At 62.6% G+C, this 54,678-nt stretch carries 59 protein-coding genes (2 of these 59 running past the window's edge); 26 read left to right on the forward strand and 33 right to left on the reverse strand.

Annotated elements, in window-relative coordinates:
* Positions 1-879, reverse strand: the 5' portion of a protein-coding gene (locus O3306_RS04280) for a histone deacetylase family protein (protein ID WP_272003770.1). 48 nt of this gene lie to the left of the window's left edge; the window shows 879 of its 927 coding nt (coding positions 1-879); it begins with the start codon at positions 877-879; its stop codon lies beyond the left edge, outside the window.
* Between the two features lie 106 nt (positions 880-985).
* On the opposite strand from O3306_RS04280, the gene O3306_RS04285 reads away from it, so the two are divergent.
* The 7 genes from O3306_RS04285 (at position 986) to O3306_RS04315 (ending at position 8,290) form a co-directional block, all read left to right on the forward strand.
* Entirely contained in the window at positions 986-2,404 is a 1,419-nt protein-coding gene (locus O3306_RS04285; protein WP_272003772.1) for a mechanosensitive ion channel family protein, read from the forward strand.
* Positions 2,405-2,588: 184 nt separating this feature from the next.
* Positions 2,589-2,963 carry a ribosome silencing factor gene (rsfS, locus tag O3306_RS04290; protein WP_309501763.1) on the forward strand — a complete coding sequence of 125 codons (375 nt, stop codon included), beginning with the start codon at positions 2,589-2,591 and terminating at the stop codon, positions 2,961-2,963.
* Positions 2,964-3,434, forward strand: coding sequence for a 23S rRNA (pseudouridine(1915)-N(3))-methyltransferase RlmH (gene rlmH / locus O3306_RS04295; RefSeq protein WP_272003774.1), 471 nt, complete (start codon positions 2,964-2,966; stop codon positions 3,432-3,434).
* 179 nt (positions 3,435-3,613) lie between these two features.
* Complete coding sequence (gene gpmI / locus O3306_RS04300) at positions 3,614-5,131, forward strand: 2,3-bisphosphoglycerate-independent phosphoglycerate mutase (RefSeq protein ID WP_272003777.1); 1,518 nt, start codon at positions 3,614-3,616, stop codon at positions 5,129-5,131.
* Entirely contained in the window at positions 5,128-6,279 is a 1,152-nt protein-coding gene (locus tag O3306_RS04305; RefSeq protein WP_272003780.1) for a murein hydrolase activator EnvC family protein, read from the forward strand. Before gpmI ends, O3306_RS04305 begins: the two co-directional genes overlap by 4 nt.
* Positions 6,280-6,282: 3 nt before the next feature.
* The gene (locus O3306_RS04310) at positions 6,283-7,617 is read left to right on the forward strand and encodes a S41 family peptidase (RefSeq protein ID WP_272003782.1); all 1,335 of its coding nucleotides are present in this window, start codon (positions 6,283-6,285) and stop codon (positions 7,615-7,617) included.
* A gap of 190 nt (positions 7,618-7,807) precedes the next feature.
* The gene (locus O3306_RS04315) at positions 7,808-8,290 is read left to right on the forward strand and encodes an RNA pyrophosphohydrolase (RefSeq protein WP_272003785.1); all 483 of its coding nucleotides are present in this window, start codon (positions 7,808-7,810) and stop codon (positions 8,288-8,290) included.
* A 96-nt stretch (positions 8,291-8,386) separates the two neighbouring features.
* Here O3306_RS04315 and O3306_RS04320 read toward each other — a convergent pair whose 3' ends face one another.
* The 4 genes from O3306_RS04320 to O3306_RS04335 all read right to left on the reverse strand — a co-directional run bounded on the left by O3306_RS04320 (position 8,387) and on the right by O3306_RS04335 (position 12,529).
* Positions 8,387-9,742, reverse strand: coding sequence for a lytic murein transglycosylase (locus tag O3306_RS04320; RefSeq protein WP_442969969.1), 1,356 nt, complete (start codon positions 9,740-9,742; stop codon positions 8,387-8,389).
* 63 nt (positions 9,743-9,805) lie between these two features.
* Entirely contained in the window at positions 9,806-10,522 is a 717-nt protein-coding gene (locus O3306_RS04325; protein WP_272004169.1) for a helix-turn-helix transcriptional regulator, read from the reverse strand.
* Between the two features lie 136 nt (positions 10,523-10,658).
* Positions 10,659-11,810: an alpha-D-ribose 1-methylphosphonate 5-triphosphate diphosphatase gene (locus tag O3306_RS04330; RefSeq protein WP_272003791.1), complete on the reverse strand. Its 1,152-nt coding sequence runs from the start codon at positions 11,808-11,810 to the stop codon at positions 10,659-10,661.
* A complete protein-coding gene (locus O3306_RS04335) occupies positions 11,807-12,529 on the reverse strand; it encodes an alpha/beta hydrolase (RefSeq protein ID WP_272003792.1) in 723 nt (240 codons plus the stop codon). The genes O3306_RS04330 and O3306_RS04335 overlap by 4 nt, the downstream gene beginning before the upstream one ends.
* A gap of 57 nt (positions 12,530-12,586) precedes the next feature.
* On the opposite strand from O3306_RS04335, the gene O3306_RS04340 reads away from it, so the two are divergent.
* The gene (locus O3306_RS04340) at positions 12,587-13,024 is read left to right on the forward strand and encodes an NUDIX domain-containing protein (RefSeq protein WP_272003794.1); all 438 of its coding nucleotides are present in this window, start codon (positions 12,587-12,589) and stop codon (positions 13,022-13,024) included.
* Between the two features lie 23 nt (positions 13,025-13,047).
* Here O3306_RS04340 and O3306_RS04345 read toward each other — a convergent pair whose 3' ends face one another.
* The 4 genes from O3306_RS04345 to O3306_RS04360 form a co-directional block, all read right to left on the reverse strand.
* A complete protein-coding gene (locus O3306_RS04345; protein ID WP_272003797.1) occupies positions 13,048-13,896 on the reverse strand; it encodes a DMT family transporter in 849 nt (282 codons plus the stop codon).
* Positions 13,896-14,384, reverse strand: coding sequence for a GNAT family N-acetyltransferase (locus O3306_RS04350; protein ID WP_272003799.1), 489 nt, complete (start codon positions 14,382-14,384; stop codon positions 13,896-13,898). The genes O3306_RS04345 and O3306_RS04350 overlap by 1 nt, the downstream gene beginning before the upstream one ends.
* Before the next feature lie 278 nt (positions 14,385-14,662).
* On the reverse strand, positions 14,663-16,306 hold the full coding sequence (gene groL, locus O3306_RS04355; RefSeq protein ID WP_272003802.1) for a chaperonin GroEL: 1,644 nt from the start codon (positions 16,304-16,306) through the stop codon (positions 14,663-14,665).
* 72 nt (positions 16,307-16,378) lie between these two features.
* A complete protein-coding gene (locus O3306_RS04360) occupies positions 16,379-16,666 on the reverse strand; it encodes a co-chaperone GroES (protein WP_272003805.1) in 288 nt (95 codons plus the stop codon).
* Positions 16,667-16,905: 239 nt separating this feature from the next.
* Between O3306_RS04360 and O3306_RS04365 the strand changes: the two genes are divergently transcribed.
* Both O3306_RS04365 and O3306_RS04370 read left to right on the forward strand, forming a co-directional pair.
* The gene (locus O3306_RS04365) at positions 16,906-17,295 is read left to right on the forward strand and encodes a hypothetical protein (RefSeq protein WP_272003808.1); all 390 of its coding nucleotides are present in this window, start codon (positions 16,906-16,908) and stop codon (positions 17,293-17,295) included.
* An 80-nt stretch (positions 17,296-17,375) separates the two neighbouring features.
* A complete protein-coding gene (locus O3306_RS04370) occupies positions 17,376-18,365 on the forward strand; it encodes a TraB/GumN family protein (RefSeq protein ID WP_272003811.1) in 990 nt (329 codons plus the stop codon).
* Positions 18,366-18,443: 78 nt separating this feature from the next.
* Here the strand turns inward: O3306_RS04370 and O3306_RS04375 are convergent, their stop codons facing one another.
* Positions 18,444-19,109, reverse strand: a complete 666-nt coding sequence (locus tag O3306_RS04375; protein ID WP_272003813.1) for a DUF2161 domain-containing phosphodiesterase — start codon at positions 19,107-19,109, stop codon at positions 18,444-18,446.
* A gap of 97 nt (positions 19,110-19,206) precedes the next feature.
* Between O3306_RS04375 and O3306_RS04380 the strand changes: the two genes are divergently transcribed.
* The 6 genes from O3306_RS04380 to O3306_RS04405 all read left to right on the forward strand — a co-directional run bounded on the left by O3306_RS04380 (position 19,207) and on the right by O3306_RS04405 (position 24,419).
* On the forward strand, positions 19,207-20,127 hold the full coding sequence (locus tag O3306_RS04380; protein ID WP_272003815.1) for a manganese-dependent inorganic pyrophosphatase: 921 nt from the start codon (positions 19,207-19,209) through the stop codon (positions 20,125-20,127).
* A gap of 140 nt (positions 20,128-20,267) precedes the next feature.
* The gene (locus O3306_RS04385; RefSeq protein ID WP_272003817.1) at positions 20,268-21,143 is read left to right on the forward strand and encodes a TIGR01459 family HAD-type hydrolase; all 876 of its coding nucleotides are present in this window, start codon (positions 20,268-20,270) and stop codon (positions 21,141-21,143) included.
* A gap of 102 nt (positions 21,144-21,245) precedes the next feature.
* The gene (locus O3306_RS04390; protein WP_272003820.1) at positions 21,246-21,689 is read left to right on the forward strand and encodes a MaoC family dehydratase; all 444 of its coding nucleotides are present in this window, start codon (positions 21,246-21,248) and stop codon (positions 21,687-21,689) included.
* Between the two features lie 302 nt (positions 21,690-21,991).
* Positions 21,992-22,930 carry a bifunctional riboflavin kinase/FAD synthetase gene (locus O3306_RS04395; protein WP_272003823.1) on the forward strand — a complete coding sequence of 313 codons (939 nt, stop codon included), beginning with the start codon at positions 21,992-21,994 and terminating at the stop codon, positions 22,928-22,930.
* Positions 22,927-23,379, forward strand: coding sequence for a YcgN family cysteine cluster protein (locus O3306_RS04400; RefSeq protein ID WP_272003854.1), 453 nt, complete (start codon positions 22,927-22,929; stop codon positions 23,377-23,379). Before O3306_RS04395 ends, O3306_RS04400 begins: the two co-directional genes overlap by 4 nt.
* The gene (locus O3306_RS04405; protein ID WP_272003857.1) at positions 23,379-24,419 is read left to right on the forward strand and encodes a threonine aldolase family protein; all 1,041 of its coding nucleotides are present in this window, start codon (positions 23,379-23,381) and stop codon (positions 24,417-24,419) included. Before O3306_RS04400 ends, O3306_RS04405 begins: the two co-directional genes overlap by 1 nt.
* 70 nt (positions 24,420-24,489) lie before the next feature.
* Here the strand turns inward: O3306_RS04405 and O3306_RS04410 are convergent, their stop codons facing one another.
* Positions 24,490-25,350 (reverse strand): alpha/beta fold hydrolase, encoded by an 861-nt coding sequence (locus tag O3306_RS04410; protein ID WP_272003860.1) that lies wholly within the window; start codon positions 25,348-25,350, stop codon positions 24,490-24,492.
* A gap of 3 nt (positions 25,351-25,353) precedes the next feature.
* The gene (locus O3306_RS04415) at positions 25,354-25,953 is read right to left on the reverse strand and encodes a 2-hydroxychromene-2-carboxylate isomerase (protein WP_272003863.1); all 600 of its coding nucleotides are present in this window, start codon (positions 25,951-25,953) and stop codon (positions 25,354-25,356) included.
* A gap of 107 nt (positions 25,954-26,060) precedes the next feature.
* Here O3306_RS04415 and O3306_RS04420 point away from each other — a divergent pair, with 107 nt between their 5' ends.
* The gene (locus tag O3306_RS04420) at positions 26,061-27,077 is read left to right on the forward strand and encodes a ribose-phosphate pyrophosphokinase (protein WP_272003865.1); all 1,017 of its coding nucleotides are present in this window, start codon (positions 26,061-26,063) and stop codon (positions 27,075-27,077) included.
* Between the two features lie 37 nt (positions 27,078-27,114).
* Here O3306_RS04420 and O3306_RS04425 read toward each other — a convergent pair whose 3' ends face one another.
* Positions 27,115-27,465, reverse strand: a complete 351-nt coding sequence (locus O3306_RS04425) for an H-type lectin domain-containing protein (protein WP_272003870.1) — start codon at positions 27,463-27,465, stop codon at positions 27,115-27,117.
* Between the two features lie 130 nt (positions 27,466-27,595).
* On the opposite strand from O3306_RS04425, the gene O3306_RS04430 reads away from it, so the two are divergent.
* A complete protein-coding gene (locus tag O3306_RS04430; RefSeq protein ID WP_272003872.1) occupies positions 27,596-27,757 on the forward strand; it encodes a hypothetical protein in 162 nt (53 codons plus the stop codon).
* 54 nt (positions 27,758-27,811) lie between these two features.
* On the forward strand, positions 27,812-28,444 hold the full coding sequence (locus O3306_RS04435) for a CmcI family methyltransferase (RefSeq protein ID WP_272003874.1): 633 nt from the start codon (positions 27,812-27,814) through the stop codon (positions 28,442-28,444).
* Between the two features lie 67 nt (positions 28,445-28,511).
* Here the strand turns inward: O3306_RS04435 and O3306_RS04440 are convergent, their stop codons facing one another.
* The 5 genes from O3306_RS04440 to O3306_RS04460 all read right to left on the reverse strand — a co-directional run bounded on the left by O3306_RS04440 (position 28,512) and on the right by O3306_RS04460 (position 33,453).
* Positions 28,512-28,946 (reverse strand): F0F1 ATP synthase subunit epsilon, encoded by a 435-nt coding sequence (locus O3306_RS04440; protein ID WP_272003877.1) that lies wholly within the window; start codon positions 28,944-28,946, stop codon positions 28,512-28,514.
* Positions 28,947-29,011: 65 nt separating this feature from the next.
* The gene (gene atpD, locus O3306_RS04445) at positions 29,012-30,436 is read right to left on the reverse strand and encodes a F0F1 ATP synthase subunit beta (RefSeq protein WP_272003880.1); all 1,425 of its coding nucleotides are present in this window, start codon (positions 30,434-30,436) and stop codon (positions 29,012-29,014) included.
* Positions 30,437-30,453: 17 nt separating this feature from the next.
* Positions 30,454-31,329 (reverse strand): F0F1 ATP synthase subunit gamma, encoded by an 876-nt coding sequence (locus O3306_RS04450; RefSeq protein WP_272003882.1) that lies wholly within the window; start codon positions 31,327-31,329, stop codon positions 30,454-30,456.
* A gap of 18 nt (positions 31,330-31,347) precedes the next feature.
* Positions 31,348-32,886, reverse strand: a complete 1,539-nt coding sequence (gene atpA, locus O3306_RS04455; protein ID WP_272003884.1) for a F0F1 ATP synthase subunit alpha — start codon at positions 32,884-32,886, stop codon at positions 31,348-31,350.
* On the reverse strand, positions 32,887-33,453 hold the full coding sequence (locus tag O3306_RS04460; protein WP_272003887.1) for a F0F1 ATP synthase subunit delta: 567 nt from the start codon (positions 33,451-33,453) through the stop codon (positions 32,887-32,889).
* Positions 33,454-33,911: 458 nt separating this feature from the next.
* Between O3306_RS04460 and nthA the strand changes: the two genes are divergently transcribed.
* Genes nthA through O3306_RS04475 form a run of 3 tightly spaced genes read left to right on the forward strand, consistent with a single transcriptional unit; the run spans position 33,912 to position 35,522 of the window.
* Positions 33,912-34,553: a nitrile hydratase subunit alpha gene (gene nthA / locus O3306_RS04465; RefSeq protein ID WP_272003888.1), complete on the forward strand. Its 642-nt coding sequence runs from the start codon at positions 33,912-33,914 to the stop codon at positions 34,551-34,553.
* Positions 34,553-35,206 carry a nitrile hydratase subunit beta gene (gene nthB, locus O3306_RS04470; protein WP_272003890.1) on the forward strand — a complete coding sequence of 218 codons (654 nt, stop codon included), beginning with the start codon at positions 34,553-34,555 and terminating at the stop codon, positions 35,204-35,206. Before nthA ends, nthB begins: the two co-directional genes overlap by 1 nt.
* Positions 35,193-35,522: a nitrile hydratase accessory protein gene (locus tag O3306_RS04475; protein WP_272003892.1), complete on the forward strand. Its 330-nt coding sequence runs from the start codon at positions 35,193-35,195 to the stop codon at positions 35,520-35,522. Before nthB ends, O3306_RS04475 begins: the two co-directional genes overlap by 14 nt.
* A gap of 64 nt (positions 35,523-35,586) precedes the next feature.
* Here the strand turns inward: O3306_RS04475 and O3306_RS04480 are convergent, their stop codons facing one another.
* Positions 35,587-36,099, reverse strand: a complete 513-nt coding sequence (locus O3306_RS04480) for an NYN domain-containing protein (RefSeq protein WP_272003896.1) — start codon at positions 36,097-36,099, stop codon at positions 35,587-35,589.
* Between the two features lie 50 nt (positions 36,100-36,149).
* Positions 36,150-36,887 (reverse strand): class I SAM-dependent methyltransferase, encoded by a 738-nt coding sequence (locus tag O3306_RS04485; RefSeq protein WP_272003899.1) that lies wholly within the window; start codon positions 36,885-36,887, stop codon positions 36,150-36,152.
* 81 nt (positions 36,888-36,968) lie between these two features.
* Between O3306_RS04485 and gloB the strand changes: the two genes are divergently transcribed.
* The 3 genes from gloB (at position 36,969) to O3306_RS04500 (ending at position 41,198) form a co-directional block, all read left to right on the forward strand.
* Positions 36,969-37,736 carry a hydroxyacylglutathione hydrolase gene (gloB, locus tag O3306_RS04490; protein ID WP_272003902.1) on the forward strand — a complete coding sequence of 256 codons (768 nt, stop codon included), beginning with the start codon at positions 36,969-36,971 and terminating at the stop codon, positions 37,734-37,736.
* Positions 37,737-37,896: 160 nt separating this feature from the next.
* The gene (clpA, locus tag O3306_RS04495; RefSeq protein WP_272003904.1) at positions 37,897-40,221 is read left to right on the forward strand and encodes an ATP-dependent Clp protease ATP-binding subunit ClpA; all 2,325 of its coding nucleotides are present in this window, start codon (positions 37,897-37,899) and stop codon (positions 40,219-40,221) included.
* Positions 40,221-41,198, forward strand: coding sequence for a M23 family metallopeptidase (locus O3306_RS04500; protein WP_272003907.1), 978 nt, complete (start codon positions 40,221-40,223; stop codon positions 41,196-41,198). Before clpA ends, O3306_RS04500 begins: the two co-directional genes overlap by 1 nt.
* 8 nt (positions 41,199-41,206) lie before the next feature.
* Here the strand turns inward: O3306_RS04500 and O3306_RS04505 are convergent, their stop codons facing one another.
* The 3 genes from O3306_RS04505 to O3306_RS04515 form a co-directional block, all read right to left on the reverse strand.
* Positions 41,207-43,399, reverse strand: a complete 2,193-nt coding sequence (locus tag O3306_RS04505; RefSeq protein ID WP_272003913.1) for a peptidoglycan -binding protein — start codon at positions 43,397-43,399, stop codon at positions 41,207-41,209.
* A gap of 2 nt (positions 43,400-43,401) precedes the next feature.
* On the reverse strand, positions 43,402-44,619 hold the full coding sequence (locus tag O3306_RS04510) for a biopolymer transporter ExbB (RefSeq protein WP_272003916.1): 1,218 nt from the start codon (positions 44,617-44,619) through the stop codon (positions 43,402-43,404).
* A 92-nt stretch (positions 44,620-44,711) separates the two neighbouring features.
* A complete protein-coding gene (locus O3306_RS04515; protein ID WP_272003920.1) occupies positions 44,712-45,242 on the reverse strand; it encodes a gamma-glutamylcyclotransferase in 531 nt (176 codons plus the stop codon).
* 68 nt (positions 45,243-45,310) lie between these two features.
* On the opposite strand from O3306_RS04515, the gene O3306_RS04520 reads away from it, so the two are divergent.
* Positions 45,311-46,318 carry a DUF2125 domain-containing protein gene (locus tag O3306_RS04520; RefSeq protein WP_272003925.1) on the forward strand — a complete coding sequence of 336 codons (1,008 nt, stop codon included), beginning with the start codon at positions 45,311-45,313 and terminating at the stop codon, positions 46,316-46,318.
* 29 nt (positions 46,319-46,347) lie between these two features.
* On the opposite strand, the gene O3306_RS04525 is transcribed toward O3306_RS04520, so the two are convergent.
* The 10 genes from O3306_RS04525 to hisD form a co-directional block, all read right to left on the reverse strand.
* A complete protein-coding gene (locus O3306_RS04525; protein ID WP_272003927.1) occupies positions 46,348-47,292 on the reverse strand; it encodes an extensin-like domain-containing protein in 945 nt (314 codons plus the stop codon).
* On the reverse strand, positions 47,289-48,206 hold the full coding sequence (locus tag O3306_RS04530) for a prephenate/arogenate dehydrogenase family protein (RefSeq protein WP_272003929.1): 918 nt from the start codon (positions 48,204-48,206) through the stop codon (positions 47,289-47,291). Before O3306_RS04530 ends, O3306_RS04525 begins: the two co-directional genes overlap by 4 nt.
* On the reverse strand, positions 48,203-49,288 hold the full coding sequence (hisC, locus tag O3306_RS04535) for a histidinol-phosphate transaminase (RefSeq protein ID WP_272003931.1): 1,086 nt from the start codon (positions 49,286-49,288) through the stop codon (positions 48,203-48,205). The genes O3306_RS04530 and hisC overlap by 4 nt, the downstream gene beginning before the upstream one ends.
* Before the next feature lie 166 nt (positions 49,289-49,454).
* A complete protein-coding gene (rpsD, locus tag O3306_RS04540; protein ID WP_272003933.1) occupies positions 49,455-50,075 on the reverse strand; it encodes a 30S ribosomal protein S4 in 621 nt (206 codons plus the stop codon).
* Between the two features lie 367 nt (positions 50,076-50,442).
* Positions 50,443-51,507, reverse strand: a complete 1,065-nt coding sequence (locus O3306_RS04545; protein WP_272003935.1) for a Hint domain-containing protein — start codon at positions 51,505-51,507, stop codon at positions 50,443-50,445.
* A gap of 133 nt (positions 51,508-51,640) precedes the next feature.
* A complete protein-coding gene (locus O3306_RS04550; RefSeq protein ID WP_272003936.1) occupies positions 51,641-52,225 on the reverse strand; it encodes a GNAT family N-acetyltransferase in 585 nt (194 codons plus the stop codon).
* Positions 52,222-52,614, reverse strand: coding sequence for a ketosteroid isomerase-related protein (locus tag O3306_RS04555; RefSeq protein WP_272003938.1), 393 nt, complete (start codon positions 52,612-52,614; stop codon positions 52,222-52,224). The genes O3306_RS04550 and O3306_RS04555 overlap by 4 nt, the downstream gene beginning before the upstream one ends.
* A complete protein-coding gene (locus O3306_RS04560) occupies positions 52,611-53,075 on the reverse strand; it encodes an arsenate-mycothiol transferase ArsC (protein ID WP_272003940.1) in 465 nt (154 codons plus the stop codon). The genes O3306_RS04555 and O3306_RS04560 overlap by 4 nt, the downstream gene beginning before the upstream one ends.
* Positions 53,076-53,079: 4 nt before the next feature.
* Positions 53,080-53,559, reverse strand: a complete 480-nt coding sequence (locus O3306_RS04565) for a UPF0262 family protein (RefSeq protein WP_272003942.1) — start codon at positions 53,557-53,559, stop codon at positions 53,080-53,082.
* A gap of 241 nt (positions 53,560-53,800) precedes the next feature.
* Positions 53,801-54,678, reverse strand: partial view of a histidinol dehydrogenase gene (hisD, locus tag O3306_RS04570; RefSeq protein WP_272003944.1) — the 3' portion only. It continues 424 nt past the right edge of the window; the window shows 878 of its 1,302 coding nt (coding positions 425-1,302); the start codon falls outside the window, past its right edge; its stop codon occupies positions 53,801-53,803.

A 54,678-nucleotide genomic window follows, 5' to 3' on the forward strand; every position in this document is an offset into this window, starting at 1 on the left:
GGCAAGCGCCTTCAGGTCATACCCGCCTTCAAGGCTGGACACGACACGCCCCCCGGCATGAACATCCGCAAGGTCGCATATCCTGCGCGTCGCCCAGGCAAAATCATCTTCCACCAGATCAAGCCCGGCCAGAGGATCGGCTCGATGCGCATCAAACCCCGCCGAGATGAAGACCATCTCGGGCGCAAAGGCATCCACCGCAGGCAACACCTGTCCCTCCATCACCTGCCGGAACGCCGTACTGCCCGCCCCTTCGGGCAGCGCCACGTTCACAACGTTGCCGTCACAGCCGGTCTCGCTTGGTTGTCCCGTGCCGGGAAAAAGCGGCATCTGATGGGTCGAACAGAACAGGATGCGCGGGTCGTCCTGGCACAGATCTTGCGTGCCGTTACCATGATGCACATCGAAATCGACGATAGCGACGCGGCCAAGGCCATGATGCTCCAGCGCATGTTTCGCGGCAATCGCAACGTTGCCAAACAGGCAAAAGCCCATTGGCGTTGTCTTTTCCGCATGGTGCCCCGGCGGACGACACGCGACAAAGGCGTTTCGCACGTCGCCGGCCATCACCATGTCTACCGCGTGCACCGCCCCGCCCACAGCGCGCAACGCCGCGGCAAGGGATCCGGGCGACATCGACGTGTCCGCATCCAGCAGCACCAGGCCCGACGCCGGTGCCGCAGCGCGAATAGCGTCTATATGGGCTTTTGGATGAGCGCGCAGCAGATGTGCGTCCTCGGCCAGCGGCGCGTCAACCCGGACCAGAGACTTGCCCGCAAGCGCGGCCAGAACATGTTCGAGGCGGGCGACCTGCTCGGGGTGGCCCTGCGGGTTGATGTGTTGCAGGCAATCGGAATGAGTGATCAGGGCTGTAGGCATCGCGCGCTCCGGTCCTTGTCGTAGGCACGCGGCATGTGACGCGAAACTTGCCCTACTGTCCAGAGCGGCCTTGCCCGCCCCCCCGGCTCGGGGCATGCTGTCAGAAATGGCAAGCCAGGCGGATCAGACCAGCAGCACCGCAACCACCGCCGCCGAGGCGGTGGCACCAACGAAGCAGGCGCAGGATATCGCGCTGAGCCTCTGGGATCAGGCACATAATTTTGCACTCGGCCTGATGCGGCCCTGGAATGCCTATCAGGTCATCATCATCATCGGGCTGATCCTGGTCGCGCATATCCTGCGCGCGATCTTTGGGCCGCGCATCCGTGACTGGATGCGCACGCGCGAAGGCTGGCCGAAATGGCGCATGCGGTTTCTGGTGATGGCACATCGCAGGCTGAGGCTGATTTTCTTTGTCCTGCTGAGCTGGCCGACCTACTGGATCATGCAGGAAGCCACCTGGCCCAGCCGATCCTACATCATTGGCATCGTCGCAAGCCTCGCGGTGGCGTGGCTACTCATCACGATCATCACACGGCTGATCGTAAACGGGTTCGTGCGCGGCCTGGTGCGGTACGCGGGATGGACCTGGGCCACGCTGATCATCCTCGGCCTGACCGGCGAGGCGCAGCAATTGCTCGACTCACTGGCGATCGAGGTTGGCGACACCCGGTATTCAGTGTGGCTGGTCGTGCAGGCGCTCTTTGTCCTCAGCGCGCTTCTCTTCGTGGCACGGCTGCTGTCCAAGACGGCCACCAGCCAGATACGCCAGAACAAGGAAATCTCGCCCTCCATGCAGGTTCTGGCGGTCAAGTTCCTGCAAGTCACGTTTTTCGGCGCGGCCTTCTTCATCGGGCTGAAAACCGTCGGCTTTGACCTCACCGGCCTCGCGGTCCTGTCCGGCGCCATTGGTGTCGGCCTCGGTTTCGGCCTGCAAAAGGTCGTCTCGAACCTGGTTTCAGGCATCATCATCCTGCTCGACAAGTCGATCAAACCCGGCGACGTGATCAGCCTGGGCGAGACGTTTGGCTGGATCGAGACGCTGGGCGCGCGCTACGCCTCTGTCGTCACCCGGGACGGCAAGGAATACCTGATCCCGAACGAAGATCTGATCACGGGTCAGGTGGTCAACTGGTCGCATTCCAACGAATTCGTACGGCTCGATATCTATTTTGGTACTGCCTACGGCGACGACCCGCATCTGGTGCGCAAGATCGCCATCGAGGCGGCCGCAGGGGTCGAACGCGTGCTCAAGATGAAAGCGCCGGTTTGCCATATCATCGGCTTCGGCGACAGTTCCGTGGATTACATCCTGCGGTTCTGGATCAAGGATCCCTCCGCCGGACTGACCAATATCCGCGGCAACGTCTTTCTGGCGCTGTGGGACGCGTTCGCAGCGCATGGCATCTCGATCCCCTTCCCGCAGCGCGAAGTGCGCATGCTGGACGGCGACCCGGCTGCAGAATCCGCCACGCCGCAACCCGCCCCGGACGACCCTCAGGTCGCCCCCAAGGACGCAGGCTGACAAAATTACCTCATCTATCAGCAATTTACCGCCCGCCTGCCCCCCGCTTTATTGAATTTGCCCCCTTGCACTGTTAGTTTCGATCCATGTCCGGCACCGGGGCATTTGACGGTGCGCTGGAGAGGAGGACACTGTCCTGTCTTTTACGACTGACGCGGCCCACACCGCTGACCGGGCGACGCACATCGCGCACCCCGAACCGAGCGCTTCAAGCGAAGAGCAGCTTGCGCGCATCTTATCCTCGCTGACCGAAGACAAGGCCGAAGATATCGTGCAGATTGATCTGCGCGGCAAATCGGCTATTGGCGATTACATGGTGATCTGCACAGGCAGATCGTCGCGCCAAGTCGCGTCCATTGCCACGAAGCTGGTGGACAAGCTCAAGACCGAGCTGAACCGCCCTTCGCGGATCGAGGGCAAGGATGCCGGTGACTGGGTACTGATCGACACCGGAGATGTCATCGTGCACGTATTCCGGCCCGAAGTGCGCGAGTTCTACCAGCTGGAGAAGATGTGGATGCCTGCGGACCAACAGGCTCTCACAGCTCAGCCCAGCTGAATGCGCGTCCATATCTGCGCTGTCGGCCGCCTGCGCCGGGGGGCCGAACGCGCGCTACTGGATGACTACATCACCCGTTTCGACCGGACCGGGCGGGCGCTCTCGCTGGGGCCGCTGGTCGAACATGAGGTCGACGACCGCAAGGGCGGCGGCATGGCCGCCGAGGCGCAACTGCTGGAACGCGCGCTGCCACAGGACGCAATCCGCGTGATGCTGGACGAGCGCGGCACAGTGCTCAGCTCTCCTCGTTTCGCCAGCCGCCTGGCCGATTGGCGCGATGATGGTGCGTCCGATCTGGCCTTCGTCATCGGCGGCGCGGACGGGATAGACCCTGCCTTGCGCGAAACTGCGCAGATGTCGCTCTCCTTCGGCCAGATGGTGTGGCCGCATATGCTGGCCCGCGCGATGCTGGCCGAACAGCTCTACCGCGCCGCGACGATCCTCGCCGGCACACCCTATCACCGGGCCTGACCAGCCCCTTCATTTTGCCCAAAATACTCATAGCCGCCGCCCGCGGAAATTTCCCGCCCGCCGTTACCGCAAACAACATTCCCCCTACCCGTCACATTGGATAGTAAGGGCGAAAGCAAGGCGGTCGCCGCTTTGCCCGCGTCAAACAGAACGCACAAGAATTGAGGCAGGAGACCCCGATGAGCACACCCAAACCGGTGGTTCTATGTATTCTGGACGGCTGGGGCCTCTCCGAGGATACCACCGCCAACGCCCCCGCACTGGCCAAAACCCCGCGTTTCGACGCGCTGATGGCCACCTGCCCGCATTCCACGCTGATCACCCACGGGCCGGATGTCGGCCTGCCCCCCGGCCAGATGGGCAACTCCGAAGTCGGCCACATGAATATCGGCGCAGGCCGGGTGGTCGAGATGGATCTCCGCCGCATCGACCGCGCCATCGAAACCGGGACATTCGCCAGCCTGCCCGGCATCCTGCGGTTTGTTGAGGCGGTTCGTGCGACCGGTGGCACGGCGCATCTGCTGGGCGTGCTGTCGGATGGCGGCGTGCACAGCCACCTTGATCACATGATCGCCACCGCGCGGGCGCTGACAGATCACGGCCTGCGCGTCGCGATCCACGCCTTTACCGATGGGCGCGACGTGGCGCAGGTTTCGGCCAAGACCTACCTGGAAGAGCTGCGCAGCGCCCTGCCCCCCGGCGCGTTCATCGCCACTGTTTCGGGGCGCTACTACGCGATGGACCGCGACAACCGCTGGGAGCGCGTCGAACTGGCTTATCAGGCGCTGGCGCAGGCGCGCGGCTATACCGCCGATTCTGCGGGCGAAGCCATTGATGAGGCTTACGGCAAGGGGCGCACGGACGAATTCATCAAGCCCCGCGTTCTGGGCGACTATGCAGGGATGAAGGACGGTGACGGCATCTTGTGCCTGAATTTCCGCGCAGACCGCGCGCGAGAGATCCTCGCCGCCTTTGCCGACCCCGCCTTCGATCATTTCGACACCGGCACGCGGCCGAAATTTGCGATTGTCAGCGGCTTTACCGAATACTCGCGCCGCCACGCGGAATACATGGACTGCATTTTTCCCGACGAGCAGCCAGAAAACACACTGGGCGCTTGGGTCGCGAAAAAAGGCCGGAGCCAGTTCCATCTGGCGGAGACTGAAAAGTACCCGCATGTCACGTTTTTCCTCAATGGCGGCAAGGAAGCGCCGGAACCGGGCGAAGACCGCTACATGGCATCCTCGCCCCGCGTTGCGACCTATGATCTTCAACCTGAAATGTCGGCCCCCGAAGTGACGGACCATCTGGTTGCCGCGATCGAAAAACGTTACGATCTGATCGTGGTGAATTACGCAAACCCTGACATGGTCGGACATACCGGCGATCTGGATGCGGCCATCGCAGCCTGCGAAGCCGTCGATACCGGGCTGGGCCGCGCACTGGACGCGCTTCGCGCTGTGGGCGGCGCGATGATCGTGACCGCCGATCACGGCAATTGCGAGGTCATGGTCGATCCCGAAACCGGCAAGCCGCACACCGCACACACCACCAACCCCGTGCCGGTGATTCTGGTCGATGGGCCGCCAAACGCGACGCTGAGGTCGGGCCGCCTGGCCGATCTCGCACCGACGCTGCTGGCGCTGATGGACCTCGACCAACCACCTCAGATGACCGGCAAGAGCCTCTTGGCATGAGATTCAGCGCGGCTCTTCTGGCTTTGCTACTCGCTGTGGGGCTGGGCGCCACGCCGCCGAGTGCGCAAACGCAGAACGATCCCGCAGCCGAGGCCGAAGCCGCAGCACAACTGCTTCAGGACGCGACCCGCGCGCTGGATGCCGCGAAGGACGCGCGCGACCGGGTCAAGGCCCTCACCCAGACAGTACAGGCCTATGAGGTCGGGTTGCAGGCGATGCGTGTCGGACTGCGCCGCGCTGCCATCCGCCAGCAGGCGCTAGAACGCGAACTTGCCGCAAGCGAGACCGAAATCGCCCAGTTGCTGGGCGTGCTGCAATCCATGAGCCGGACACCAACGCCCGTGACGCTGCTCCACCCCACTGGGCCTCTGGGCACGGCGCGGTCGGGCATGATCCTGGCGGATGTCACCCCGGCGCTGCACGAGAAGGTGCGCGCATTGCGGGTAAAGCTTGATGACCTCGCGGTATTGCACGCGCTGCAACAAAGCGCTGCCGACCGTCTGCAGGACGGGCTGCGCGGAGCGCAGGCGGCACGCACCGCCCTCAGCCAGGCCATCGCGGACCGCACCGATCTGCCGCGCCGCTTTACCGAAGACCCGGTCAAGACCGCGCTGTTGATCGCGTCAACCGAATCGCTCGACGGGTTCGCCAGTGGTCTCAGCCAGATCGCCGTGGACGAGGACGCCGCCCCACTGCCCGGAATCGAGGCCAGCAAAGGCACGCTGCCGCTGCCGGTGCAGGGCCGTCTGCTGCGCCGCGCAGGCGAAGCGGATGCGGCCGGCATCACGCGCCCCGGCATCCTGATCGCCACACCGCCGCGCGCGGTGGTCACCACCCCAGCCGCTGCAACGCTGCGCTTTCGCGGGCCTCTTCTGGATTATGGGACCGTCGCCATACTAGAACCACAATCCGGTATTCTGCTAGTTTTTGCCGGGATGGAGGTGGTTTATGGCGACATCGGCCAGGTCCTGCCCAAGGGCAGCCCGGTAGGATTGATGGGCGGAATTGATCCGGGCGATGACGGGATTGTTCCCGCGCGGCTGCAAGACGCCGGTTCCGATTGGACAGAAACCCTCTATATAGAGATCAGACAGGATAACACACCGGTAGACCCTGCCCTGTGGTTCCGAACAGACAAGGATGATTGAGCAATGAACAAATTTCTGATGGCCGCCGCCGCAGGTACGCTGGCCGGAGTGGTCGTAACGACCCAGGTCGCGGCGCCGCTGCTGGCCCAGGAGGCGACGCGCAATACCAACGTCTACGAGCAACTGGATCTCTTCGGCGATATTTTCGAGCGCATCCGCGCGCAATATGTCGAAGAGGTTGACGAGGCAGATCTGATCGAGGCCGCCATCAACGGTATGCTCACCTCACTGGATCCGCATTCCAGCTATCTCAGCCCCGATGACGCGCAGGCCATGCAGGAACAGACCCGCGGCGAATTCGGCGGTCTGGGCATCGAGGTCACGCAGGAGGAAGGCTTCGTCAAGGTCGTCTCGCCCATCGACGGCACGCCGGCCGACGAAGCAGGCGTCGAATCGGGCGATTTCATCACCCATGTGGACGGCGAAAGCGTTCTGGGCCTCACGCTCGACCAAGCGGTTGAACTGATGCGCGGTCCGGTCGGATCCGAGATTGTCATCACCATCGTCCGCGAAGGCGAGACCGAGCCGTTTGACGTGTCGATCATCCGCGACACGATCAAGCTGACGGCCGTGCGCGCACGCACTGAACAGCAGACCGTCGTGCTGCGTGTCACCACCTTCAACGATCAGACCTACCCCAACCTCGAAGAAGGCCTGAAGAAGCAGATCGAAGAGGCAGGCGGCCCGGATGCTGTCAACGGCATCGTCCTCGATCTGCGCAACAACCCCGGCGGATTGCTGACCCAGGCGATCAAGGTGTCCGACGCGTTTCTCGACAAGGGCGAGATCGTCTCGACCCGCGGACGCCACCCAGCCGATGGAGACCGGTTCAACGCGACGCCCGGCGATCTGGCGATGGGCAAGCCCATGGTCGTGCTGATCAACGGCGGTTCCGCCTCTGCGTCCGAAATCGTCGCAGGCGCCCTGCAGGACCACCACCGCGCGGTCATCGTCGGCACCAAGAGCTTTGGCAAGGGATCAGTCCAGACGGTGATGCCGCTGCGCGGCGACGGCGCCATGCGCCTGACCACATCGCGTTACTACACCCCCTCGGGCCGGTCGATTCAGGCCTTGGGTGTTTCGCCTGACATCCTGGTGAAACAGCCGCGCCGCGACCGCAACAAGGTCGAGGAAGAAGAACCCAACGTGTTCACGCGGACCGAAGCCGGGCTGCGCGGCAGCCTCAACAACGACAGTCTGACCGAGGACGAGATCCGGCAGATCGAAGAGGACCGCGCCCGCGCCGAAGAAGTCGCCAAACTGCGCGAAGAGGACTATCAGCTAGCCTATGCCATCGACATCCTCAAAGGTCTGAGCACGCTGAACGCCGCGAAGTAACACGCCAGCCATACGACCGGTTTGGCAGACAGATGAAACGCCCCGCAAATTTTTGCGGGGCGTTTTCGCATCTCGGGCATGGTGGCGCAGGATATGCCGCCATATTGCCGCCTGCCGTGCAGAAAACTGGAACATCACGTGGGATCGGGCTAACAGGGCGTGTCCTCATTCATCAAGAAAGACCCTGATCATGACACCCGAACAGATCGCCGCCCTGCCCTATCGTGCCTGCGTCGGCGTGATGCTGGCCAATGCAGCAGGCGAGGTCTTTGTCGGCCAGCGGATCGACAATTCCGAACCCGCCTGGCAAATGCCCCAGGGCGGGATCGATCCGGGCGAGACCCCGCAGGAAGCCGCGCTGCGCGAGTTGGGCGAAGAGACTGGCGTCAGCGCCGATCTGGTGCGGATCGAAGCGGAAACCGCGGATTGGATGCGCTACGACCTGCCGCATGATCTGGTGCCGCGCATCTGGAAGGGGCGCTATCGCGGGCAGGAACAGAAGTGGTTTCTGCTGCGCTTTCTCGGGCGTGACAATGAGATCAACATCGCCACCGAACATCCCGAATTTTCGGAATGGCGCTGGCTGCCTGCCGCCGATCTGGTGGACAATATCGTGCCGTTCAAACGCGAGGTCTATCGCAGCCTTCTGGCAGAGTTCGGCGACAAGCTTTGACCGGCTGGCCGAGCGCTGCGCCGGCCCTTCGCCAGTGCTTTTCAGGCGAGGCTTGGCTGGCGAACGCAGAGTGATGCGCCCGCCAGTACCGACACCTTAGCTGTCGCGCAACGCCTTGAGCAATTGTCGTGAAGGGTAGCCATCGGGCGGTAGTCCGCGCGATTTCTGGAACTTGCGGATTGCGCCGATTGTCTTGGGGCCGATCTTGCCGTCGATCACCTGCACGTCATAGCCCTTGCGCTGCAGCTGGGTCTGGATCTCTTTCTTCTGCTTTATCGTCGTGGACTGGTACTGGCGTGGCCAACTGGCCTGTATCGCGGGCCCGCCTTTCAGCCGGTCGGCCAGATGCCCGACACCGATCACATAGGCGTCTGCCTTGTTGTATTTCTCGATGACGCTGAAGTTGTGAAAGATCATGAAGGCCGCGCCCTGTGTGCCCGCAGGCAACAGGATCGACGCCGCACCGTAATTCGGCACCGGCTTGCCATGGATGTCGCGAATGCCCTCGGCCGCCCAGGCTGATGGGGCCTGTTTCAACGAACGGCGGGCGCGCGCCGGATCAAATCCGCGAGGCAGCTTGACCTCGACTCCCCAGGGCTGGCCCTTTTTCCAGCCGAACCGCGCCAGATACGCCGCTGTCGAGGCGAGCGCATCGGTCGGATTGTCGGACCAGATGTCACGTTTGCCATCGCCCGTGAAATCCACCGCATAGGCCAGATATGATGTCGGGATGAACTGCGTATGGCCCATCGCCCCGGCCCAGGATCCGGTCATGTTGCCCGGGGCCACATCGCCCGCCTGGATGATCTTGAGCGCGGCGATCAACTGCTTTTCGAAAAACCGCCCGCGTCGCCCATCATAGGCCAGCGTGGCAAGCGACTGGATCAGCGGACGGTCACCGCGGCGCGCACCATAGGCGCTCTCCATCCCCCAGATCGCGGTCACGATCTCCTTGTCGACGCCGAAATGCGCCTCGATCGCATCCAGTGCCTTGCGCTGGCGGCGCAGTTCGCGCTTGCCGTTGGTGATCCGCGTCTGGGACACGGCACTGTCAAGGTATTCCCATATCTGCTTGGTAAACTCGGATTGATTGCGGTCCAGCTTGACCACGCTGCCATCATACTTAATGCCGCGAAACGCCCGGTCAAACACGCCCGACTGAATGCCCGCCGCCATCGCCCGGCCCTTGAAACCCTTGATCCATTGGTCAAACCCGCTGTTCGCGGTGGACACCTGCAAGACCGGCGTCTCTTTCAGGTCGGCAGGGCGCAGCACCGGTCGCACCACGGGCCGCAGCGACGTGACCGGCGTGGCCTGACGCGTCACGACCTCGCCTACATCAGCGGGTCTGAGCTGCGGCCTGAGCGACGTTTCGAGCCCAGCCGCAAATGTTGTGGAGCCTTGCAAAACTGTCATTCCAACAGTCAGCGCCCACAGAAATCCTGTACGCATTCGCTCGCCCTTTTTATCTGCCTCGGGGTCGAGTGTACCCGCAGATAGGCCGAATCGAAAGCGTCAAACAGCGGTCGTGCGGGATGGTGCCGACGCTGCACATGCCCCCATCTGCGTCAGGCATTCGCGAAGCAATGGCACACGCCGCGGCCGAAAAGACGTCTCCAGCACGTCCAGCCCGCGCATCCGGTCCAGCCGGAAAGCACGGAAGTCGCTGCGCAGATGGCACCATGCCAACAGGCAATGCGACGCCTGCATGTATACGATGGTCAGCGGATCGACGCTGCGCGTGGTGGAGCGGCCTTCGACATCGCAATAGTCGAATCGCACGGTGCGCTCGTCCCAGGTGGCCTGCCGCAGGGCGCGCACATCGATGCCCGGTTCCGGCAACGGGGCGAATCGATGCGCGCTCAGCACCGCATGTTGCAGTCGGTGCGCCTGTGCTGCGGGCAGTCGCGCGCGCAACTTGCTCAGCGCCGTGCCAGCGGCGCTGGCCAACGCCGGATCGCCCACTTGCTGCACTTCGCGCAAACCCAGCACAAGCGCTTCGAGTTCTTCGGCGTCAAAGCCCAGCGGCGGCAGCGCCGCGTCCTCGATCAGCGTGTAGCCAAAACCCGCCGCGCCGTCGATCACCGCGCCCAGCCCGCGCAGCGTGTCTATATCGCGGTAGACGGTGCGCGGCGTCACGCCAAGCGCATCGGCCAGCGCGGCGGCGGTGGCGGGGGGCGGTGCATTGCGCAGCGCCTGCATCAATTGGAATAGACGGTGGGTACGGGTCATGATCCCAGTATCGTCGCACATCCTGACAAGAACTGTCATCAAGGTTGTGCCATGCCTGCCCTATAGATGTGCAAGGGATGTCCATGCACAGGCCCGGACCACACCCGGATGCGGCATTTGCCCTCTTTGCGCGCCGTCAACCAAAGAACCGGTCTGCAACGGCCCCCTGAACATAGCTGAACCGCCCCCCCGCCAGCGTCGCTGCCACATGTCGCGTCCGCGCGTCGAGCACCACCAGATCGGCGCGCAGGCCCGGCAGCAGCGCACCCCGGTCTTGCAGATCCAGCACCCGCGCAGGACCGCCCGAAATCAGCCGCCATGCTGCTGCCAGATCGCAGATGCCCGCATCCACCAGCAGGAAAGCCGCCCGGCGCAGCGACGGATAGTGATAGTCCGAGGCCAGCGCATCGACGAGCCCCATCATCACCATGTCCGCCGCGCTGACATTGCCATTGTGCGACCCACCGCGCACCACGTTGGGCGCGCCCATGACCACCGCATCGCCACCCGTCTTTGCCGCCTCGGCCGCTTCGAGTGTTTCGGGAAACTCCGCCAGCGTCGCGCCTCGCGCACGCCATGTCGCGCGGTCCTCGGCGCTGCGGTCGTCATGGCTGCCCATCCGGACGCCGCGCGCCGCCAGCGCCGCGCTTAACTGGTCTACCGCAGCGGGCACCTCCATCCGGCGCGCATGCATCTCCTGCATCATTGCCAGATGCACCTCGGGATTGCGCCCGATCCGAAGCGCCTTACCCACCAGTCCCTTGGGTTGCTTGCCCTTTTCCAGCGCATCATGTGGCAGGTGATCGTTGAAAACGCAAAAATCCACCGCGTGCCGGTCGATGAAATCCAGCACCGCGTCATAGGCCTCCAGCATCGGTGTCTCGAACCGCAGTTGCGTGCGCAGGTCGGTCACGGCAGCACCGCGCACCTGCGCCAGCCCCGCCATCACCCTCTCGGCGAACTCGGGGCCGCGCATGCCGCCCTCCCAGCTGTAGAACTGCGCCAGTACGGCGGTGGTGATCCCGTTCGCCGCCAGTTCGGCCTCGGCGGCGATCAAACCTTGGTCAATATCCTTCATCGCGCCGCGTCGCGGTGCGAGATGCCGCTCGAACCCGTCGCCATGTACGTCGACGATCCCCGGCAGGATCAGGTACCCGCCGAGATCAACCTCGCGCGTCGCCGCCGCATCATCCGAAATGAACCCATCCGCCAGCGTCAGGGGCACGTCCTGCAACCCTTCGGGCATCAGCACCTTGGCGCCGGTCAGGCGCAACCGCAACCCGCTCATTCGACGCCCCGCCAGAACAGGTCGGTGATATCCAGATCGTGGTCGAACGCGCCTGTCTTCAGAAACTCCGTCACTTGCGCAATCACCAGCGGGTTGTTCATCATGAAGGTATGCGTGACCGGCAGCTCGATATGATCGGCCATGCCCTCTACCCGCGTCGAGGCCACCGATACCTTGCCGTCATCCGGCCCTTCGATCAGCAGTGAAAAATAGGGGTTGAGCGACCGCGTCCCCGCAATTACCCCAAGCGGAAAATCCACCGGCGGCAGCTTGTCGGTGAAGGTGTCATGTCCGGTTTCCAGCTGCATCCCTGCAGGCCCGTTGAGCCATTCGAACAACTCGAGCCCGCCCAGTTCATCCACCACTTCGGAGCCGTGATTGGGCGGGCCCAGCATCACCACCCGCCCCAGCCGCGCGGGCCGGTGATCCTTCAGCCAGACCCGCAGCAGGATACCGCCCATGGAATGGGTGACAAAATGGATCGGCGCATCGCCACATGCGGCGACCGCACTGGGCAAAGCCCGTTCCGCCAGCACGGCAATACGGGCCTTGGTTGACGGGTATGTAGGGCTGACCACGCGGTACCCTTCGATCTCCAGCGTCTCTTGCAGCACCAGAAAGGATGCGTCGGTACGCGCCAGACCGTGCAACAGGATGGCACAATCTGCCAGAACCGGCGCAGGCCAAAGCAGCGCAAAGAGAAAGCCGAGCGTTTTCATACTCCCTGAGATATGCGCAAATGCCCCCGGCTGAAAGTGCCATGAGAAAGGATCGTCATGTCCATCCGCCTTGCTGTCCGCGCGGTCATTGTTCACGATGCCCGCCTTCTGCTGGTCAATGCCTATCCCGGCGGGCAAAGCGACCTGTGGTGCGCACCCGGCGGCGGGGTCGAAGCGCATGCGTCACTGCCGCAGAACCTGATGCGCGAGGTGCATGAGGAAACCGGCCTGCGCATCGACGTGGGTGCGCCCTGCCTAGTGAACGAGTTTCACGATCCCGAGCGTGGGTTTCACCAGGTTGATCTGTTCTTTCGCTGCCGTATCGTCGCAGGGCAAATCTGCGCGGACTGGACCGATTCCGAAGGCGTGGTGAGCGAACGCCGCTGGTTCAGCGCGGCGGAACTGCAGACCATCCGGCTGAAGCCCGACAACCTGGCGCAGATCGCGTTTTCCGATGCCGTCGCCTATGACGCGCTGGAACGAATCGTCTCTTAGGCCGGGCTTCAACCCGGCGTGGATTACCCCCGCCTGCCCGTCACCGAAATCGCCACCCCGCCCAGAACCAGCACGCTCGCGACGATAAACTGCCCGGTCAGCGCCTCGCCCAGCAATGCCGCCCCGCCCGCCATCGCGATCACCGGCACGGTCAGTTGCGCCACCGCTGCGACGGAAGAGGCAAGTTGCGGCAGCACCGCGTACCAAAGCGCATAGCACAGCCCCGATGTGACGGCGCCACTCAGCACCGCAAGCGCTACGCCCCAGCCGGTCATTGTCGCGACATCCACCACACCGGGCAGCGCCAGCCCGATGGCCAGGCCCACCGGAGCGGCCAGCACGAAATTCGCCGCCGTGCCCATCAGCGCGTCGCGGCTCTGGCGCCCGGCCAGCGAATAGAGACCCCAGCCGACACCGGCCAGCGTCATCAGGAACGCGTGCCACAGGCTGATCTCTACCCCACTGCGGGGCCAGAGCAGCCAGACCAGCCCGGCAAAGGCCAGCGCCGCCCCGACCCAGCGCCGTGGCGGCGTCGCCTCGCCGCCCACCAGCCCGCCTGCAAACATGGTGATCTGAACCACGCCGAACAGGATGAGCGCGCCAAGCCCCGCATCAAGATCGGTATAGGCCGCCGAGAATCCGTAGAGATAGACCAGCAAGGATGCCACGCCCAGAACACGGCCAGCGCCGCCGAACCGCAGCCGCCCGCGCACGGCCAGAACCAGTAACGCCAGTGCTGCGGCCCCCGCCAGAAGGCGGATCAGACCAAAGCCCGCCGCGTCGATATACCCGCCCGCCAGCGCCGCGCGGGTCAGCACCGAATTGGCGGCAAAGGCAACCATCGTCAGCGTGGTCAGAAGGAAGAGCCGCATCAGAGCCGCTCAAACGCCGCTGGGTAGATCAGCGTCGCGTCCGGCGCATCCGTACCAGCGCCAGCCAGCAACGTGTGTTCAACCGGGTAAGGAGAGGTGAGCCGCGCCGCTCGCGCCGCGCTGAAACCGGCACGCTCATAGAACGGCACCTGCCCCAGCACCACAACGCGCGTGCCACTCAGCCGCGCCCATTCGGTAAGCATCCCGATCATCCGCCGCCCGTGCCCGCGCCGCTGCCAGTCGGGATGGATCGCCACCGGCGCGAGGCACAACCAGCCCTTGGGCGCGCGCATCTGCGACAATGCGTAGTAACCCACCACCTCACCTTGGTAGGGCAGCACCACCTCGCCCGCCATCACCCCCGATTTGCGCAGCGCCGCGACCAGCCGCGCCTCGGCATCGCCCGCGAAGGCCAGCCCGAGCAGGTCCGCCACCGCCGCTTCCTCGCCGCGCCGCATCTCACGGCTGAATTCAGGGGACTGCAACATGCTGACAAGCCTCGGGACAAGATATGCCCTTGGCCTAGCACGCAGGCGTATTCTTAGAAAGCAGCTGTGCCTTCTCTGGCAGGTAAGCTGTGCCTTCTCTGGCAGGTAATATCTCCGCGAGAGGCATGTAAACCCTTCAGGAACGGCCCAATGAACACGGAAAAGGGGCCGCCCGTAGGCGACCCCTGTAGTCTTGGCTAGTGCGTGGCTTTCGATATTCGGCATTGCTGCCGAATACCTATCGCTCCGTCGAATTCGCTATAGCGAATTCAACGTGCTTACATCATGCCGCCCATGCCGCCCATGTCGGGCATGCCGCCGCCGGCGCCAGCACCCTCTTTGGAAGGCTTGTCAGCAACCATTGCTTCGGTTGTGATCAGCAGACCAGCAATCGAGGCCGCGTCTTGCAGTGCGTGACGCACCACTTTGGCCGGGTCGATCACACCGAATTTGAACATGTCGCCATATTCTTCGGTTTGAGCGTTGAAGCCGAACTTGGGATCGTTGCTCTCACGGATCTTGCCCGCAACAACCGAACCGTCGACACCGGAGTTCTCGGCGATCTGACGCAGAGGTGCTTCCAGCGCTTTACGAACGATGGTGATACCAACTGTCTGGTCGTTGTTGTCACCAGTCATGCCTTCAAGCACCTTGCCGGCCTGAACCAGAGCAACACCGCCACCGACGACGATACCTTCTTGAACGGCCGCACGGGTTGCGTTCAGGGCATCGTCAACGCGGTCTTTGCGCTCTTTCACTTCGACTTCGGTCATGCCGCCAACGCGGATGACAGCAACACCGCCTGCGAGTTTCGCAACGCGCTCTTGCAGTTTTTCGCGGTCGTAGTCGCTGGTGGTCTCTTCGATCTGGTTGCGGATCTGAGCGACGCGCGCTTCGATCTCGGCCTTTTCGCCAGCACCGTCAACGATGGTCGTCTCGTCTTTGGTGATGGTGATTTTCTTGGCCGAACCCAGCATGTCCATGGTCACGGACTCGAGCTTCATGCCCAGATCTTCGCTGATGACCTGACCACCGGTCAGGATCGCGATGTCTTGCAGCATGGCTTTACGACGATCGCCGAAACCAGGTGCTTTGACAGCAGCGATCTTCAGGCCGCCGCGCAGCTTGTTGACAACCAGAGTTGCCAGCGCTTCGCCTTCGACGTCTTCTGCGATGATCAGCAGGGGTTTCTGCGACTGGATGACTTGCTCCAGCAGCGGAACCATCGGCTGAAGGCTCGACAGTTTCTTTTCGTGCAGCAGGATGATGCAGTCTTCAAGGTCTGCAACCATCTTGTCGGGGTTGGTCACGAAATAGGGGCTCAGGTAGCCGCGGTCGAACTGCATGCCCTCGACGACATCGGTCTCGGTTTCCAGACCTTTGTTCTCTTCGACGGTGATAACACCCTCGTTGCCGACCTTCTGCATCGCGTCCGCGATCTGCTGGCCGATTTCCTTTTCGCCGTTGGCGGAAATGGTGCCGACCTGTGCCACTTCGGCGCTGTCGGACACGTCACGGGCAGCGGCCTTGATGGCTTCGACAACCTTGGTTGTGGCCAGGTCGATGCCGCGCTTGAGGTCCATCGGGTTCATGCCCGCTGCAACCGATTTCATACCTTCGCGAACGATGGCCTGGGCCAGAACCGTCGCGGTGGTGGTGCCGTCGCCAGCCTCGTCATTGGTGCGGCTGGCCACTTCTTTGACCATCTGCGCGCCCATGTTCTCGAACTTGTCTTCCAGTTCGATCTCTTTGGCGACAGACACACCGTCCTTGGTGATGCGAGGGGCGCCGAACGACTTGTCCAGAACCACGTTACGGCCTTTGGGGCCAAGCGTAACCTTGACCGCGTCGGCCAGGATGTTCACGCCGCGCAGGATTTTATTGCGGGCATCGGTATCGAATTTGACGTCTTTAGCAGCCATATCTCGATTTCCTTCGAATTTGAGTTTCGTGGGGCAGGCGCAAACCCGCCGTTCAGAGCGTCAGGCGTGGCCTCAGGCCATCTTGCCCAGAATGTCGCTCTCTTTCATGATCAGCAGCTCTTCACCGTCGATGGTGATCTCGGTGCCCGACCATTTGCCGAACAGAACACGATCACCGGCCTTCACGGCCATTTCGATCAGTTCGCCGCTATCCTTGCGGGCGCCCTCGCCGCATGCGACGATCTCGCCTTCGCTCGGCTTTTCCTTGGCGCTATCGGGGATGATCAGCCCGCCTTTGGTTTTTTCTTCGCTTTCAACGCGGCGGACAAGCACGCGGTCATGTAGCGGTTTAAATGCCATCTCTGAGGCTCCTTGGCTCAAAGTTACTTTCAATTGGCCCTCCGTGGGGCCGTTAGCACTCGACCTTGGTGAGTGCTAACGAAGCTTAGCTAAGGACCGCGCCGAGCCAAGTCAACGACTCGTTGTCAAAAAAAACGCGCTGCCTGCCCGCAGGGCCTCGGCACGGCTTCCCGTTTCGTTAACCTTTCGTTAACCTTTGTTAACAAAAGCGCCCGCCCCGCGAGCGTTTGGAGGTTGCGATGAACGAATTGGCCCTTGCGGCGATCTATTGCCTGATGATTGCCGGCGGGCAGACCGAGACGCCGCACGGCTATTCGGCCGGTTACGACTTGCACATGATCCGCGTCGATTGCGAAACACCGACAGAGGTGATCGAGGTCGGGCTGGATTCGCGCAGCTCTCTGGACAGTATTCAACAGGCTCTTTTCGCGGCACATCTGACGGGCAAGACGCCGGTTGTGCTGATGATTGATCGCGACGGGCGCGTGGGGCCATACGAAACCCGCATCGCCGCCGCCGCAAAGATGGCCGGAGTCGAGTATCGCCGCACAACGCGCGATTTCCTTATCCGCTGGCAGATGACCAGCTGGCTGCGCCACTTTCGGGCGATTCCGAACACCGCGTCCTGACGGAACGCGCTTGATCCCTCGCGCAGGCTGTTTACATCCTGATTGAACATCACTGAACACCAACTGCGGGGCCAAATGTCGTGAAACTCTTTAAATATCTGCTGCCCTGCCTGTTACTGCTGCCCGGTGTCGCTGCCGCGCGCTGCAACGGCACCGATCTGATCGACGCCATGACCGCCCCCGAACGGGCCGCGCTGCAAGACGCCGCCGCCGACATACCCTTCCCGGAGGGGCTGCTCTGGCAGGCCGAGCGCGGCGACACCCGCATCACCCTGTTTGGCACCTACCATTTCGAACATGCCCAGACGCAGGCGCATCTGGCGGCGCTTGAGCCGTTGATAGAAGCCGCCGATGCGGTTTACCTGGAGATGTCGAAAGCCGATGAGAAACGGCTGCAGCGGCAACTGGCCACGGACCCGTCGATGATGTTCATCACCGAAGGCCCCACCCTGCCCGACCTGCTGGGCGAAAAGGACTGGGCAGCCCTGGCGGATGAATTGTCGAAGCGTGGGTTCCCGTCCTTCATGGCAGCCAAGTTCAAGCCGATCTGGGCCTCCATGATGCTGGGCATCGGTCCGTGCGAGGCCCGCTCAGGAGCGATGGAAGCACCAGGGATCGACACGCTGATCGGCGATCACGCGACGCAGGCCGGTCATGAAACCCGGTCGCTGGAGGATGCCGGAACAACCCTGACGCTGCTGGACGATTTTCCGCAGGAAGAACAACTTGAGGCGATCCGCCTCTTCCTGGATTGGGACAGCGATCCTGACGATGTCGCCTACACCTTGCGCCAACGCTATCTGGCACAAGAGACGGCGCTGATCTGGGAATATTCGCGCCTGATCTCGCTGCAGGGTGGCGGCCCCGAGGCTGCGGCCAGTTTCGAACAGTTCGAGCAGGTGCTGCTGATCGACCGCAATATTGCATGGGCCGACCTGTTGGCCAGCGACGCGGTGCAGGGCAACGTTCTGGTCGCGGCAGGCGCCGCACATCTGCCCGGCACATCCGGCGTGCTGAACCTGCTGGCGCAGCGCGGATTTGCAATCACCCGGCTACCGTTTCAGCCCTGACGTCAGGCGGGTTGCCTGAAGCGCAGGCTGGGGGCCTTGCCCCCAGACCCCCAGAGTATTTCTTGCAAAATGAAGTGCTCAGGGATCCTCATCGGATTTCAACGCCAATGTCCCGGCATCGCTGAGCGCATAGAGCCCACGCGCGGCACGGCAGAACCAGCCATGATGGTTGTCCGCCATGATACGCGTGGCGCGCGCGACGCCCGTCGCCTTGGCCACATCGGCCCCCTTGGCGATGCCGACCTCCGCCAGATGCGCCGCACATCGCCGCGCGTCCTGCCGGTAGGCGGTCATCACCTGCCCATTGGTGCCCCCGTGAGTCGGATCGCCGTCGCGGGCGTCGAATTCTTTCAGCAGGGCCTTGCGGCGAAGGCTGGATTTGCGCGGCTGGAACGGGACCGGTTCGCAGTGGACCTGCACATACCCGTCCTTCAGCCGCACCGAGATCACGCCGATCCCCAACCGCTTGCACAGGCCGATATTTCCCTTGAACGCCCGCCACCCTGCCTTGCCTGACCAGCGCGGCACCGCGACATAGACCGTATCCGTGATCGCCTGACGGGCCACCGCCTGCTGCAACAGAACCAGCGAAAACCCGGTCTTCAACTCGACGATCAGGGGTGGGTCGTCCCCGCGCCGCGCCAGCACATCCGCCGCCCCCACTTCACCTTTCACGGTATAGCCCTGCGCTTCGAGAAAGGCTTTGACCGGGGGGTAGAGATCAGTTTCGACGGGTTTGGGCATATCGCGCAACTTGGCCGCACTCTGGGCGCGTGACAAGCCCGGAAGCCGCTTTTATAAGGCGCGCAAACCAGACATTTCCTTCAAAGGACACCTCTATATGAAAACGCTCGTTTTTGGCCACAAATCCCCCGACACCGACAGCACCGGGTCGCCGATCCTGTGGGCGTGGTACCTCAACGAGGTCAAGGGCGGCAACGCCGAGGCGGTTCTGCTGGGCGAGCCGAACACCGAGGCGGCCTTCCTGCTGACGCATTGGAACCTGCCCAAACCGCGGATCATCGCGGACGTGGAGCCCGGCCAGCCCTGTGTCGTGGTGGACACCAACAACCCCGCAGAACTGCCCGCAGCGATCAACGATGCCAATGTGCAGGCGGTCATCGACCATCACCGGCTCGTTGGCGGGTTGGAGACAAAGGGCCCGATCGACATGACGATCCGTCCGCTGGCCTGCACCGCGACGATCATGATCGACCTGATGGGTGACGACGCCGCAAAGATGCCCGACTGGGCCAAGGGCGCCGCGCTGACCTGTATCCTGAGCGACACACTGGAATTCCGCAGCCCGACAACCACCGACCATGATCGTGCCGTAGCCGAGCAATTGGCTGCGGATCTGGGTATCAACATTGGCGATTACGCGGCACAGATGTTCGCCGCGAAATCCGACGTGTCGGCGTTTTCCGACGCCGAATTGCTGCGCATGGACAGCAAGGAATTCGACCTGAACGGCACCAAGTTCCGCGTCTCGGTCCTTGAGACGACGGCACCTGCCATCGTGCTGGACCGCAAGGCCAGCCTGATGGACACAATGACATCGGTCGCTGCCGAAGATGGCGTGGATCAGGTCCTGCTCTTCGTTGTCGATATCCTCAACGAAGAGGCAACACTGCTGATCCCCAACGACATGGTCAAATCGGTGGCGGAAAACTCCTTTGGAGTCACTGTCGCGGGTGACACGGTGGTGCTGCCCGGCATCATGAGCCGCAAGAAGCAGATCATCCCCAACCTCAAGCTTTGAGCCCGCAGGCCGGGCTTCAGCCCGGCCCGCATCCATGATCGATTTCAGGTGCGGATTGCCCGCGTGCGGCAATCCGGACTGGCCAGCCCATGTGCTGCCTGCCATATCTGGCCGTGAAAACGCTAAAACAGGGGCACCCCATGACGCAGATCATCCAATCTCTTGCCGACGTTTCAGACCGTTACGAGGCGCTTTTTGTCGATCTCTGGGGCTGTTTGCATAATGGCGTCACGGCCTATCCCGAGGCGGTCGCGGCGATGCAATCCTACCGCGCCAAAGGCGGCAAGGTGGTGTTGGTGACCAATTCGCCCAAGCCTCGCGCCGGTGTTGTGGCGCAGTTGGTGCAGTTCGGCGTGCCCGAAGACGCCTATGACGCGATCGCCACGTCAGGTGATTCCGCGCGCGCAGCAATGTACCAGGGTGCGGTCGGCAGTTCGGTCTATTTCATGGGCGAATGGGAACGCGACGCGGGGTTCTTTGAGCCCATCCGCGTGGTCGACGACCCGGTGGATATCACCCGCGTGCCACTGGCCGAGGCGGAAGGTATCGTCTGTTGCGGGCCGTTCGATCCGATGGCGGATCCGTCGGTGAACCGCGCCGATTTCCTCTATGCCAAGCAGAAGGGTCTGAAACTGCTCTGCGCTAATCCCGATATCGTGGTGGATCGCGGCGACCGGCGCGAATGGTGCGCCGGTGCACTGGCGCGGCTCTATACCGAGATGGGCGGCGAGAGCCTCTATTTCGGAAAGCCGCATCCGCCGATCTACGATCTGGCCCGCCGCCGTCTGACCGCACTGGGCAAGGATGTGGACGATGCGGCGATTCTTGCCATCGGAGACGGAGCGCTGACGGATGTCCGTGGCGCGATGGGCGAGAATATCGATTCGCTCTTCATCTCGGGCGGGCTTGCCGCGCAAGAGACCAAATCCGACCCGCACCCCGACCCGGAGGCGCTAAATACCTATCTGGAAAAGGAAATGGCCAGCCCAACTTACACGATCGGGCAGTTGCGCTGACAAATTAACCCTTGATTTTCTGCAACTGCGAAGTAATAAAGTTGCACGTTGTAGCGCGCATGCGCCCGATTATTTCTCAGCCAAGCCATGAGGAGGGCCCGGATGTTGGACAATCTGCCCCGCGGAACCATCACCATTGAAGAGATCGAAATGGGTATGGTGCGCCATCTGCAAAAGGTGGTGACGGATGAGGATATCGAGATGTTCGCGCAGATCTCGACCGACCGGAACCCGGTACATCTGGACGATGACTATGCGCAGGACACGATATTCGAGGGCCGCATTGCCCACGGCATGCTGACAGCGGGCCTGATCTCTGCCGTGATTGGCGAACAGTTGCCCGGCCACGGCACCGTCTACATGGGCCAGAGCCTGAAATTCCTCGCCCCCGTGCGCCCCGGCGACATGGTCCGCGCTGAGGTCGAAGTGATCGCCATCGACACGACCAAGCGCCGCGTCCAGCTCGATTGTCGCTGCATGGTGAACGGTAAAAAGGTTCTGATCGGTGAGGCCACGGTTCTGGCGCCTTCCGGCAAGTTTGACTAACGCCTGTCGCGTTCAATCCGGGCCACGGATCGAACGCCTTACGCTCTCAGATGAAAGTGCGGCGATCCTGATCCAATCGCCGTTTCGTGCAACAGCGCGGTGCGTGTCACGCCGCGCTGTTCGTTTTTCCCATTTTGCCTTGCATCGATTGTCCGCTGTCAGCGGATCAATGCCCTGCGAAATCTCGCTAATCTTTGAAACCGGGCGCCGCTAGGATCGGCGTAACGCGCAGGCGCGCAATCGTGACGCCCGCACCGCCATCGACTCTTGCACCCCTCAGCGCCGCGCGCTACCCCTGCGCAATGCGCATTATCCGAGATTATACCTATGTGGATCGATCAGACCGGGGGGCCAGCGTGGCCATCGGCAACTTTGACGGTGTGCATATCGGCCACCAGTCGGTGATCGACATCGCCCGCAAGGCTGGCGAAGAGATCGGCGCGCCGCTGGGGGTGCTGACATTCGAGCCGCATCCGCGTGAATATTTCGCGCCTGATGCCCCCCCGTTTCGCCTGATGGGCCGTGCCGCGCGCGCGCATCGGCTGCACAAGCTGGGCGTGGAGCGGCTTTATGAGTTGAATTTCAACGCCGCCCTGTCGGCGCTTTCGCCGCACGCCTTTGCCCACGACGTGATCTCCGAGGGGCTGGGCCTGCGCCATGTAGTCGTGGGGGCCGATTTCTGCTTTGGTAAGGGACGCGCAGGAAATGCCGCCGATCTCGAACGGTTCGGAGCCGAGATGGGGTTCGGCGTCAGCGTCGCGCGGCTGCTGGAGGGCGAGACCGGCGAAGTCAGCTCGACCGCGATCCGCCGCGCTCTGAGCGACGGGCGCCCGCGCGATGCGGCGGCAATGCTGGGCCACTGGCACCGGATCGAGGGCATCGTGGTCGGCGGCGAACAGCGTGGCCGCGAATTGGGCTATCCGACCGCGAACATGTCCATCTCGGGGCTGCACCAGCCTCGTTTTGGCGTCTATGCGGTGATCGTGGATGTGCTGGGCGGCCCGCATCAGGGGCAATATCACGGCGCGGCCTCGCTCGGGGTGCGCCCGATGTTCGGGGGCGAGGTGCCCAATCTCGAAACCTTCCTGTTCGATTTCTCGGGCGACCTCTACGGTACCGATCTGTCGGTCGCACTGGTCGAGTACCTGCGCCCCGAAGAAACATTTGATGGCTTGGATGCCTTCATTGCGCAGATGGATGCCGATTGTGTCCGCGCCCGCGAAATCCTGACAGCGCTATGACCGACCTGCGCCCGCGATTTTGGGAAACCGTGCCGCTGACACGCATGACCCGCGCCGAATGGGAGGCGCTCTGCGACGGCTGCGGCAAATGCTGCATGAACAAGCTGGAGGATGAGGACACCGGCGAGGTTGCCCTCACCCGTGTCGCCTGCCGCCTGTTCGACGATACAACATGCCGCTGCGCCCAATACCCGATCCGCCACCAGTTCGTGCCGGAATGCATCGTGCTCAAGCCCACCAACATGGATACGAACCTCTACTGGATGCCCGAAACCTGCGCCTACAAGCTGCTCTGGCAGGGCAAGCCGCTCTTTGACTGGCACCCGCTGATCACAGGCGACCCCGAGTCGATTCACGCGGCGGGCGTCTCCATGCAGAGCCGTACGGTGCCCGAGTTCGACGTGCACGAGGACGATTGGGAAGATCACATCATCGAGGAGCCGACCTGATGTTCTTTGCCTCTGACAACGCGGGCCCGATGCATCCCAGCGTACGCGAAGCACTGATTGCCGCCGATACCGGCCATGCGGTGCCGTATGGTGACGATGCCATCATGGCTGAAGTGCGCAGCACCCTGCGCGAAATTTTCGAAGCGCCGGAGGCCGCGATCTACCTCGTCGCCACGGGTACTGCGGCCAATGCGCTGACGCTGGCCACCCTGACGCAGCCCTGGCAGACCGTGTTCTGCACCCCGCTCGCCCATATCCAGAACGACGAATGCCACGCCCCCGAATTCTATACCGGCGGTGCCAAGCTGACGCTGGTGGGCGAGGATGACAAGATGACGCCCGAGCAGTTGCGCGGTGCAATCGACGGCTGGACCAGAGGCGACGTGCATACCTCGCAGCGCGGCCCCGTGGCCCTGACGCAAGTGACCGAGATGGGCCGCATCTATACGCTGGACGAGCTGCGCGCGGTCACGAGCGTCGCGGCCGAACATGGCCTGCCCTGTTTCATGGATGGTGCGCGGTTCACCAACGCGTTGCTTGCGCTGGATTGCACCCCGGCCGAGATGACGTGGAAGGCCGGGATCGACGCGCTCAGCTTTGGCGGCACCAAGAATGGCTGTGCGGGCGTTGAGGCCGTGATCTTCTTTGATCCCGCCCACGCCTGGGAGTTCGAGCTGCGCCGCAAACGGGGTGCGCATCTGTTTTCCAAGCACCGGTATCTTTCGGCGCAGATGCAGGGCTATCTGCAAAACGATGCATGGCGCGAAGCGGCCAGGACGGCCAACGCCAATGCAGCGTATCTGGCACAAGGGCTGCGTGATGTGACCGGCGCGGTGTTTCTGGCAGAACCGCAAGCCAACATGATCTTTGCCACCCTGCCCCGCCGTACCCATCAACGGCTGCGCGCGGCGGGTGCGGTCTATGCCCTTTGGGGGCCGCTGGACGGTGCCCCCGAGGAGTCTGTGAAAATGCGGCTGGTCTGTGACTGGTCCATCGGGCGCGACCAGATCGACCGGTTCATCGAGATCGCCAAAGGCTGACCGCGAGGACGGCCCGGCAAAACCTTTCGCGAAACGCAAATGCCACATGGGCTTTGCGTTTCGCCTTTGGTCAATGAATCTTATGGGGTAAATGCTTTTGGCACGGCAGCGCAGGTGCGCTGTCTTGCCGAAGAAACCGCAGGATTTCCGCGCTGACCTGAGCGGGATGGCTGAGCGGCGCCATATGACCCGCGCCGCCGATCACCGCCCGCTCTGCGCGCGGCAGTCGCATAGCCAAGCCGTCGCAGATCACGCCGATCACCGGCGGGGACTTGCTACCCTCTAACAGCAGAACGGGCATCTGCAGCGCCTCCAGCACGCCGGGTTCCAGCATGCCGCCCACGTCATCATGAAGCGCCGGCTGTTCTGCCTCGATCAGTGCCATCTGACACGCCAGTTCGGCGCGCTGTGAGGCCCGCAAATCCTCCCACGCCAACCCGTTGCCCCAGATCGCCAGAAAATGTCTTGCGGCGCGCTCGTGATCGCCCTGCGCCATCGCGGCGGCATAATCCGCTTCTGCCGCGCGTTGCGCCTCGGCAATATCGGGCCTATCGCGGGTTGCCACGGCAAAGAACACCGGCTCGATCAGGACCAGCGAGCGCACCCGTTCTGGCCAGAGCACAGCCATGCGCAACGCCGCTGTCGCGCCAAAGGAATGGCCGATGACATCCACCGGACCCTCGCGCGCGAAATCTGCCGCGATCCCGGCGGTAAGCGCCTGCATCTCACCACAAGACGCATCCCAGGCACCACTGCGGCCATGGCCCGGCAGGTCAAACGCGGTCATGGTCAATGCACCGGAGAGATATTGTGCGACACCGCCCCAGGCCGATGATTGCGCCAGCGCACAATGGATCATGACCGCCTGGCGCGGCCCCTGCCCGAACTGCGTCCAGTATGTTGCAAAGCCGCCCTTCTGCCCGCTGGGCATCGCCTAGAGCTTGCCTTCCAGATGCAATTCCAGATCCTCCAGCCGATCCTGTCCCCAGAAACACTGGCCGCTGTCCACAACGTAGAAGGGCGCGCCGAACACGCCGCGGCGCACGGCCTCTTCCAGGTTGGCACCGTAGGTTTCGGCGCCTTCCAGCAACCCGCTATCGGCCAAGGCAGGATCGAACCCCGCCCCGGACAGGCAATCGCGCACCACATCCGCCTCAGCGATATCGCGCTCTTCGGCCCAGACCGCGCGGCCAAAAGCGTGAACAAGCCCCGCCAGATCGCCGCCACCAGCATTCTGCGCTGCGATGATCGCATAAGACGACGGTGCCGAGTTCGTCGGCCAATGCGCAGGCTTCAGGTTCAGCGGCTTGTCCAGGCGCCGCGCCCGCCGCTCCATGTCCTGCAGCCGGTAGGCCTGCCGCGAGGGGTGACGATCTTTGGGCGGCGTGCCCCCCGTGCGCGCGAAAAGCGCCATGATATCGAGCGGCTTGTAGGTCACGCTCGCCCCGGTTTTCGCCGCGATTTCCGCAAGCGACGTGCCTGTCAGGTAAGTAAACGGCGAAAGTGTCGAGAAAAAATAGTCGATATGCGCCAATTTACGGCTCCTCTGCGGCTCAGCTGCTTTGCCAGACCCTACGCGCATGCTAAGCGGTGTCAACGTCACGAATCTGTCATCCAGGCCACCCTCAGGGAAAATCTCACATGCCAGTCACACCGGAACCGAAACTGATCTCGGGCAATGCCAACATGCCGCTTGCCACTGCCATCGCACGGCGGATGTCAATGCACCGGGGGGTCAGTCTCGGACTGGTCGATGCTCGGGTAGAGCGCTTCAATGACGGCGAGATTTTCGTCGAAGTATTCGAAAACGTCCGTGGCGAGGATATGTTCATCATCCAGCCGACTTCGAATCCGGCAAACGACAACCTGATGGAACTGCTGATCATGGCCGACGCGCTGCGCCGCTCGTCCGCCCATCGCATTACGGCCGTGATCCCCTATTTCGGCTACGCACGACAAGATCGCCGCTCCAAAGCGCGCACGCCGATCTCGGCCAAGCTGGTGGCGAACATGCTGGTCGAAGCGGGCATCGAGCGGGTTCTGACGATGGACCTGCACGCGGCGCAGATTCAGGGGTTTTTCGATATCCCTGTGGATAACCTCTATGCCTCGCCGGTTTTCGCACTCGATATCATGAAACAGTTCAAAGGCTGTCTGGATGAGGTGATGATCGTCTCTCCCGATGTGGGTGGCGTCGCCCGTGCACGTGAACTGGCCAAGCGGATCAACGCACCGCTCAGCATCGTTGACAAGCGGCGTGAGAAGGCCGGCGAAGTCGCCGAAATGACCGTTATCGGCGAAGTCACGGGCAAGCGATGCATCATCGTCGACGACATGTGCGATACGGCAGGTACGCTGTGCAAAGCGGCCGAAGTGCTGATGGAAAACGGCGCCTCCGAGGTTCATGCCTACACCACGCATGGTGTCATGTCCGGCCCGGCGGTGGAGCGTATCACCGCCTCGGTTCTGAAAAGCATGGTGATCACCGACACCATTGCCCCCACCGAGGCCGTGCGCGGCGCGCCCAACATCCGCATCATCCCGACGGCACCCGTCTTTGCGCAGGCAATCCTGAACATCTGGAACGGCACGTCGGTATCGTCTCTGTTCGACACGCCGACATTGGAACCCGTCTATGAGGGCCAGTTCGACAACTGACCCGCTTGCAGTGTCGGGCGAAAGCCCGGCACTGCGTTCAGTACAATTCCCAATCGTCCTCGTGGTACAGCTCTCCGATTGCCATCCAGCGGACACGCGCGCGCGCCACATGGGTATCCGCCCAGGTGCGAAACACCACTTCGAACCCTGTTTCGGTAATTTTTTCGGCTGACACTTCGATCCGGGCATTGGTTCCGCTGTCGATGTCCCACATCGACAGCGCGCATTGAACGGCGGGCGGCGTGCGAAAGGGTTCAGTGAACCGGACGGTGTGCAGGCGCATGCGGTCGCCCTCGCCTGTCCACATGTCCCCGCCGCTCTCATAGTCGGAAAACAGGACGGTTTCGCCCTGATCAATACCAATCAGCTTATTGTCAAAGCGTTTCATTCTATCTTCACTGCTACTATGAGCGCATGACTATCGACCCAATCCGGCGAAAATGAGATGAGATGATGGAAAATCCTGACTCCTCCGCACGTTAGCGCCATTTGCGAATCCTCTGAATCAAAAATGGCACATGACCTTGGCAAAGTCTTCCTTTTGGGCGGCCAGCATCAAGGCCGAAGATCAGAATAGCGGCAACCCGTTCCTCAAACCACTATCGTTGCCCGATTTCACCCATGGCAAACCCGCGCTCCGCTCCTGCCAACCCACCCTGCGCGATTCCGGTCCGATTTGACGGATTTCTGCGGATCGCTCATACCTGTTGCATCATACAACCGATGAGGGCCTGATGCGTTCGTTCAAATCCGCGTTTACCAAAGACTTCCTGCGTAAATACCAGGACGGTGTCATGAAATACCAATATCGCGGTATCGAATGTTTGCGCAGTCCGATCGACATGGCGATTCAGGGCCGCGCGATCTGGGACAACGCCCCCGGCACGATCATCGAGATCGGCTCACATCACGGCGCCAGCGCACTTTGGATGGCGGATCTTGTCGGCAATTATGGCCGCAGCACGCCAATCTATTCTATCGACGTGAAGGTGCCAGCGCTGACCGATCCGCGCATCAATTTCGTGACCGGGGACGTTATGGACCTTGGGGCCGCCTTTGCCGCGCACGGGATATTCGATGCGCCACGCCCCTGGTTCGTTCTGGAGGATTCCGCACATACCTACCCCTGCTGCCTGGCTGCGCTTGAATTCCTGGGAGAGCACATGCAGGCGGGCGAACTGCTGTGCATGGAGGATGGTCTGCTGGACGAATTGGGCGTCAGCGCGAATTACGGTGGCGGGCCGAACCGGGCAATCGCCGAATACATGCAGACGCATCCGGGAGTGTTCGAGGTGGACGAGGCGCTGTGCGACACGTTCGGTGTGAACGCGACCTATGCGCCCAACGGGTATCTGCGCAAACTCTGACCCAATCCAAAAGAAAAGAGCCTGCAAATATGCAGGCTCTTTGCGTTAGCTATAGTGGTTGGGCCTGTTAGGCAGAGAAGCTCGCCGACAGGCCGATCTCGTCACCAAGCGCCATCATGTCAGCCAGAAGTTTGGCTGCATCGTCGACGGGGCCGGGCTCGTTCACGAAGGTTTCTTCGGCCTTTTTCAACGCCGCATTCGCGCTTTTGACCATCGCTTCATAGTCTTCCTGCGTGATATCGGCCCGGGGCATCGCGCGTTCAGCCAGGACCGATACACCGCTTGCGTTGATCTCGGCAAAACCGCCGGTCACGACGTATTCACCAGCACCGTCACCACCGATGACGCGCACGATACCGGGGCGCAGCGTGGTGATCAGCGGGGCATGATCGGCCATCGCGGTCATGTCGCCTTCAGCACCGGGGATCTGCACCTCGGTCGCCTCGACCGACGCCAGCAAGCGTTCGGGCGATACCAGATCGAATTGTAATTTATCAGCCATTCATGGCCTCCTTATCCTGGCATGTGCCGGACCGCAGGGATGCGGACCGGCCCCTTGGCGCAGTTTTAAGCTGCGTCGGCCGCCATGCGCTCGGCTTTGGCTTTGACCTCTTCGATGCCGCCAACCATGTAGAACGCGCCTTCGGGCAGGTGGTCGTATTCGCCGGCCACAACCGCCTTGAACGACGCGATGGTTTCTTCCAGCGGAACCTGCACACCGTCAGAGCCGGTGAACACTTTGGCCACGTCGAACGGCTGGCTAAGGAAACGCTGGATTTTCCGGGCGCGTGCCACGGTCAGCTTGTCCTCTTCGCTCAGCTCGTCCATCCCGAGGATCGCGATGATGTCCTGCAAGCTCTTGTAGCGCTGCAGGATACCCTGAACGTCGCGTGCCACCTGGTAGTGCTCCTCGCCAACAACGGCGGGGTCCATCAGACGCGATGTCGAGTCGAGCGGGTCAACGGCAGGGTAGATACCCAGCTCGGAGATCGCACGCGACAGAACGGTTGTGGCGTCAAGGTGCGCGAACGAGGTCGCAGGCGCGGGGTCGGTAAGGTCATCCGCAGGAACGTAAACGGCCTGCACCGAGGTGATCGAACCGGCCTTGGTCGAAGTGATGCGCTCTTGCATCTGGCCCATGTCGGTCGCCAGTGTCGGCTGATAGCCCACAGCGGAAGGGATACGGCCAAGAAGGGCCGAAACCTCGGAACCCGCTTGGGTAAAGCGGAAGATGTTGTCGACGAAGAACAGAACGTCGGTCCCGGACTGGTCGCGGAACTGCTCAGCCAGTGTCAGGCCGGTCAGAGCAACACGCATCCGTGCTCCCGGAGGCTCGTTCATCTGGCCATAGACCAGTGCCACCTGAGAGTTTTCGAGGTTATCGGGGTCGATAACTTTGGATTCGATCATCTCGTGGTAAAGGTCGTTCCCTTCACGAGTACGCTCGCCAACACCAGCGAACACCGAGAAACCCGAGTGCACTTTGGCGATGTTGTTGATCAGTTCCATGATGAGAACCGTCTTGCCCACGCCGGCACCGCCGAAGAGGCCAATCTTGCCGCCCTTGGCGTAAGGTGCCAGCAGGTCGACGACCTTGATGCCGGTCACGAGGATGTCCGAGCTGGTCGCCTGTTCGGCGAAGGTCGGCGCGTCCTGGTGGATCGAGCGGGTTTCGGTCGCGGCGATGGGGCCACCTTCGTCCACGGGCTCGCCCACGACGTTCAGGATGCGGCCCAGGGTCGCGTTGCCCACGGGCACGGTGATAGGACCGTCGGTGTCGATCACTTCCTGACCGCGCACCAGACCTTCTGTCGCGTCCATCGCGATGGTCCGCACGGTGTTTTCACCAAGGTGCTGTGCCACTTCGAGAACCAGCTTCTTGCCGTTGTTCTCGGTGGTCAGCGCGTTCAGGATCTGAGGCAGGTCGTCGCCGAACTGAACGTCGACCACGGCGCCGATCACCTGGGTGATTTTGCCTTTTGCGTTTGCCATGTTTCGTCTCCGGTTCTTTAGAGCGCTTCCGCGCCCGAAATAATTTCAATCAGCTCGTTGGTGATCACGGCCTGCCGCGAGCGGTTGTACTCAATGGTCAGCTTCTCGATCATCTCACCGGCGTTGCGGGTTGCGTTGTCCATTGCGGACATCCGCGCGCCCTGCTCGGATGCACCGTTCTCCAGCATCGCACTGAAGATCGCGGTCGCGACGCCGCGCGGCAGCAAATCGGCAAGGATCGCCTGCTCGTCGGGCTCGTAATCGTAGAAGGTGCTACCACCATCCTCTTCGGGCGCATCGAAATCCGCCGGAATGATCTGCTTGGCCGTCGGGTGCTGGCTGACAACGTTCTCGAAGCGCGAGAAGTAGAGTTTCGCAACGTCGAACTCACCTGCATCAAACCTGTCGAGCACCTTTGCCGCCACGTTCTGTGCATCAGCATAGCCCACGTATTTCATGTCACTCTGATCGACATGTTCAACGAAGTACTGACCATAGTCGCGGCGCAAGGCATCGCGGCCCTTCTTGCCGACAGTCAAAATCTTGACAGTCTTGCCCTGGGCCAGCAACTCGCTGGCCTCTTGGCGTGCAAGCTTGGCGATGTTGCCGTTGAAGCCGCCGCACAGACCACGCTCTGCGGTCATCACGATCAGCAGGTAGGTTTCCTGCCTGCCCGTGCCGCTGAGCAGTTTGGGCGCGCTTTCGCTATCCCCGACAGCCGCCGACAGCCGCCCCATGACGGCGTTGAAACGCTCGGCATAGGGGCGGGCCATCTCGGCCGCCTCCTGCGCACGGCGCAGCTTCGCCGACGCGACCATCTGCATGGCCTTGGTGATCTTGCGGGTCGATTTGACCGACTCGATCCGATTTTTAAGGTCCTTAAGACTTGGCATGTGCCTCTGTCCTTTCCCTTAAGCGAAATCAGCGGCGTATTCGTCCAGCGCTGCTTTGATCTTTTCCTCGGCTTCGCCCTTAATCTTGGGGTCTTCCTTGGTGATCATGTCGAGCAGATCCGAATGCTTGCCGCGAAGGTGCTTGAGCAAGCCCGCTTCGAAGCGGCCGACTTCATTGACCTTGACCTTGTCCAGATAGCCCTTGGTACCTGCATAGATGACGCAGACGATCTCGGCGTTGGTCAAAGGCGAATACTGCGGTTGCTTCATCAGCTCTGTCAGACGCGCACCACGGTTCAGCAACTGCTGGGTCGCGGCATCAAGGTCCGAACCGAACTGGGCGAAGGCCGCCATTTCGCGGTACTGTGCCAGCTCCAGCTTGACCGGACCCGCGACGGATTTCATCGCGTTGGTCTGCGCCGAGGAGCCCACACGAGACACCGACAGACCGGTGTTCACGGCCGGGCGGATACCCTGGAAGAACAGGTCGGTTTCAAGGAAGATCTGGCCGTCGGTGATCGAGATCACGTTGGTCGGAATAAACGCCGAAACGTCGCCACCTTGGGTTTCAATGATCGGCAGAGCCGTCAGCGAGCCGGAACCATTCTCTTCGTTCAGCTTGGCCGAACGCTCCAGCAGGCGAGAGTGCAGGTAGAAAACGTCGCCGGGATAGGCTTCACGTCCGGGCGGACGGCGCAGCAGAAGCGACATCTGGCGGTAGGCCACGGCCTGCTTGGAAAGGTCATCATAAACGATCAGCGCGTGACGGCCATTGTCGCGGAAATGCTCTGCCATCGCGGTCGCCGAATAGGGTGCGAGGAACTGCATTGGTGCAGGGTCGGAGGCTGTCGCAGCGACGATGATGGAATATTCCATCGCGCCTTTTTCTTCCAGCTTCTTGACCAGCTGCGCCACGGTCGAACGTTTCTGACCAATCGCGACATAGACGCAATAAAGCTTCTTGCCCTCGTCATCGCCGGCAGCGTCGTTGATCGACTTCTGGTTCAGCATCGTGTCGAGCGCGATAGCGGTCTTGCCAGTCTGACGGTCACCAATGATCAACTCACGCTGGCCACGGCCAACGGGGATCATGCTGTCGACAGCTTTGAGGCCGGTTGCCATGGGCTCGTGCACGGATTTACGCGGGATGATGCCCGGCGCCTTGACGTCGGCTAGGCCGCGCTCAGAGGATACAATCGGACCCTTGCCGTCGATCGGGTTGCCCAGGCCGTCAACAACACGCCCCAGCAGGCCGTCACCGATCGGCACGTCCACGATGGACTTGGTGCGCTTGACGGTGTCGCCTTCCTTGATGTCACGGTCGGACCCGAAGATCACGATACCGACGTTGTCGGCCTCGAGGTTCAGGGCCATGCCCATGATCGAACCCGGAAATTCGACCAGTTCGCCAGCCTGAACGTTGTCCAGACCGTGCACGCGGGCGATACCATCCCCGACGGACAGAACCCGGCCCACCTCGGAAACTTCGGCTTCCTGGCCGAAATTCTTGATCTGGTCCTTCAGGATTGCAGAAATCTCTGCCGCTTGGATACCCATTTATCCGACCTCTTTCATTGAATTCTGGAGGGAAGAGAGCCTGGAGCGGATCGACGTGTCGATCATCTTCGAGCCCACCTTTACGATAAGACCGCCGATGAGGCTTTCATCTACGGTCGCATTGATTTTGACTATCTTGCCAACACGCGCCTTCAGCGTCTTGGCCAGCTTGTCGCTTTGTGCCTTGGTCAGCGCCTTGGCGCTGGTGACTTCGGCGGAAACTTCGCCCTTTTCATTCGCAATCAGCCCACGCAATTGCGCGATCAGTTGCGGCAACACAAAGAGGCGGCGCTTGGCGGCCATCACACCCATGCCCTGCGCCAGAGCGGCGGGCAGGTTCATCTTGTTTGCGATCGCGGCGATCGCCTTGCCTTGATCGTCGCGGCTGATCACCGGGCTGGAAATCGCTTCGCGCAGGTCGGCGCTCGCATCCAGTGCAGCGGCCAGGTCATCGACCCCAGCCTCCAGATCGGTGAGTTTCTTATTCTCCAGAGAGAGTTCGAAGATCGCCGTCGCATAGCGTTCGGCAATACCAGAGGAAATCGAAGCTGGTTCGGACACGTCCACCCTTCCGACAATTTAGGCCCCGGTTAGCGACGCAAGGTTTGCGTCTCCGGAGGCGTCTGTGAGCACCAGAGCACTCTTATCACTGTAATCCGGCGTGGGTCTAGCAGAGCCTTCCTTGGCGGGCAAGTTGCTATGCGGCATGTTGCGGTCCATTATAATCTTTTGTTTTCAAAAACTTGGCCATACTGCGTCGGTTTGAACCAGTTTTTCCGACCCAAAAACTTATAATTTTCCATGCATTTCGCGATTCCCCTACCCCCGGCAGCGCGGAACAACCGGAGAATGTTAACGCTATCAGCCGCAATGCCGTGAGCGCGAGCCCTGAAAGGGCCCGCCTGCCGCACAGTTTGCGCCCTCGGTATCGGCCTGCCAAAGCGGTTTGTTCCGGGTCTGCGCCCCCTGCGCTTGACACATGACCCGCCCCCGCCGCACGCTGGATTTCAGGGAGGACGCCACCGATGGCCACATTCGACGCAGATGAAGCGGCCCGGCTTCATCGCGATTTGCACAGTCACCTGCCCTCGGACCCGGCGCTGCGGGTCAAGACCCTGGAAAGCCTGATGGTCGAGCGCGGCTTTGCCTCCGAAGCCACTTTGGATGCCTGGGTCGAGGCCTATTCGGATCACATCGGCCCCAAACGGGGCGCAAGGGTGATCGCCCGGGCATGGACAGACCCCGCGTTCAAGGCGCGTTTGCTGGAGGATGCTGCCGTGGCCATCAAGGACTTCGGCTTTGAAGGCAGCGCAACCGCGCATCTCAAGGCCGTCGAAAACACCGATACCCGGCACAACATGGTCGTTTGCACGCTCTGTTCGTGTTACCCGTTTGCGCTGCTCGGCATGTCGCCCGCCTGGTACAAATCATTCGAATACCGCGCCCGCGCCGTTCGCGAGCCACGCAAGGTGCTGGCGGAATTCGGCGTTTCGCTGCCCGATGGCGTCGATATCCGCGTTTGGGACAGCACCGCCGAGCTGCGTTATCTGGTGATCCCCCAGCGCCCCGATGGGACCAAAGGCTGGGACGAGAATCGTCTTGCGGCGATTGTCACGCGAAATTCGATGATCGGCACCGATCGCGACCTTGATCCGGGCAAAGCCTGATGGACGGGATCCACGATCTTGGCGGGAAACAGGGGTTCGGCCCGATCGACGTCACCCATGACGGCCCGCCATTCAGCACCGAGTGGGAAGCGCGGATGTATGCGATCTCGCAAACCACCGGCGGTGACGACTGGACGATAGACTGGTTCCGCCATGTCATCGAATTGCTGCCGCCCGACATCTATCTCAACGAGCCATATTTTCAGCGCTGGTTCATGGTTTACGCGACGGGCCTCGTTCAAAGCGGCGTCACAACCCGTGCCGAGATCCTCGGTGGGGTTGCCGCCGCCAAGGAGACGCCGCCGCGCGACCAGACACTTGCCGAGGTGCTGGAAGAAGTCCGCCAAAGCGACAGGTCCTTTGCCCGCACTGCGACCGACTCCGCGGTCTTTCAGCCCCGCCAGAAGGTGCGGACCTTGCGACACGGGCATTCGGATCATACCCGCCTGCCCGGCTACGCACGTGGCGCTACTGGCGAAATCCTGACACATCATGGCGCTCACGCGCTGCCCGATGAAGGAGCCAAAGGCCGCGAGGCCGCCGAGCATCTCTATACGGTCGTGTTTTCCGCGCCTGAACTCTGGGGCGATGAGGCTGATCCCCGCGACACCGTCACACTGGACCTGTGGGAGAGTTATCTTGTTGCGGCCTGATGATCCGCTCGCCCCGCCGACACCCGGCTTTGACGCGCCATGGCAGGCCCAGGCCCTTGCCCTCGCCGATGCGATGGTCGCGGCGGGGCATTTCACGGCAGCGGATTGGGCCACCACACTCGGGGCGGCATTGGCCAATGCAAAGGATCAGGGCGCACCGGATACGCTCAACACCTATTACGAGGCGGTTCTGGGCGCGTTGGAAACACTGGCCGACACCCAACCCGGCCTGTCAGCCTCCGCGCGGCGCACCCGGCGCCAGGCGTGGGAAGCCGCCTATCGCCGGACGCCCCACGGCCAGCCCGTCAAACTCTGAGCGCGTCACCCGGTCCCAAAGCCATCATCACAGGCTCCGCGCGCAAACAGACATTCCGTCAGCGTTACAGCTCCAACTGCACCTGGCCATTTTGCAGCCTGCCCTGAACAAGGTGGCCCGGCTCGACGATCTCGGGGAACTCGTCAACCCAATCCCTGAACCGGTCATTCGTGACGACCCGCGCGCCCAGTTGTCGCGCCCCATCCAGCACCAACGGATCCGCTGGCTGGCCCTTCACCGCCACCAGCACCCGGCTTTCCGGTATCCCGAGCTGACGGGCCAGCCAGTCTGATCCCCGGTATCGCTCGGACAGTTTGTAGCCCACATTGGCATCGAACCACACGACAGCGGTAAATCCCTGCTCCGCAAGATATCCGACGACCCGGCGCAACGTCTCGGCCTTGGGTTCATTGCCATCCCAGAACATCACATTCGATCCATCCACAACGATCCAGCGGCGCGGGTTTCGCCGGATCCGGTGGTGAGGCTTGCGCAGGATTCGGCGCAGTACAATCAAAATAGCCAACGCCAGCAGGGCGCAGACCCCGCCCGCTATCATCTCGGGTGTAACACTCATAACCTGTCGCCTGCTCTGTTCCTCACAACACACGTCGCCTCGCGACGCTCTTAGACCGGCTTTGCCTCGGGGGCCGGTTTCAACACTTCCAGGGGCTTGCGCACCTTTGCCTTCAGCCGCCCGGTGGGCGCCTGCACACGCTTGCTGGCCTCCACCATCAATACCCCGCCAGCCGCGATGATCGACAGCGATCCGCCCATCCGCTCCCACATCCCGGCTGTCTTGCGCCAGAACGGGCGTGCGCTGGGTGGCTGGTAAAGCGTCGTGACATGACGCTCGGGCAGGAAATTATGTGCCTTCAACTGCGTCTCGAGCTGGATTTGCGAATATGGCCGCCCGGACCCGAACGGCGTGCGGTCGCTGCGCGACCAAAGGCCCGCACGGTTGGGCACCACGAACATCGCCGAACCGCCCGGACCCAGAACGCGCCAACACTCTTCCAGCAGTTCCGAAGGCTGGTCGCTGGCCTCCAATGCGTGAATGACCAGCAGCTTGTCCACATGCCCGGTTTCCAGCGGCCATAGCGTTTCGTCGCACAGCACGCTGACATTCGGCATGCCCTGCGGCCAGTTTATGACCCCCTGCGGTCCGGGCATCAACGCGATCACCCGCCGGGCATCTGCCAGATAGGGCCGCAGGAATGGCACCGCAAAACCGAATCCTACCACGGTCTGCCCCTTGGCCTCGGGCCAGAATTCCAACAGCTGCTCGCGCACGGTTTTCTGCGCGGCGCGACCAAGCGCGCTGCGATAGTAGAAATTGCGAAGTTCCTGCACGTCGAGATGCATTGCAGAGCGGCCCTTGTTCCGTCAGTCTGATCCTAGCGCGAACGCAAACGCGGTGAAACACCATAGACCCGGATAGCTCTCATGCCACTCGAAATCCTGACCATTCCCTGTCTTCAGGACAATTATGCCTTTATCGCCCACGACGCCGACAGCGGTGAAACCATGGTGGTCGATGTCCCCGAGGCCGGACCGATCAAATCGGCGCTCGCGGCCAAGGGCTGGACGCTGAGCCATGTTTTGCTGACCCATCACCACGCAGATCACATTCAAGGGCTGCCGGATTTGCTGGCCGATCGCCCCGCGACGGTGATCGGGGCGACCGCAGACGCGCACCGCCTGCCGCCGCTCGATCTGGCGGTGTCGGACGGCGACAGCTTCACCTTTGGCGGGCAGACTTGCCATGTGCTCGATGTATCGGGCCATACGGTGGGGCATATCGCCGTGCATATCCCCGGTGCCGGCGCGGTGTTCACCGCCGACAGCCTCATGGCACTGGGGTGCGGACGCGTCTTCGAGGGCACGTTCCCGCAAATGTGGGACAGCCTTGCGAAACTGGCCGCGCTTCCTCCCGAGACAATCGTCTATTCCGGCCACGAATACACCGCGGCCAACGCGAAATTCGCGCTAACTATTGATCCGGACAATCCCGCGCTTATATCTCGTGCACAGGCCGTTGAAACCGCGCGCAAACACGGCCGCGCAACCGTCCCCTCCACTTTGGCCGAAGAATTGGCCTCTAACCCCTTTCTGCGCCCATCCGATCCGGCCATCCGGGCTAGGTTGGACATGCGCGACGCAACCGACGCGGAGGTTTTCGCCGAGATCCGCGCCCGTAAGGACCGGTTCTGAAACCTGACTCTATTTCAGCACGGCAGTGAAATAATCAGCAAAAGTGATCGGGATCGTAGAAAAAAACCTTGAAGCTGGCGCAGTATCGACCAAACTTTAATGTTATCAGACTAAGGTCGTAGGCGTATCGCCCGGCCGAAAATCAGAAGGAGCACCAGACGTGCCTTCATTCTCGACGACACTGGAACAGGCAATTCACGCGGCGCTGGCCTTGGCCAATACGCGCCAGCACGAATTCGCCACGCTGGAGCATTTGCTACTGGCACTGATTGACGAGCCCGACGCTGCGCGCGTCATGAAGGCGTGCAGCGTCGAAACCGAGGATTTGCGCAGCACGCTGGTCGATTTCATCGACGATGACCTGTCAAACCTGGTAACCGACATCGAAGGGTCCGAAGCGGTTCCCACGGCTGCATTCCAGCGCGTCATCCAGCGCGCCGCAATCCATGTGCAAAGCTCAGGCCGCACCGAAGTGACCGGCGCCAACGTTCTGGTCGCGATCTTTGCCGAGCGCGAATCGAACGCCGCCTATTTCCTGCAAGAGCAGGATATGACCCGCTACGATGCGGTGAATTTCATCGCCCACGGCGTCGCCAAGGATCCCGCATTCGGCGAGGCGCGCTCCATCACGGGCGCCGAAGAAGACGAACAGCGCGCCAAGATGGAGTCCGACGCCGTCGAGGCGGGCGAATCCGCCTTGGCAAAATACTGCGTCGACCTGAACGAAAAATCCCGTCAGGGCGATGTGGACCCTCTTATCGGTCGCGCCGGCGAGGTCGAGCGGTGCATTCAGGTGCTCTGCCGCCGTCGCAAGAACAACCCGCTTCTGGTGGGTGATCCCGGTGTCGGCAAGACCGCGATCGCCGAGGGCCTCGCGCGCAAGATCGTCTCGGGCGAAACCCCCGAGGTGCTGGCGAACACCACCATCTTCTCGCTCGACATGGGCGCGCTGCTGGCTGGCACACGCTACCGCGGCGATTTCGAAGAGCGGCTGAAAGCGGTCGTGACAGAGCTGGAAAACCACCCCGACGCGGTTCTGTTCATCGACGAGATTCACACCGTGATCGGTGCGGGCGCCACATCGGGCGGCGCGATGGATGCGTCCAACCTGCTGAAACCCGCGCTTCAGGGCGGCAAGCTGCGCTGCATGGGCTCGACCACGTTCAAGGAATTCCGCCAGCATTTCGAGAAGGACCGCGCGCTTGCCCGCCGGTTCCAGAAGATCGACGTGGTGGAACCCTCGGTCGAGGATACGGTCAAGATTCTCAAAGGGCTCAAACCCTATTTCGAGGATCATCACAGCGTGAAATACACCAATGATGCGATCAAATCCGCGGTCGAGCTGAGCTCACGTTACATCAATGACCGCAAGCTGCCCGACAAGGCGATCGACGTGATCGACGAGGCCGGAGCGGCGCAGCATCTGGTGGTTGCCTCCAAGCGGCGCAAGTCCATCGGCGCCAAGGAGATCGAGGCCGTCGTCGCCAAGATCGCGCGCATCCCGCCCAAGAATGTCAGCAAGGACGATGCACAGGTTCTGCGCGATCTCGAAAGATCGCTCAAACGCGTCGTCTTTGGCCAGGATCATGCCATCGACGCGCTTTCATCCGCGATCAAACTGTCGCGCGCTGGCCTGCGTGAACCGGAAAAGCCCATCGGCAACTACCTCTTTGCCGGCCCCACAGGCGTGGGCAAAACCGAAGTGGCCAAACAACTTGCCGATACGCTTGGTGTAGAGCTGCTGCGTTTCGACATGTCCGAATACATGGAGAAACACGCGGTCAGCCGCCTTATAGGTGCGCCTCCGGGGTATGTCGGCTTTGATCAGGGTGGTCTACTGACCGATGGCGTCGACCAGCATCCGCATTGCGTGCTGTTGCTCGACGAGATCGAAAAGGCACACCCGGACGTGTTCAACATCCTGCTGCAGGTCATGGATCACGGCTCGCTCACCGATCACAACGGCCGCACGGTCGATTTCCGCAATGTCGTGCTGATCATGACATCGAACGCAGGCGCATCCGAGCAGGCGAAATCCGCCATCGGCTTTGGCCGTGACCGGCGCGAGGGCGAGGATACAGCCGCCATCGAGCGGACGTTCACGCCCGAATTCCGCAACCGTCTGGATGCGGTGATCAGCTTTGCGCCGCTGCCCAAGGAAGTCATCCTGCAGGTGGTCGAGAAGTTCGTGCTGCAGCTCGAGGCGCAGTTGATGGACCGCAACGTGACCATCGAGCTGACCGCACCCGCCGCCGCATGGCTGGCCGACAAAGGGTATGACGACAAGATGGGCGCGCGTCCGCTGGGCCGCGTGATCCAGGAACACATCAAGAAACCGCTGGCCGAAGAACTACTGTTCGGCAAGCTGGCCAAGGGTGGCGTCGTCAAGGTCGGCATCAAGGACGGCAAGATCGACCTCACGGTTGAAGGCCCCGATCACCCGCGCCTGACCGGCAAGAAGCCCCCGCTGCTGACCGCCGACTGATGTACCGGCTGGCGGCGCGGGCGCTGCTGGTCGCCACCCTCGCCGCCGCTCCTGCGGCGGCGACCGAGCGGCCTGAACTGGGCCTGCCGGTTGCCTGCACGCTGGGCGAGACCTGCCATGTTCAACAATATGTCGATTACGACCCCGGCCCGGGCCTGCGCGATTTCATGTGCCGCAGCCTCAGCTATGACGGACATAAGGGCACGGATTTCGCGCTGACCTCCCACGCAGCGATGCGGGCGGGCGTGGCGGTGATCTCCAGCGCACCGGGCCGGGTTCGGGGCATCCGCAACGACATTCCGGACCGCCTCTATACCGACGACATGGCCGAAGAATTGCAGGGGCGCGCCTGCGGCAATGGCGTCGTCATCGACCATGGCGGCGGCTGGGAAACGCAATATTGCCATATGCGCGAGGGCTCTGTCATGGTTCGCGCAGGCGATGTGGTGGCACGCGGCGCGCCCTTGGGGCTGATCGGGCTGTCAGGCCGCACGCAATTTCCGCACCTCCATCTGAGCGTTCGCAAGGACGGAGCTGTGGTCGATCCGTTCGATCCCGATGGCGCGATCACCTGCGGCGCGCCATCCACCGACACGCTGTGGATCGATCCGCCCGCCTACCAGCCCGGTGGCCTGCTTGCGGTTGGGTTCGCCACCGCCGTGCCCGGCTTCGATGCAATCCGCGACGGCAGGGCACACAGCGATCAGCTACCACCAGACGCAGCCGCACTGGTCGCCTGGGGCTATGCCTTTGGCGGAGAACCGGCAGATGTGCTGCGTATCGAAATCAACGGCCCCCAGGGACGGGTGTTCGCCCATGACGGGCTGATCAGGAAACACCAGGCGCAGTTTTTTCGCGCGGCAGGACGCAAGACCAAAGCCGGCGAATGGCCAGCGGGCCGTTACACCGCCGTGGTGGAGCTGATCCGCGACGGTGCCGTGATCGACCGGATGCAGGCGATCACTGACATCGAATGATGCGCCGGTTATTTTTCCGTGAATTTCAGCTCGATCCGCCGGTTCTGCGCCCGCGCCTCGGTGGTGTCGGCGGTGTTCACCGGCTGATACTGACCAAAACCATTGGCGGCCAGACGGTCCGGCGGAATGCCCAGGAAATCGATCATGTAGCGCACCACCGACAGGGCCCGCGCCTGGCTCAGCTCCCAATTGTCGGCAAACTGGGCAGAGTTGCGGATCGGCACGTCATCGGTGTGACCATCGACGCGGATCACCCAGTCGATACCTTCGGGGATATCATCGACGACGTTGCGCAGGATTGCAGCCACCTTGGCGATCTCGCCACGCCCGGAGGGTGACAGGGTCGCCTGCCCCGGCGGAAACAGCACCTCTGAAGAAAACACGAAGCGGTCGCCTTCGATCCGCACGCCTTCCTGGGTGCCCAGAACATCGCGCAACCGCCCGAAGAATTCAGACCGATATTTTTCCAGGTTCTCGCGCTCGGCTGCCAGCCGCTGTTTCTCGGCCTCCAGCAGCGCGTTCTTTTCTTCCTCGGCCTCGCGGCGGCGGCGCTCTTCTGCGGCGACGCGCGCCAGCGCGGCGTTCAGGTCACGCCCCAGCGTCTGCAACTGCACATCCGCCGTCGCCTCGCGGACCTGCGCATCATCCAGCAGCGCCTGCAACTCTGACAGTTGCGTGCGCAGTGCCGCGACCTGCTGGTTCAGCAGCGCCTGTTCGCGCTGCGCCGCTTCCGAAACGCTTTCCTGGCGGGCCAGTTGTTCGCGCGCCTGTGCCAGCAAGGCTGCGCGTTCTTCAGCCGCGCTCAATTGCTCGGCCGCGTCAGCCTCGGCCGCCAGCTTGGCGGCAAGCGCCGCGGCCAGCTTTTCGCGCACTTCCTTGGCGCTCAGGGATTGTTCGGTCGTCGTGGCCTCCAGGGTCGCAACTCGGGTCTTGAGCGATGCCATCTCCTGCTGCGCCGTTGCCAGCGCGCTGCGCAGCGCGGCCAGCTCCGCATCCTTGCCTGCGGCATCTGCCAGCGCACTATCAAGCTGCCCCTGCAACTCCTGCTTTTCCGCGCTCAGCGCGGCAGTGGTCGTCTGGACCTGCGCCACCGCATCCGTCAGCGCGCTCTCTACCTCGGCAAGCCGGGTGCGCAGTGCCTCAATCGAGGCATCCCGCGCGGCGATCTCGGTGCGGGCAGTATCAAGCGCGGTTTGCAGATCCGCCTTCTCGGCCGCCAGCGACGTTTCCGTGTCGCTGCGCGCTGCCTCCAGTTCGGTCAGCTTGCGATTGGCGGCATCCAGCTCTGCCTGCAATGCCTCCATGCGGCTGGCGCTGTCCTGCCCGGCCAGCAGGGCAGCTGCCAGTTGATCGTTCAGATCCTCGCCCGCATCGCGTGCCGCCGCCAGAAGGCTCAGCGTATTTTCGGCTTCGCGGCGCTGCTCTTCGAGCGCGAGTGTCATCGCGGTCAGTTCGGCCTGCGCGCCTTCCAGCTTCGCGCGCAGTGCTTCGGCGGCAGCGGCCTGCGTCAGACGCGCCTTCTCTTCGGCGGTCAGATCGGCCTGTAGATCCTCGATTTGCGTGTTCAGCGCGATCTGCGCCTGCGACGCTTCGGCATTCTCGCGGCGCAAATCAGCGATCATCGCCTCCAGCGCATCGGCCTGTGCGGCGGCCAGACGCGCTGCCTCGGTCTGTGCGTCGATTTCATCGCGCAAACCTGCCAGCGTCAGTTGCAGCGCCTGCTGTTCCGTCAGAAACTCCGCTCTTTCGTCCTCCAGGGCAGCTATATGCTCGCGGTCGACACTTTGCACGGACAGCAGCCTCGCGACCTGCTCTTCGAAACTGGCGATGCGCGCCTCTGCCGCGCCCAGCGCCGCGGCCTGGCTGTCACGCTCTGCCCGCAGCGACGCAATCAGCGCGGCCTGCTCCTGCTGCCGCTTGCGCGCATCGTCGAGTGTGGTGGTCAGCGCGCCGACACGCTGCGTCAGCTTGGCGCTCTTGTCCTGCTCCAGCCCCAGTGCCGTCGCCAGCGCCGCCACATCAGCCGACAACGCCTCAAGCTCGGTTTCCTGCCCGGTGATGGTCTCGCGAAGGACGAACTGCACCACCATGAAAATGGTAAGGACGAACATCAGAACCAGCAACAAACCGGTCATCGCATCGACAAAACCCGGCCAGATCGAGGCCTGGAACCGTTGCCCGGTGCGCCGTGACAGGGCCATATCTAGCCCTCCTGCTCCGGCGTGGTGCCGCGTTTGTACCGCGCGGCGGGCGGAGCCGGACGGCTATGGCCCAGCGCCCGCAAGAGCGCCGCCAGATCGGTGCGCAACTCGGTGATGGCTTCCTGGCGTCCGGCGCTGATCTCCTCGAGGATACGCAGCATCTGCACATCGATCGAGCGCAGCCGCATCCGGCTTTCGGCATCCAGCCCTTCCTGGCTGCTTTCGGCGCGCGCGGACAGCTTGGAAACCAGGCGCTCCTGCCCTTCGGCGACACGCATCAGGATTTCGTTGGTCTGCCCGGCGCTTTCCATCCGGTGCGTCAGACGCGCCACCGCATCGGCCAGCGTGCCCAGCTTTTCATCCACCGTCGAGCGCGAGAGATCCGACTGCGTCAGCATCATCTGCAACGCTTCCATCTGCTCGCTCATGTGGTCGATCACACCGCCCAGCATATTCTGCTCGGGCGACCCGTCGCCGTCGGAGCCCGCGAACCCGACGCGCGTGATCGTCGACATCCACTCTTCCAGTTCACGGTAGAACCGGTTCTGCGCCTGGCTGGCGAAAAGCTCCAGCAGCCCGACAACCAGCGATCCCGCCAGGCCCAGCAACGATGACGCAAAAGCGATGCCCATGCCGCCCAGTTGCGATTCAAGCCCGGTCATCAGCCTCTTGAAGACTTCGACACCAGCTTCACCCTCTTGCGGGGCAAGGCCGCGGATAGTGTCCACAAGCGCAGGGACCGTTGTGGCGAGCCCATAGAATGTACCCAAAAGTCCAAGAAAAATCAGCAGGTTGACGATATAGCGGGTGATTTCGCGCACTTCGTCTATGCGCTGCACCACCGAATCCAGGATCGACTGGGCCGAGCTTTGCGCGATCTGCATGCGTTTGCCGCGCTGCCGCAACAACGTGGCAAGCGGGGCCAGCAATTGCGGCGCGCTGGTCATCTCGTGCCCGGTGTTCTCGGACGCAAAGCCTTCAAGCCAGCGGACCGAGACGATCAGCTGGAAGACCTGCCAGAAACACGACACCACACCAATGAAAAAGACAAAGATGATGAACCCGTTCAGATAAGGGTTCGCCTGGAACACGGGCAGTACCCGGGGCAGCGCCACGAACGACCCGACCCCCGTCAACGCAACCACGATAAACATCAGAATGATCTGACGCACGGGATGTGAAAAATGCTGCTGCTCGACCTTGCGGCCCGGCTGGTCCATATGGACGCTCCCGACACGTTACTGCTTGTGGCGCTTTGCCGCGCGCTCTTCCGTGCGTCAGCCTACGCGGTTAGCCCCTTTAAGCCAAGGGGTTATGGGGCAATATCGCGCACCCGCTCCGAGAGCCAGGACAGATCGGGGTCGTTGATCCCCAGTTCGGTCAGATGGCTGGCGGTATTGTAGAGATACTCGGTGTTCGGTCCGCGCCCGCCAACCGCATGCGCGATGATCTGCGCCTGTTCCTCCAGCGGCAGCCCGCCGCAGTACTGAACGTGATCGCGATCGACCACATAGGCAACCGCCGTCACCTGCCGCCCATCACAGAGCTGCACGTCAAGCATCCGTTCCAGATAGGCCGACGAGATCAATTCGCGTTCGCGCAGATAGGCCAGCACCGCATCCTGCCGATCATCCGGCACAGACAGCGCCACGCCCTGACAGGCCGCGCCCTCGCCCTCGTCCAACGCCAGGACCAGACCAGGATTGGCATCCGTGCCGCGATGATGGATGCTGCGCATGCAAAAACTGCGCGAATAGCCCGGCAGCGTCGCGATCACCTGATCTTCGACCTCAAAGCCCGGATTCCACACCAGTGATCCATAGCCGAACACCCACATTGTCATTTCGCTGTTCCCTCGCGCGTTTCGCCCTATAAACACCATCGCGGCACGCCGTAAAAGGGGGGCGATCCATGCGGGCATTGCTAAGCATCATCATTCTCGCCAGTCTCGGCTGGAGCAGTTACTGGTTCGTGGGCGCCCGGGCTGCGAAATCCGGGTTCGAGGCGTGGTTCGACACCCGCCGCGCCGAAGGCTGGGTGGCCGACTACGCCGATCTTGCCCTGCGCGGCTTTCCCAATCGGTTCGATACCACCTTTTCCGAGCTGGCGCTGGCTGACCCCGGCACGGGCCTCGCCTGGGAGGCGCCGTTTTTCCAGCTGCTCGCCCTCAGCTACAAGCCGAACCACATGATCGCTGTCTGGCCGCAGACGCAACTGATCGCGACCCCGCTCGAGAAATACCGCATCACCAGCGACGACATGCGCGCCAGCATGGTACTGAAGGCATCGACCGGCCTGACGCTGGACCGTGCGACCCTTACCGCGCGCCAACTGACCATCGCACCGGATGGTGACAATGCGCCGCTGCAGATCAAGGGGCTGACGCTCGCGGCAGAACACGTTCCGGCAGACGCGGACGCCCATTACCATCTGGGTCTGCGCGCCGATGGTCTGGCCCCGCCGAACGCCTGGGCCGCGCGGGTGGATCCGAACGGCACCTTGCCGGATACCTTCACCGTGCTGCATGCCGATTTCACGATCCTCTTCGACAAACCGTGGGACCGCCACGCGATCGAGCAGGCCCGCCCACAACCGAAACAGATCCGGCTGCGTCTGGCCGAGGCAACATGGGGGCAGCTGTCACTGCAGGCGGCTGGCGAACTGATGGTCGACGCGGCGGGCCAACCCAGTGGAACCGTGACGATCAAGGCGCGCAACTGGCGCGAGATCCTGCAGCTGGCGCGCAGTTCGGGCAGCCTGCCCGCCGCAATCGCGGACCCGCTGGAGGAAGGGCTGACACAGCTGTCACGGCTCGCGGGCAACCCCAAGACGCTGGACATACCGCTGGAGTTTGCCAAGGGACGCATCTGGCTGGGGCCCGTACCTATCGGACCTGCGCCGGTTCTGCGATTGCGTTAAAGCGCGTCAGCGCTATCGCGCGTTACACCTTACCGGCAGTAGGATCCGCTACGATACCGCGCCGTGTCAAAATGGAAGTGATCCTTGTGATAGTGGTTCGCTTCCGGCCCTAGAACCGTCCCGAACGGTCCGCAAGCGGTCTTGTGCATCCGGCGCAGGGACTGGCCCTTGCCACCCTTGTTCCAATCCTTCAGCACGCTGATCTTTGATCCGTCGCGCAACGTGAATCCGGCAATATCAATCGCCCGCCCGCGCCCATGTTCCGAGATTTTCGCACCGCGCTGATTGTTGCGTGTCCGGCAGGCGTAATGCGCCACAACACGGATGCGCGACACCCCGCCGCCACGATTTCCAATGGCGGGTTTCATCCCATCGTTGATCCATGATTTCAGCGCCTTGGCGGTCACGCAATCCATCACCGCATTCTGGCTCAGCGCCACGCCGCTGACTTCGCGCACCTTTACCGCCTTGATCACGCCGCAGCCGTTCAGCTTGCCCGGCACGGCACCGATCTCGACGCCCTGAATCGCCACGTCGCCGCAGACCGCGCCGCGCGCCAGTTCCCGCTCGCGCGCGACCGCCTTCTTGCTCACGGCGCGTGGGCGCAGCAACGGACGCAATGACCGAAAGAGCCCTTTTCGCTCGGTGCCCGCCTCGGGCCGCAGTGCGGCCAGCGACTCTTGCCGTGGCGGCTTCGGGGCTGTCTGGTGCCCCCGCGCGTCACGGCTGGCCAAGGTCGATGCCGCAGGGCGCGACTTTGGCCGCTGGACTGCGGTCTCGGGTCGTGTCTCCGGACGGGTTTCGGGTTGGGTGACTTTGGGCATGGCCTGCTCTGCCGAGGGCGCGGCCGCGATCTGGGCCGAGCCGGGCCGCGCCACGGGGCGCAAAGAGCTTTCCGGCGCCTTGGCCATTGCCAGCCCGGCCATGAATGTCAGCCCGATGATAGCGCCCGTGATGGCAGTGCGGACCCTCATACCCTTTTTCCCCGCCCGAAATCGGGCGCGTCGGTATCCTGTCCCGCCTCGATGATCCCGCGCCGGATCGCCCTTGTGCGGGTGAAATAGGCGTGCAGGTGATCGCCATCACCGATGCGGATCGCCCGTTGCAGCGCAAACAGTTCTTCAGTGAACCGGCCGAGAATTTCCAGCGTCGCGTCCTTGTTGTTCAAAAACACGTCGCGCCACATCGTTGGATCGCTGGCAGCAATCCGGGTGAAATCGCGAAATCCCGCGGCGGAGTATTTGATCACTTCGCTATCGGTCACGCGGCCCAGATCGTCGGCCACGCCGACCATCGTGTAGGCGATGAGGTGCGGCGCGTGGCTGGTGACGGCCAGAACCAGATCGTGATGGTCGGCTTCCATCCGGTCGGTCAGCGATCCCATCCCCTGCCAGAGCGCTTCGAGCCGCGCGATGGCCGCCTCGTCAGACCCTTCGGCGGGAACGATGAGACACCAGCGCCCTTCAAACAGCTCGGCAAACCCCGAACGTGGCCCCGAATGCTCTGTTCCTGCCAGCGGATGCGCGGGCACGAAATGCACGCCTTCGGGAATATGCGGCGCGACAGCACTGATCACGGCGCGCTTGACTGATCCGACATCGCTGACCGTGGCCCCCGGTTTCAACGCCGGGCCAATCTCGGCCGCGACCTGCCCCATCGCCCCCACGGGCACGCAGAGCACCACCAGATCGGCACCCTCCACAGCCTCAGCCGCGCTCTCGGCGACCCGGTCGCACAAACCGATCTCGCGCGCCACCTGCCGTGTCTCGGCAGAGCGTGCATGGCCGACCACCTCGCCCGCCAGGCCCGCGCGCTTCATCGCCAGCGCCATGGACCCCGCGATCAACCCCAGCCCGATCAGCGCCACTCGCTCGTAAAGCACGGTCATCGGGCAACTTTCATGAACTGGCCGACCGCGTGCGCGATCCGGCGGCAACTGGCCTCGTCGCCCACGGTGATGCGCAGACAGTTGGGCAGGTTATAGCCCGCCACCCGGCGCACGATCAGCCCTTCCGATTTCAGATGCTGGTCGCAAGCCTCGGCCTCGGCCTGGTTGGCAAAGCGTGCAAGGATGAAATTCGCCGTAGAGGTATCCGACGGCACCCCATGCTCGGCCAGCGCCTCGGCCAGCCAGGCGCGCAGCTTTGTATTGTCGGCCCGGCATTTTTCGGCCCAGGCGGTGTCGCGAATGGCGGCCTCGGCAGCGGCCAGCGCCGCCTGGCTGAGGTTGAAAGGCCCCCGCAAACGGTTCAGCACGTCGATCACGTGGCTCGGGCCATAGCCCCAGCCGATCCGCAGCCCGCCCAGCCCGTAAAGCTTGGAAAAGGTACGGGTCATGACCACGTTCTCGCGCGCCTCGATCAGCGCCGCACCACCATCATAGCCCTCGACATATTCCGCATAGGCCCCGTCGATCACCAGCAGCACCTGCTCGGGCAGGCCCGCCGCCAGCCGCGCCAATTCTGCCGCGCCGACCATGGTGCCCGTGGGATTGTTCGGGTTGGCGACAAACACCAGCCGCGTGCGCTCGGTGCAGGCCGCCAGGATCGCGTCCACATCCGTGACCCGCTCGCGCTCGGCAACCTCGACCGGCGTGGCGCCGTTGGCCATGGTGCTGATCCGGTACATGGCGAAGCCGTGTTCGGTGTGGATCACCTCGTCGCCCGGCCCGGCATAGGCCTGACACAGAAAGGCGATGATCTCGTCACTGCCCGCGCCGCAGATGATCCGCGCGGGATCGAGGCCGTGAATCTCGCCAATGGCAGCGCGCAACGCGGCATGGTCCGATGACGGGTAGCGGTGCAGATCATAGGCCGACTTGCGAAACGCCTCCTTGGCGGCGTCGCTCGGCCCGAACGGGTTCTCGTTCGAGCTGAGTTTCACGACATTCTGGATACCCTCGATATGGGCAGCCCCACCCTCGTAGAGCGCGATATCCAGAATCCCCGGCTGCGGCGTGATCTTTGTCATTCGGCATTCTCCCTGCCAGAGCTTCTAAAGCCTTTCACGCCAAACCTGAATTACAGATTTTCGTAAAAAGCCGCGTCGAGCCCGGGCGTCTCACTCAAAGCAAAAGGGCCATGGCGGTTTCCCGCCACGGCCCTGAATAACATTCCCGGCAGAAAAAGCGGTTGGCTTAGTTCTGCGCGTAGAATTCGATGACGAGGTTCGGTTCCATCATCACCGCGTAGGGCACATCGCCCAAGCCGGGCGTGCGGACGAACGTGGCTGTCATCTTGGAATGATCGACGTCGATGTAATCGGGCACATCGCGCTCGGCCAGTGCAACGGCCTCCAGTACGACTGCCAGTTGCTTGGACCGGTCACGAACCTCGATCACGTCGCCTTCCTTCACACGGTAGGAGGGGATGTTGACGCGGCGGCCATTCACCTTGACGTGGCCGTGGTTCACGAACTGGCGCGCGGCAAAGATGGTCGCGACGAATTTCGCACGGTAGACAACGGCATCAAGACGGCGCTCGAGCAGGCCGATCAGGTTTTCACCGGTGTCGCCGCTCACACGGGCGGCTTCGGTGTAGATGCGCTTGAACTGCTTTTCGGTCAGGTCGCCATAGTAGCCCTTGAGCTTCTGCTTGGCGCGCAGCTGAATGCCGAAATCGGAAATCTTGGCCTTACGGCGCTGACCGTGCTGGCCGGGGCCGTATTCGCGGCGATTGACGGGCGATTTGGGGCGACCCCAGATGTTTTCGCCCATGCGACGGTCTAGTTTGTACTTGGCAGACGTGCGTTTAGTCACGGCTGATCTCCTTCGAATGTGGCCGCTTCTCCGCCCCTCTGGGCATCCTCGCGACAGTGAAGGGCGTTGTCCTCTGGATCGTTCCCGACAGGCTTCCCCTTGCGGGGGCCACCAACACCAATGAAGCCGCGCTTATACGCGCGCGGTGGGTGGAGTCAACAACTCCTGCACAAAAGAGGTTCTTTTGCCGTCCCTGCCCGCCCAAGGCCCGCCTGCCAGCACTTTGCAAGCAGGATTTCCGCCGGAAGGCACGCATTGGCGCCTGTATCTTTCGGCCCCAAACATCCTTCAGGGAGTTGCCCCCCAAGGCCTGCGTGGCCCGAACGCAAATGATGAAATTGCGCGCCCGCAAGGGCGCACATTCAGGTCACGCAGCCTCGTGCGCCAGGATCGCCGCCTCGGGTCCGCTAAGGCTGCGCCGGGCGAAGCTGCCATAGGTATGGGGCTCGAACTCCAGCGCCGGGAACCGCGCCAGCAGGCGCAAGCGGTCCGCCTGATCCAGCGTCGAGAGCGCGGCACTCGCGGGGTGGAAGCTTTCGGTTTCAACGCCATTGGCCCAGAGGATCTGATGGCGCGGCAACAGAAGGTGAATATAGGTGACTTCGCGGACCGACAGATCGACACTGATCGTGTCGTTGTTGATCAGATCCTTGGCAGAAACCAGCACCTCTGGCGTGTTGAAGAGCGCACGCGCCACATCACCGCGCACCAGCATCTTGTGCTCGGGCGACACCAGCAGCTCCTCATCCGGTCTTTCGACACCCAATGCGCCACACCGAATGCGGATTGGCCGCAGGCCCGGCAGCGCAAAGAGCCGTGCGCCGGTCATCCGACGGCTGCCGACCCACTGGATCTCCTCGGCGCCGCAATCCTTGGTCTGGACCCGGTCGCCCTCGCGCAATTCTTCCACCAGTCGCGGCCCGTCCGGCGTTTCGATCCGTGTGCCGGGAGTAAAGCAGATCACACCGCCGGCGGCCGCATCGGTGGTGATCGCCTGCGGCCCCTCCAGCGTGTGATGCACGACCCACATATCGGCGTCTCTGGGGGGGAATTCGTCAATGAACATCAGCAAGGGCGGTGCGCCGCCGCCCACTTCGATCACCGTGATTGTATAGCTTTGCGCACCATCCGTGACCACAAAGCTGCGATCCATCAGCGGCTCGTCCACATCGACTTGCGTAAGGTCCCTTGTGTTGTTCAGTGCCGCCCCTACCAGCCGCCTGACCATCCGTGCCGCGCGCTTGCGGCTGATCTTGTCTCCGTCTGCCTGTTCCAGTCGCAACAACTCCGGCGGACCATCCACGCGCACAGCATCACCGCGCCAAGACCAGGTGGCCCCAACCGAGATCGACTGCACCGCTTCGGTTTTGAAACCGTCCACTTCCGTCTGCGACCAGGAGATGACAAACGTGCCCCGAAAGCCCGTTTTCATACCTGTACTGCCTGCCTTTTTTTATCTTTATGTCGGGAAACATATCAAAATCGAATCACCCTGGGAAGTCACTTCGAATCCCCTGTGTTCAAAAGTCCACACGCCTCCCGCAGACCGCCTGACAGCCGCCCTGTCAGAGCGCGCGCATCCAGAATTGCAGCGCATGATCGGTCTCTTCGGGCTGGTCGATATCCTTCCAGCGAAACTGCGCCACCGCACCGGGCACCTTGGCATAGCCGCGCCCAGTCCAGAACCGATTGAGCGGCGTATATCCCTCGGGACACAACGGATGCCCCGCCGGGCGCGTCACCGCGCAAAAGGCCGAATGGCGGCGGCCCAGCGCGCGGGCGTGGGCCTCTCGCGCGTCAAAGAACGCATGCCCGATCCCCTGCCCGCGATAGTCCGGCAAGAGCACGCTTTCGGCGCAGTAGAAAATATCGCTCAACGGAATATCCAGCCCGGCAAAGGCCTGCGCGAAATCATCCGCGTGCTCTTCCATAGGAGCGCCGGTCGACGCCCCCACCAGGCGCGCGCCATCAAACGCACCGATCAGGATCGCGTTCGGGCTGTCGCGGTAGGTCTGAAGATAGCGCTGCTCGTAGGCCACATCGCCGTCATAGAGATACGGGTAGCTGCGAAAGACCGTGATACGCAGTTGCGCCAGATCGTCCAGCACCGCCTCCAGTGCCGGACCGCGCAGCGCCCGCGTTTCGATCACGCGACCTGTGCCGACCAATCGGCCAGATTGTAATAGGTCACGACGCGGGTGATCTTGCCATCCGCCAGCGTAAAGAACGACCCGGCGGGCAGACAATAGGTCTGACCGCGCGCCTCTGGCAGGCCCTCGTCGGTTTGCAGATAGGTGCCGTTCACGGTGAATTCGGCCGCAGCCCGCGTCCCGTCCATCGCCTCGAAGATCACGATGTCGGTCAGGTTTTCACGGTAGCACCGGTTCATATGTGCGCAGAACGCGGCAAAGGCCTCCTTGCCGTGGCGGATGGCGCCCTCGTTGACATGATGTGCCACGTCCTCGGCCAGACAGTCCAGCATGCCGGCGGTATCCCCGGCGTTGAAGGCCTCAAAATAGCGTTTCACGGTGTCGGTCATTCCTGTCCTCCTTTGGCGGGACCCCAGCGGTCGATCATATGGGCGCGGATCTGGTCGCGGCTCTGTCGGTAGGCGCTCAGCTTGGCTTCGCGCGTCTCTCCCAGGCCGGTAGGGTCCAGAATCGGCCAGTAGACAACTTCAAGGTGGAAAACGCGGGTCAGTTCCAGCGCCCGGCGCTGACTGGCCGGGCTCAACGCCACTACCACGTCAAAAGAACTGAGATCATCGCCCCATTGCTCCATCTCGTCAAAGCTGCGGACCCGGTGGCGCGACAGCTCGATTCCGATTTCCTCGCACACGGCAATGGAAAATCCGTCTATTTCCTGCTCACTATGCACGCCTGCGGACTGCACATAGGTGTCAGTGCCGTAGAGTTGCTTCATCAACCCCTCGGCCATAGGCGAGCGGACTGCGTTATAGTCGCAGCAGAACAGCACCGATTGAGGAAGCTCTGCCGTCATGCCACTAGCTGCCGAAATGCAGCACACAGATCAGGGTGAACAGGCGCCGGGCGGTGTCGTTGTCGATCATCGCCTTGCCGTCCAGACGTTCCTCCAGAATGCGCGCGCCTTCGTTGTGGATGCCGCGACGGGCCATGTCGATGGTCTCGATCTGGCTGGGCGGCAGGTTCTTGACCGCGTCGAAATAGCTCTCGCAGATGGTCCAGTAATCCTTGACCACCTGCCGAAACGGGCTGAGCGACAGGTGGAACTCGGCAGCCGGGCTTTCATCTTCGGTCGCAACCGAGAAAATCAGCCGTTTTTCGCGAATCGACAGACCCACGCGGTAGGGACCATCGGGCACATGCCGGTCATCCCGCTTGGGCAGGTCAAAGATATTCTCTTCCATCAGATCGAACATCGCCACCTTGCGCTCTTGCTCGATCTCGGGCGTGGGCGGCGGCAGGTTCGCGTCATCAAGCGCGATATGGCTGATACGGCTCATGGCCTTATGGACCTTTCTTGCATTCAAAACGGGCACGGCGATGGTCAACCGCCGCACGCGGGACATCAGTCGAGAGTTTGCGCGGCCAAGTCAACGGCCAAGATGGCGCAGGGGGCCCTGTGCGGCCCGTCTGTCGCAATAGCGCGCCAGTCTCAGGCGCGATGCGGCAAGGTCACGGTGCTTGGACGGGTCACATCACGGCTCCGCCAAAGAGGCTCTCACTGACCGGAAATCCCCGGCCCTACCCATTCAGCTTGTTCAGCCGCGCCCGCACACTCAGCCCATGCGCCTCCAGGCTCTCTGAAATCGCCAAGGCTTCGGCGGCAGGGCCGATGGCGCGCAGGGCCGCCGGGCTCATCTGCGCCAGCGTCGTGCGTTTAAGGAAATCCAGCACGCCGAGGCCGGAAGAAAACCGCGCCGAGCGCGCCGTGGGCAGCACGTGGTTCGGCCCGCCCACATAGTCGCCAATCGCCTCGGGCGTCCACTGCCCGAGGAAGATCGCGCCGGCATGGGTGATCCGCCCGCTCAGCGCTTCGGGTTCGGCAACGCAGAGCTCCAGATGCTCGGGCGCAACGCGATCGGACAGTTCCGCCGCCACGCCCAGATCGGGCACCGTGATCACAGCGCCGAAATCGCGCCAGCTCGCCGCGGCGATGGCACGCCGTTCCAACGTCTCCAGCCGCGCCTCGATGGCCTGCGCCACCGCACGGCCAAAGCCCGCGTCATCGGTGATCAGGATCGCCTGCGCGCTTTCGTCATGTTCCGCCTGGCTCAACATATCCAGCGCAATCCAGTCGGGATCGTTCTCGGCGTCAGCGATCACCAGTATCTCGGACGGACCCGCGATCATGTCGATGCCGACCTTGCCGAAAACCCGCCGCTTGGCTGCCGCGACATAGGCGTTGCCCGGCCCGGTGATCTTGTCCACCGGTGCAATTGCCTCGGTCCCGTAAGCCAGCGCCGCCACCGCCTGTGCACCACCGATGCGGTAAATCTCGTCGACGCCCGCGATCTGTGCCGCGGCCAGCACGGCGGGGTTCAGCGCGCCGTCCGGCGTGGGCACCACCATGGCCAGCCGTGGCACACCCGCAACCTTGGCCGGGACCGCGTTCATCAGCA

The sequence above is a fragment of the Roseovarius sp. ZX-A-9 genome (assembly GCF_028369135.1).
In the GTDB taxonomy this organism is placed as follows: domain Bacteria; phylum Pseudomonadota; class Alphaproteobacteria; order Rhodobacterales; family Rhodobacteraceae; genus Roseovarius.

What these genes read in the sequence shown, in the direction of transcription:
- O3306_RS04385 (WP_272003817.1), top strand. Translation starts at nt 20,268, where the DNA reads ATGACGCAGATCATCCAATCTCTTGCCGACGTTTCAGACCGTTACGAG.
- nthB (WP_272003890.1), top strand. Translation starts at nt 34,553, where the DNA reads ATGGACGGGATCCACGATCTTGGCGGGAAACAGGGGTTCGGCCCGATC.
- O3306_RS04500 (WP_272003907.1), top strand. Translation starts at nt 40,221, where the DNA reads ATGTACCGGCTGGCGGCGCGGGCGCTGCTGGTCGCCACCCTCGCCGCC.
- O3306_RS04485 (WP_272003899.1), bottom strand. Translation starts at nt 36,887, where the DNA reads ATGCATCTCGACGTGCAGGAACTTCGCAATTTCTACTATCGCAGCGCG.
- groL (WP_272003802.1), bottom strand. Translation starts at nt 16,306, where the DNA reads ATGGCTGCTAAAGACGTCAAATTCGATACCGATGCCCGCAATAAAATC.
- O3306_RS04335 (WP_272003792.1), bottom strand. Translation starts at nt 12,529, where the DNA reads ATGAAAACGCTCGGCTTTCTCTTTGCGCTGCTTTGGCCTGCGCCGGTT.
- O3306_RS04330 (WP_272003791.1), bottom strand. Translation starts at nt 11,810, where the DNA reads ATGAGCGGGTTGCGGTTGCGCCTGACCGGCGCCAAGGTGCTGATGCCC.
- O3306_RS04515 (WP_272003920.1), bottom strand. Translation starts at nt 45,242, where the DNA reads ATGACAATGTGGGTGTTCGGCTATGGATCACTGGTGTGGAATCCGGGC.
- O3306_RS04555 (WP_272003938.1), bottom strand. Translation starts at nt 52,614, where the DNA reads ATGACCGACACCGTGAAACGCTATTTTGAGGCCTTCAACGCCGGGGAT.
- O3306_RS04420 (WP_272003865.1), top strand. Translation starts at nt 26,061, where the DNA reads ATGCCAGTCACACCGGAACCGAAACTGATCTCGGGCAATGCCAACATG.
- O3306_RS04340 (WP_272003794.1), top strand. Translation starts at nt 12,587, where the DNA reads ATGTCCATCCGCCTTGCTGTCCGCGCGGTCATTGTTCACGATGCCCGC.
- gloB (WP_272003902.1), top strand. Translation starts at nt 36,969, where the DNA reads ATGCCACTCGAAATCCTGACCATTCCCTGTCTTCAGGACAATTATGCC.
- O3306_RS04435 (WP_272003874.1), top strand. Translation starts at nt 27,812, where the DNA reads ATGCGTTCGTTCAAATCCGCGTTTACCAAAGACTTCCTGCGTAAATAC.
- O3306_RS04520 (WP_272003925.1), top strand. Translation starts at nt 45,311, where the DNA reads ATGCGGGCATTGCTAAGCATCATCATTCTCGCCAGTCTCGGCTGGAGC.
- gpmI (WP_272003777.1), top strand. Translation starts at nt 3,614, where the DNA reads ATGAGCACACCCAAACCGGTGGTTCTATGTATTCTGGACGGCTGGGGC.
- atpD (WP_272003880.1), bottom strand. Translation starts at nt 30,436, where the DNA reads ATGGCAAACGCAAAAGGCAAAATCACCCAGGTGATCGGCGCCGTGGTC.
- O3306_RS04285 (WP_272003772.1), top strand. Translation starts at nt 986, where the DNA reads ATGGCAAGCCAGGCGGATCAGACCAGCAGCACCGCAACCACCGCCGCC.
- O3306_RS04305 (WP_272003780.1), top strand. Translation starts at nt 5,128, where the DNA reads ATGAGATTCAGCGCGGCTCTTCTGGCTTTGCTACTCGCTGTGGGGCTG.
- O3306_RS04530 (WP_272003929.1), bottom strand. Translation starts at nt 48,206, where the DNA reads ATGACCGTGCTTTACGAGCGAGTGGCGCTGATCGGGCTGGGGTTGATC.
- O3306_RS04505 (WP_272003913.1), bottom strand. Translation starts at nt 43,399, where the DNA reads ATGGCCCTGTCACGGCGCACCGGGCAACGGTTCCAGGCCTCGATCTGG.
- nthA (WP_272003888.1), top strand. Translation starts at nt 33,912, where the DNA reads ATGGCCACATTCGACGCAGATGAAGCGGCCCGGCTTCATCGCGATTTG.
- O3306_RS04565 (WP_272003942.1), bottom strand. Translation starts at nt 53,559, where the DNA reads ATGAGCCGTATCAGCCATATCGCGCTTGATGACGCGAACCTGCCGCCG.
- O3306_RS04480 (WP_272003896.1), bottom strand. Translation starts at nt 36,099, where the DNA reads ATGAGTGTTACACCCGAGATGATAGCGGGCGGGGTCTGCGCCCTGCTG.
- atpA (WP_272003884.1), bottom strand. Translation starts at nt 32,886, where the DNA reads ATGGGTATCCAAGCGGCAGAGATTTCTGCAATCCTGAAGGACCAGATC.
- O3306_RS04525 (WP_272003927.1), bottom strand. Translation starts at nt 47,292, where the DNA reads ATGAGGGTCCGCACTGCCATCACGGGCGCTATCATCGGGCTGACATTC.
- O3306_RS04395 (WP_272003823.1), top strand. Translation starts at nt 21,992, where the DNA reads ATGCGCATTATCCGAGATTATACCTATGTGGATCGATCAGACCGGGGG.
- O3306_RS04365 (WP_272003808.1), top strand. Translation starts at nt 16,906, where the DNA reads ATGAACGAATTGGCCCTTGCGGCGATCTATTGCCTGATGATTGCCGGC.
- O3306_RS04425 (WP_272003870.1), bottom strand. Translation starts at nt 27,465, where the DNA reads ATGAAACGCTTTGACAATAAGCTGATTGGTATTGATCAGGGCGAAACC.
- O3306_RS04510 (WP_272003916.1), bottom strand. Translation starts at nt 44,619, where the DNA reads ATGGACCAGCCGGGCCGCAAGGTCGAGCAGCAGCATTTTTCACATCCC.
- rlmH (WP_272003774.1), top strand. Translation starts at nt 2,964, where the DNA reads ATGCGCGTCCATATCTGCGCTGTCGGCCGCCTGCGCCGGGGGGCCGAA.
- O3306_RS04390 (WP_272003820.1), top strand. Translation starts at nt 21,246, where the DNA reads ATGTTGGACAATCTGCCCCGCGGAACCATCACCATTGAAGAGATCGAA.
- O3306_RS04560 (WP_272003940.1), bottom strand. Translation starts at nt 53,075, where the DNA reads ATGACGGCAGAGCTTCCTCAATCGGTGCTGTTCTGCTGCGACTATAAC.
- O3306_RS04360 (WP_272003805.1), bottom strand. Translation starts at nt 16,666, where the DNA reads ATGGCATTTAAACCGCTACATGACCGCGTGCTTGTCCGCCGCGTTGAA.
- O3306_RS04375 (WP_272003813.1), bottom strand. Translation starts at nt 19,109, where the DNA reads ATGCCCAAACCCGTCGAAACTGATCTCTACCCCCCGGTCAAAGCCTTT.
- hisC (WP_272003931.1), bottom strand. Translation starts at nt 49,288, where the DNA reads ATGACAAAGATCACGCCGCAGCCGGGGATTCTGGATATCGCGCTCTAC.
- O3306_RS04400 (WP_272003854.1), top strand. Translation starts at nt 22,927, where the DNA reads ATGACCGACCTGCGCCCGCGATTTTGGGAAACCGTGCCGCTGACACGC.
- O3306_RS04315 (WP_272003785.1), top strand. Translation starts at nt 7,808, where the DNA reads ATGACACCCGAACAGATCGCCGCCCTGCCCTATCGTGCCTGCGTCGGC.
- O3306_RS04440 (WP_272003877.1), bottom strand. Translation starts at nt 28,946, where the DNA reads ATGGCTGATAAATTACAATTCGATCTGGTATCGCCCGAACGCTTGCTG.
- O3306_RS04320 (WP_442969969.1), bottom strand. Translation starts at nt 9,742, where the DNA reads ATGCGTACAGGATTTCTGTGGGCGCTGACTGTTGGAATGACAGTTTTG.
- O3306_RS04545 (WP_272003935.1), bottom strand. Translation starts at nt 51,507, where the DNA reads ATGAAAACGGGCTTTCGGGGCACGTTTGTCATCTCCTGGTCGCAGACG.
- O3306_RS04450 (WP_272003882.1), bottom strand. Translation starts at nt 31,329, where the DNA reads ATGCCAAGTCTTAAGGACCTTAAAAATCGGATCGAGTCGGTCAAATCG.
- O3306_RS04310 (WP_272003782.1), top strand. Translation starts at nt 6,283, where the DNA reads ATGAACAAATTTCTGATGGCCGCCGCCGCAGGTACGCTGGCCGGAGTG.
- O3306_RS04350 (WP_272003799.1), bottom strand. Translation starts at nt 14,384, where the DNA reads ATGTTGCAGTCCCCTGAATTCAGCCGTGAGATGCGGCGCGGCGAGGAA.
- O3306_RS04405 (WP_272003857.1), top strand. Translation starts at nt 23,379, where the DNA reads ATGTTCTTTGCCTCTGACAACGCGGGCCCGATGCATCCCAGCGTACGC.
- O3306_RS04325 (WP_272004169.1), bottom strand. Translation starts at nt 10,522, where the DNA reads ATGACCCGTACCCACCGTCTATTCCAATTGATGCAGGCGCTGCGCAAT.
- O3306_RS04380 (WP_272003815.1), top strand. Translation starts at nt 19,207, where the DNA reads ATGAAAACGCTCGTTTTTGGCCACAAATCCCCCGACACCGACAGCACC.
- O3306_RS04345 (WP_272003797.1), bottom strand. Translation starts at nt 13,896, where the DNA reads ATGCGGCTCTTCCTTCTGACCACGCTGACGATGGTTGCCTTTGCCGCC.
- O3306_RS04410 (WP_272003860.1), bottom strand. Translation starts at nt 25,350, where the DNA reads ATGCCCAGCGGGCAGAAGGGCGGCTTTGCAACATACTGGACGCAGTTC.
- O3306_RS04430 (WP_272003872.1), top strand. Translation starts at nt 27,596, where the DNA reads ATGACCTTGGCAAAGTCTTCCTTTTGGGCGGCCAGCATCAAGGCCGAA.